This is a genomic window from Parvimonas sp. oral taxon 393 str. F0440 (assembly GCA_000223315.2).
GTDB lineage: Bacteria > Bacillota > Clostridia > Tissierellales > Peptoniphilaceae > Parvimonas.
On sequence record AFUS01000005.1, the window covers coordinates 519045 to 576715 of the forward strand.

Genomic DNA, 57671 nt, shown 5'->3' on the forward strand with positions numbered 1-57671 from the left:
TTGTTGAGTTATATACATAAGAACCTGATTCTAAAGTTCCTGAGTATACTCTGAAATATGCAAGCTTTCCAACAAATGGGTCAGCTACAATTTTAAATGCTAATGCTGAGAAAGGTTCTTCATCTGAAGCATGTCTTTCTACAGGTTCTTCATTATCATCCACGCCTTCAATTGCAGGAATGTCTAATGGAGATGGCATATAAGCCACGATAGCATTTAATAGAGGTTGAACCCCTTTGTTTTTATAAGCTGAACCACAAAGTACCGGGTTTATTGATAGATTAATAGTAGCTCTTCTAATAGCTTCTCTTAATTCAGTTGGTGAAATAGCTTCTCCTTCTAAATATTTTTCCATAATAAACTCATCTGTTTCAGCTAATGCTTCCAATAAGTTTTGACGATATTCTTCTGCTTTATCCTTGTAAGCATCCGGAATATCTATTTCTTCTATATCTGTACCTAAGTCGTTTTTATAAATAATAGCACCCATTGTAACTAGGTCAATAACTCCTACGAATTCTGATTCAGCTCCAATAGGAATTTGTACAGGAACCGGATTAGCTTTTAACTTATCTTTAATAGTTTCGATAGAGTCATAGTAATTAGCTCCGGTAGCATCCATTTTATTTATAAAGCAAATACGTGGTACGCCATATTTATCTGCTTGTCTCCAAACAGTTTCTGATTGTGGTTCTACACCGCTCTTTGCATCAAAAAGTGCAACTGAACCGTCAAGAACTCTTAAAGATCTTTCAACTTCTACAGTAAAGTCAACGTGTCCTGGAGTGTCAATGATGTTAATTCTTGTATCATTCCATACACAAGTTGTAGCAGCTGAACAAATAGTGATACCTCTTTCTTTTTCTTGCTCCATCCAGTCCATTTGTGCAGCACCTTCATGAGTATCACCTATTTTGTGGATCTTTCCTGTATAATAGAGCATTCTTTCTGTTACTGTTGTCTTACCAGCATCGATATGCGCCATTATACCAATATTTCTTGTATTTTCAAGTGAATATTGTCTTGCCACAATAGCATTTCCCCTTTCCTTTTAAATAAAATTCCTATATTAGAATCCGTAATGTGCAAAAGCCTTGTTAGCTTCAGCCATCTTATGAGTGTCTTCTCTCTTCTTAACACTTGCTCCTGTGTTATTTACAGCATCTAAAATTTCTTTAGCAAGTCTTTCTTTCATAGTTTTTTCTCCTCTATTTCTAGAGTAAGTTACTAACCATCTTAAACCTAAAGTTTGTCTTCTTTCAGGCCTAACTTGAATAGGTACTTGGTATGTTGCCCCACCTATACGTCTTGCTTTAATTTCTAAAACAGGCATTATATTTTCAAGAGCCTTTCTGAAAACTTCAGTTGGTTCTTCGCCAGTCTTTTCTTTTACGATTTCAAATGCACCGTAAACGATAGCTTGAGCAGTTCCTTTTTTCCGTCAAGCATAATGTTGTTTATAAGTTTAGTAACAACCACATCTCCATAAATCGGATCCGGCATTACCTCTCTCTTTGGAACATGTCCTTTTCTTGGCACCTTTCTTCCCTCCTTACCATATTTAGTAGTATCACTGGTACTCAGCGATTTTTCTTTGCTGATAAGCACACAAATGTATGTATTATAAAGTTAAACTCTAATTAATAAAACATTTCTGCCACATCAGTTTAATTATTTAGGTCTTTTAGCTCCATATTTAGATCTTCCTTGCTTTCTGTTAGCTACCCCGGCAGTATCCAATGTACCTCTGATAATGTGGTATCTAACCCCTGGAAGGTCCTTTACTCTTCCCCCTCTAATAAGCACAACACTGTGTTCTTGAAGGTTATGACCTATACCTGGAATATAAGCTGCAACTTCCATTCCGTTTGTTAATCTAACCCTTGCAACCTTACGTAACGCTGAGTTAGGTTTCTTAGGAGTTACAGTTCTTACAGCTGTACATACACCTCTCTTTTGTGGTGATTCACTAGCAGTACTTCTCTTTTTAAGTGTATTAAAATTAAAACTTAATGCTGGTGCTTTTGATTTAGTAACAGCTCTTTCTCTTCCTTGTTTAATTAACTGGTTAATAGTTGGCATTTCTTCACCTCCTTAAATTTTTTCTAAAAATGCACATAACTATACATTATTAAATGTACCTAAATATTCTAACATTTATATATACAAAAGTCAATATTTTTTAAGTTTTTTAATATTTTTTATCTGCTATTTTCAGAAATTTTCCCCTTTATAATTATCGAACCTATGTCTGATAATATTGGTTTAAATAGGCTTGTTATTTCCGAAGCATCAAGGTCACTTTCATTCTTTGTAAATTCCCTTGTAAGTTTTGTAAATCTTTTAAAAAAGCCTTTTGGTGAAATTGGACATTCAACTCCAAAAACTTCCTTTCCTGAATCCATCATTAACAAGGACATTCTATAATACATGAATTTATTATCTTCTTCATCCATATTTGCATCATAGTATTCAAAAAGTTTTTCAAAATTTTTCATAATTTCACTCTGTTCGACAACTTCATTTAAAGTTAAAATTCCATTTTCTTTTTTAAACATTGAGTATGGAGAATGAACCCCTCCTAATATATGAACTATTTTAGAATATCTGGTATCTTCATTTCCAATATTTGTAGTAGATTTTATAAAAATCTTATTCGATACTGACCGCATAATAATATTTACATAGTCATATTCGTTACAAATATTATAGATTTTATATCCATTATCTGTAATTTCTTTGTTATATTTTTTTAGAAAATTTTCATTAAATCCCTGCCCATCAAAAGAATATACTTTTTTCAGTTTGGACATATCTCCCCGTAGAACTCCAATGTATTGAGCCTTATTTCCACCTTTGGAATGACCTGAAACATAAATTTTATTTATATCCGGAAACTTTTCAACCATCTCATCAAAATAGCTTAAAGCTCTTCTTTGTTGCTTTGTATCTGTTATATTATACGTTCCTTCTACATTATCTTTCCACTCAAAATCTCCTGCAGTACCCTTGTAAACTATAATTAAATTATCTTTAAACTGAAAACTCACATTTACAACTCTATAACTACCGGAAGCATTTCCATAGACCGAGTTATCAACATCTACTATTTTTATTTTTTCATAAATTTTTCTATTATGGTCAACTGTATTTAAAATATTTAAAAATTCTTCTTCATCTATTCCTGCCGGGTAATTTCCAGATTCATCTTTTTTATTCCTAATAAAATCAAATATCTCATTAATATTTTTACCTACTATTTTTTCTTGTACATCATCTTTTTCAAAATTATGAACATAAATTATACAGTTTAAAATTAAAAAACATCAATATTAAACATATTTCCTCCTATTATTCAAAGCTATAATGTTCTTTACCTGCTCCAAGTTCAAAATGGTATTTAATAATTCCCAAATCAACCTTTGTATAAAATCCCATTTTTGAAACTATATCTACCTTATTATCTTTTAGAATAATTTTATATCTTTGTTGATTTAAGGCTGTAGGTGCAAGCAGTGCAAATCTTACTCCTTTTAAAAACCAATCAGGCATTTCTACATCACTACTTGCAACTGAAGAAATACTTTTAAGTTTTCTTGTCTTTCCGTTTGTCTCTCCATATCCTATAGCTATAACACATACAAGTTTTTCATCTTCTTTTATATCATATTTAGCATTTTTCTTACTATATGTTCCTCCAACCCAACAGGTATTAAGCTCCAAACTTTGAGCTTTTATAACTAATTTTTCTGCAAAATATCCAATCTTTTCATCTAAATTATCACATTTTTTCCCAATCATTGCTATATAGTTATTAACATTTTTAAATTTTCCAAAATCTGCCAAAATACTCTTTCCAAAGGCATTCGGTTCATTTGTAATGAATTGAATATGCAAATCTCCAATATTATTGTATTCTTCTATATCTCTATTTATTTCATTTATTAAATTTTGTTCTATATCTTTTTTAAGATATGCTCTTACGGAATGTCTTTCTTCTACAAATTTATCAAAATTCATATTTCCCCCTATATAAGAAAAGGGCACATACTGCCCCCCAAATTTATCTCTATACTAACATACGAAAGCTCAAAAGTCAATATAAATCAAAAAACTCTATCGATACAAACCGCTTGAATTCCAATAAAAAAAGAAGTCCTAAGACTTCTAAATTTTATTTTCAGCTTCTTCACTTTTCTTTTTAAATATGAAAGATAATTTTGTTTCTGAAATTATTATCGCAATAAAAATTAGAACAAAACCTATAACTGATTTAACAGTTAAACTTTCAATTCCAAGCGCAACAGGTAATGCAACTCCAAAGATTGACTCACAACCTAAAATAATAGCGGCACTGCTTGGATCTGTATATTTTTGCCCTAAGTTTTGTAATAATAATGCAACTGCAGTACACATTATAGAAAGATATAAAACTTCAAGCATAGGTCTTAATGTAATTTGCATTCCTGCATTATTTTCTAAAGCAAAAGTAGTTATCCAAGATAAAACACCTGATACTAAAAATTGCATTATTGTAAGTACAAATGGATCTTTACCTACTCCAAGTTTTGTAACCATTACTATATGTGATGCAAATAAAATTCCGCTTAAAAGTGCAAGTGCATCTCCATAAATCGCTGTCCAACTTGAATTAAAAATTGAACCGCTCTCTCCTGCCATAGCTATAAAGAATATACCAATTATACAAAAAATTGCAGCAGATACATTAAATTTATCAGGTCTAACTTTATTTGTTATCCAATATAAAAACGGTACAATTACACAATATGATGCTGATAAAAACCCGCTACGTCCCGGAGTTGTAAAAGTAACTCCAAGTGTTTGACTTGAATAAGCAACAAATAAAAATACTCCAATTATAGCTCCGGCTGTCAATTCATCTTTTCTTGCTTTAAACAATTTTTTATGAAAAATAATTGCTAAGATAATTCCGGCTATGGTAAATCTAATACCTAAAATAAAATTAGGTTTAAATACATCCGCTGCACTTTTAACTACCGTAAGAGAAGTTCCCCATAAAATAGCTACAATAAAAAGCGCAATTTTTGCCAAAAAGCTTGTTCTATGTGAAATATTGTTCAAAATGTCCTCCTACTTAACTATTTTAGTTCCTGTAAGACCTTTTACAGCATCTGATGCTTTTTCAAGCAAAGTAATGATGGCACATCTGTTTTCTGAACCATTTACAAAATCTAAACAAGCCTCAACCTTAGGAAGCATACTTCCCTTTCCAAATTGACCTTCTGCAATGTATTTCTTAGCTTCTTCAACTGTGATTTCATCTAATTCTTTTTGTTCGGGTGTGTTGAAATTAATACAAACTTTGTCAACTGCAGTTAAAATTAAAAGGAAATCAGCATCTAGTTCTGATGCAAGTTCAGCACTTGATTTATCTTTATCAATTACCGCATCAATTCCTACTAGTTTTCCATTTTTCTTAACAACAGGTATTCCACCGCCACCTACTGTTATAACTACAAGCCCGGCATCTACCATTTTCTTAACAGCGTCAATTTCAACAATGTGTAATGGTTTTGGTGAAGGAACAACTTTCCTATATCCTCTTCCTGAATCCTCAACAAAAGTAAAGCCCTTTTCTCTTTCAAGTTCTTCAGCTTTTTCCTTTGTATAGAACATTCCAACAGGTTTAGTTGGATTTTCAAATGCTTTATCATCCTCTGCAACTTCAACTTGAGTTACAACGGAAACAGCAGTTTTATTTATTCCTTTTTCTTTAAACGCTTGACCTAAGGCTTGTTGTAAATGATATCCAATATATCCTTGACTCATAGCTCCACATTCAACAAGAGGCATTAAAGGAGTTTTTTCCTTACCATTTGCTGAATAATCCATAGCCAAATTAATCATTCCTACTTGAGGTCCATTTCCATGTCCGATTATAACATCATTTCCATCTTTAACTAAATCTGAAATAATATCGGCAGCTATTTTAACTTTCTCTAATTGCTCTAAAGGGGTATTGCCTAAAGCATTACCCCCCAAAGCTACAACTATTCTCTTTCCCATTTGTACCTCTTACCATAAAGTTGAATACATAACTGCTTTTATAGTATGCATTCTGTTTTCAGCTTCATCAAATACAACTGATTGAGGTCCTTCAATAACTTCATCAGTAACTTCCATTTCAGGAATACCAAATTTTTCAAAAATTTGTCTTCCGATAACAGTTTTTTGGTCATGGAATGAAGGTAAGCAGTGCATAAAGATAGCAGTTTCTTTAGCATTTGCCATAACTTCTTTGTTTACTTGGTATGGTTTTAATAATTTAATTCTTTCAGCCCAAACTTCGTCCGGTTCACCCATTGAAACCCAAATATCTGTGTAGATTACATCAGCATTTGTAGTTCCTTTTTTAACATCTTCTTCAAAGCTTACAGTACAATGAGTAGCTTTAGCGATTTCTAATGCTTTTTCTCTTAATTCTTCTTCAGGCCATAATTCTTTTGGAGCACAAGCTGTAAAGTTTACACCCATTTTAGCACAAGCTATCATAAGTGAGTTACCCATATTGTTTCTTGCATCTCCCATATATACAAAGTTTAATCCCTTTAAGTATCCGAATTTTTCTTCAATTGTTAAAAGGTCAGCTAACATTTGAGTTGGGTGGAATTTGTCAGTTAAACCGTTCCATACAGGTACTCCTGCATATTTTCCTAAAGTTTCAACTAATTCTTGGCTGAATCCTCTGTATTCAATACCGTCATACATTCTTCCTAAAACTCTTGCAGTATCTTCAATAGATTCTTTTTTACCCATTTGTGAAGAACCCGGATCTAAGTAAGTAACTCCCATACCTAAGTCCATTCCCGCAACTTCGAAAGAACAACGAGTTCTTGTTGAAGTTTTTTCAAATAATAATACTATATTTTTTCCTTCTAAATAACGATGAGGAGTTCCACTTCTCTTTAAATCTTTAAAATTTCTTGAAAGATCTAAAAGGTAACGAATTTCATCACTTGTAAAGTCTAATAATGTTAGGAAATTTCTTCCTCTTAAGTTTTTGCTCATAACAATTCTCCTTTGAATATATATTTGGTACAGTAACTGTACCCCTACACCATTATTATACTATATTCATTAAAAAATTTCGGACATTTTATTTAATAAAATTTGTATTACTTTCTATTTATTTTATAAGTATAGTCTTAATAGATTTGTCATTTTTAGTATTTTTCAAAAATGAATTAATATAAAATCATTTAATAAAAATATAATTATTGTCTTATATTAATGAAAAATATAACACAATTTTACAAATAATATATTATAAATTGTCCATTGATTAATATTAATTATTTGAATATAAACTATTTTAAAATTAAATATTTATAATATTGAAAATAATTTTATATTATATTAAAAAAAGACATATATTTTAACCTCTTAAACTTTACATAAACTAGATTATGATTTATACTAATAATGTACATAGAAAATATTTTATAACAGGAGTATTTATGACTAAACAAAAAGGAATAGAAATACAAAACAGAGCTAATTCATATATAAATGAAGAGAGTATGTATAGTATTGATAGAGAGATAATTTCATCCCCGACAAAAGGTCTTTTTCATCAGTCTGCCAGGTTTTTATTGATAAAAAAAGGAACTGCAAAGATGAGAATACAAAATAATATCTACGAAATAAAAGACAGGACTTTAGTTTGTATTCTACCTTGGGAATATACTGAAGTTGTTGAAGTTTCAAAGACTATACAATATTTTATTCTAAAATATAATTTTGATAGCGCTAATAAAATAATAAAATCATTTTACAATGTAGATGCGGAAAATTTAAGTTTAATAAATTCATTTTACGATAATCCGGTAATTCAATGTACTGATGAGCAATTCGAATATTTTTCAAATATATTTGATATGCTAAGAGATGAATTAGGTGAAGATTCAACATTATATAATAAAAATGAAAACCCAATATCTTCAGCTTATGTCTTAAATAAAATAATTGACTTGATTATAACTTACAGAAGAATGCAGGATGAAGACACTAATAAGATAAGAAAAATGGATGAAAAATTTGATAAAATAAATATTTTTAGATATATCCATGCCCATTTAAGCGAAAAACTTACAATTTCCACTATTTCAAAACTATTTTTCATGAGTGAATCAACCATAAATAGATATGTAAAGGAAACAACCGGACTTTCATTTAACACCTTAATAAATGAAATGAGAGTCGGAAAAACTATGGATATGTTACTATATACAGATTTAGATATAGAAGAAATAGCAGAAATAACCGGATTTTCCGATCGTTCTCACCTTTCAAAAGTTTTTACAGCAAGAACAGGTCAAAATCCTAATAAGTACAGACAAACTTTCAATAAAGTATCTCAAATTTGTCAAATAGAAAATATCAGAAAATTCTACAGAATACTTAACTATGTAGTCAAAAATTCAAGTGAAGATATTGATATAGAAAGTATATGTAAAAACTTCTCAATATCTATAACTGAACTGAATAGATTGTTTATATACTATGTAGAGAAAAATTTTAAAAGTTTTTTAAATTTTGTACGAATTAACAAATCCACAAAACTATTATTAAAAACAGATATGCAAATTACAGATATTGCATTTGAAGTCGGATATAATACCGTTAAAACATTTAATCGAAATTTTTTAAAATATCAAAAAATGTTGCCTACAGAATTTAGAAAAAATCTAAAACTACAAGATAGAGAAATTTAGTTAAATTTTAAAAAGTCGTTGAATTAAATCAACGACTCTTTCTATTTTTCAACAGAATAATAACATCTCTTTGGAGAAATTATTTTTTCTTCAGCCTTTAATTTCTTTAAAACTTTATCCACATCTGCCTTTTCAACTCCTAATTTTTCGGCAATTTCTCCACTTTTAAGAGCTTCTGAAGATTTTAATAATTCAATAATCTTTTCACTTAATTCCATTTTAATACCTCCTTATTTATAAGACTTTTATACCCTAAATACAGAACAATTAAATTAAAATAAAAAATTATCTAAAAATAGACAAAAAAATCCTGCATCAGCAGGAAAATAATAGCAATCCGTAACAGAATTCTCGAATTACAGATCTGGTGCCCAGAGGCGGAATCGAACCACCGACACGAGGATTTTCAGTCCTCTGACTCTACCAGATGATAACTATTTATTAACACTTTTATTTTATTTGCTTTTTAAGATTTTCTCTATTTTAACTTTTCATAACTCATCTTATCGTGCTTCGCACTAGACTAAGATATTAACTCAAAATATCTTCGATTTCATCTCGATATTTTGGTTACTCTCTTATACCGACTTTTCGCTATCTGGGCTTAAAATTATAAAACAAAAAATGAGCAAAAAAAATCCTGCATCAGCAGGAAAATAATAGCAATCCGTAACAGAATTCTCGAATTACAGATCTGGTGCCCAGAGGCGGAATCGAACCACCGACACGAGGATTTTCAGTCCTCTGCTCTACCGACTGAGCTATCTGGGCATATTTAATATTATGATTTTTTTGCTATGCGATAGCTCATTCTCTCGTGCTTCGCACTAGACTAAGATATTAATTTAAAATATCTTCGATTTCATCTCGATATTTTGGTTACTCTCTTATACCGACTATCGCTATCTGGGCATATTTAAAATATTATGTAAATGGCAGGGGTAGAAGGAATCGAACCCTCATCAGCGGTTTTGGAGACCGACATTCTACCGTTGAACTATACCCCTACAGTATCAATCCTTTTTTAGCTCTATAAAATAAGAGATATTTCTATAATAGAAATATCTTCAGATAATTTGGTGGGCCTTCAGGGACTTGAACCCGGGACCTACCGGTTATGAGCCGGGCGCTCTAACCAACTGAGCTAAAGGCCCAAATTATTGGCGGAGAAAGAGGGATTTGAACCCTCGCATCCCGTAAAGGATCTACTCCCTTAGCAGGGGAGCCTCTTCAGCCACTTGAGTATTTCTCCATTGTGGCGGAGAGGGTGGGATTCGAACCCACGTGGGCGTGAACCCAAACGGTTTTCAAGACCGCCTCGTTATGACCACTTCGATACCTCTCCATGAATGGTGATCCATCGGGGATTCGAACCCCGGACACCCTGATTAAAAGTCAGGTGCTCTACCGACTGAGCTAATGAATCATAAAATTGGCTGGGGTAGCAGGACTCGAACCTGCGGAATGCTAGAGTCAAAGTCTAGTGCCTTACCGACTTGGCTATACCCCAAAGGTTGGCGCACCTAAGAGGATTCGAACCTCTGGCACACGGATTAGAAGTCCGTTGCTCTATCCAGCTGAGCTATAGGTGCAAAATGGAGCGGGTGAAGGGAATCGAACCCTCGCAACCAGCTTGGAAGGCTGGGGCTCTACCACTGAGCTACACCCGCATATAAACTCAAACTTTATGGTCTTAACAAAAAATTCAATTGGTGGAGGAGAGTGGATTCGAACCACTGAAAGCGCAGCTAACGGATTTACAGTCCGTCCCCTTTGGCCACTCGGGAACTCCTCCATATAATCTACAAAAAGCAGATTGGAGCTGGTGGGAGGACTTGAACCCCTAACCTACTGATTACAAGTCAGTTGCTCTACCAATTGAGCTACACCAGCATAATTATTGGCGACCTGGATGGGACTCGAACCCACGACCTCTAGCGTGACAGGCTAGCATTCTAACCAACTGAACTACCAGGCCATATTTGGTGGGCACAATAGGGCTCGAACCTATGACCCCCTGCTTGTAAGGCAGATGCTCTCCCAACTGAGCTATGCGCCCAAATATAACCAACACCAATTAAAATAAAGTGGTGACCCCACCGGGATTCGAACCCGGGTTACCGCCGTGAAAGGGCGATGTCTTAACCGCTTGACCATGGGGCCTCATCAATCAATTTATGTTTTAAAATTGACTGCCTAATAATTATATACTATAACTCATAATTTGTCAATACTTTTTTAAAGTTTTTAATTTATCTAATCTTTTAAAAATGTATCTCTCAAACAGTTACTCGAATATTATACACTTTATTTTTTTAGTTGTCAACACTTTTTTTAAAATTTTTTTAAAAATTATAACTCCAAATTCGGCTCAACATTTAATGTCAAATCACTTCTTACTCCGGATATATACTCATAATATCCGGACGATGCAATCATAGCGGCATTATCTGTACAGAGTATTTTATCAGGAAAATATGATTTGAAATTATTTTTTTTACACATCTTTTCAATTTCCGCTCTTAATGTATTATTTGCAGAAACTCCACCTGATACGACAAGAGTTTTCAAATCTTTCTCTTTCATTAATTTTTCAGTCTTATAAATCAAAACATCAAAAACTGCTCTTTGAAAACTGGCACAGACATCTTCTTTTGATATTTCTTCATTTTTTTGCTTTTTACTGTTTAAATAATTTAATACAGCAGTTTTAAGTCCGCTAAAGCTAAAGTTATAGCTATTTTTATCAAGCATTACTCTTGGAAAATCTATAGCTTCATCATTACCGAGTTTTGCCAGTCTTTCAACTTCAGGTCCACCAGGATAATTCATTCCTAAACATCTTGCAACTTTATCATAAGCCTCTCCACAAGCATCATCAATTGTCTTTCCTATCACTTCCATATTATTATAATCTTTTACATGTACTAAATAAGTATGTCCCCCGGAAATTAAAAGACAAATGAATGGTGGCTCCAGTTCTTTATGAGTTATATATGCTGCACAAATATGTCCTTTCATATGATTAACTCCAACCAATGGTTTTTTACAAGCATAGGAAAGTGCCTTCGCCTCTGAAATACCGACAAGTAAAGCACCAACAAGACCGGGTCCTTTAGTTACAGCAATTGCATCTATGTCATCCATTGAGATTTTTGCTTCATCTAATGCCTCTTTTACAATATTATTGATAACTTCTAAATGCATTCTACTAGCAACTTCAGGAACAACTCCCCCAAATTTTTTATGCATATCTATTTGAGAAGAAATTATATTAGAAATAATTTCTCTACCATTTTTTACAATAGCTACACTTGTTTCATCACAACTGCTCTCTATCGCCATTATTTTTACATCTTCCATTAAACTACCTCTTTTAACATCATAATACCATCTTCTTTAGGATTAGTATAATAGTCAATAATCTCTCTAATATTTATAAATCCACATTTTTTATATAAACTTATTGCAGGAATATTGCTTTTTCTAACTTCTAAAAATATCTTCTTAACATTATTTTTCTTTAATTCATCAAGTAAAAATTCAACAATTTTAAATGCTATCTGTTTTTTTCTAAACTCTTTAGAAACAACTATTTTATAAATTTCAGCTTCATCTAAAATTTGGTTAAATAAAATATACCCCACAATATTTTTTTGATTTTCTGCAACTACGACTCTTTGATTTTTTATATATTCCAAATAAAATTTTTCGTCAAAATTATTGGAAAAATTTTCATCATCTAAAGAAAGAATATCAAAGACATCCCCATTTTTCGCATATCTATATAAAATCATCTACTTACCTTTATTTTCTAAATCTCTTTGAGCTTGTGAAAGTCTTACATATTCAGGACTTAAATTAAAACAGTCTGAAATATCTCCACTTTCATATTTTTGTTTTCCGATAACACAGGCATTTTTTGAAATACAACTATTTAAACATGCAGGAGTAACCGCAAAATTTTTATTTTTAAAAATTCTTTCCTTATACAAATTAACACAATCTCCTACAAAGACAAATTCACCTTTATCCGAAAATTCTTCTAAAAGCTCATCAATAGTTAAAAGAGCAGGAGCAACAATATTTTTATTATTTATCCCCTCATAAACTCCATAGTAAACTCTTTCTCCCCTAGCATCAATTAAAGGAATTTTCTTTTTATCGGAAAACACCCCAAAAGAAAGAGCCTCTAATGTATTCACTGCAACTATCGGTTTATTCAAAGCCATTGCCAAGGCCTTTACAACAGTAACCCCTATTCTTATTCCTGTAAAAGAGCCCGGCCCTGTAACTGCAACGAATAAATCTATATCTTCTATATCAATATTTAATTTTTTAAGCATTTCATCAACCATTACAAGTAAAATCTCATTATGGCTCATACTTTGATTAATACTAAAATCTCCAACAATATTATTATCTTCCATTACTGCACAGGAGCTATGTGTTGTTGAAGTGTCTATCGCTAAAATTTTCATTCTAATTCCTCTATAATTTCTAATTCTCTTTTATTATTTCCATTAATTACAATCTTTCTTGAATTTTCAGAAATTTTTAAAATCTCAAGTTCAATTAAATTTTTAGGTAATAAATAATCTGCATTTTCTGCCCATTCTATCACCGTAATCCCGTCAGGATAAAAGTAGTTTTCATAATCTATTTGATAAAGTTCTTCCGGAGTATTAATTCTATACAAATCCATATGATTAAATTCAAACTTTCCGTAATATAAATTAACTAAATTAAAAGTTGGTGAAGTAATATCTTCACCTATCCCCAAATTTTTTCCTAAAAATTTTGTAAAAGTTGTCTTTCCGGCACCAAGATCTCCAATTAAAGAAATCACATCGCCATTTTTTAATGTTTTTGAAAATCTTTTAGAAAAATTATCACATTCATCTAAAGAATTTAAAATAATCTCTAACAAATTTTCCCTCCTAAATTATAAATATAAATTACATTTTATTAAATCATAATCTCTTTTTAATAATTAAATTTTGGTTATTATGATGAAATAATTATGGCTTTATCATATGGCATAAAGCTATAATTATTATATCACAAAAAATATTTTTATAACAGTAAAAATAGAAAAAGGAGATTAATCCAATCTCCCTTTTCGTTATATATTATTCTGAAAATTTAAGCTTTACATTTTTTAAAGTCCAAGTATATTCATCAAAAGTCATTTTTAAATTTATATCAAATGTTCTTCCTTTATATTCAGCAATAAATTCATCAGAAAACTTTAAAGTTATCTTATTTGTTTCTACATCATAACTTGCTTCAATTCCATCATCACCTGCAGTAATTTCACTAAATAGATTAATAGTTTCTTCCGATCCAAATGCTTGTGCCAATGAATTTCCAAGTTCTTTAATTCCTTTAAAAGGTGTATCAAAAGAAACTTCTTTACCATTTACTTCCACAGTAGAACCAAAGTTGACTCCTTGCCCTGAAAATTGTATACTTCCAACACCTTCATTTAATGCTTTTTCCAATCTTTCGGCAATATAATCTCCTAGTCCTTCATAATTTTTAACTCTATTTCCTGAAATATCCAAGTGTTCAATTTTATTCAAATCCTTAATAATTGAAACATCTTCTATTCTATTAGCTGAAATGTCCAAGAATGTTAAATTTTTCAAATTTTTTAAAGCTGAAATATCAGTAATTCCCTTAGATATGTTTTTATGAAGTTCATCTCCTTCAACAGTTACATTGTAATGTAAATCTAATCCTGTTAGATTTGTAAGATTAGAAAGAGGAGTTATATCTTCAATTAAATTGTTATATAATTTCAAGAAAGTAAGATTTGTTAATTTTTCTAAAGGTTTTAAATCAACAATTCTATTTCTTTGAATTTCTAAATATTCCAATTTAGTCAAATTTTTTAGAGAAGTTATATCTGAAATTTCATTTTCATTTACTTTCAATTTCCTAAGATTTTTTGCATATTCCAAACCTTTAATGCTCTTCATTCCCCTTGTAACTGCAAATTTAAAATCTTTTGTTCCAGCTAAACTTTGAGGAACTCCAAGTATGGAATATTTTGCATTTTCACTAAAGTCGGCACTTCCATCTTCTTTTAAGAAAATTGATAATTCTGTTAAACTTTCCATTTCTTCAACAGTAACCTCTTGATTATCCGCTCTATTTTTATCTAAATTCTTATTAATAACCTTTAAAAATTTAGCATCTTCAATTTTAACAACTTTTTTGCTTGAATGAACAAGTTTTAAATTCAAATTTAATTCAGTAGGATTATTTGCATAGTCCATTTCATTTTCAAAAGCAAATTTAACTTTTAAGTCTAAACCGCCGTCTTTAGTTTTATTAAGTGCTTCATCTGTTAAATTAAATTTTAATTTTCCGTCTTCTAAAGTTACTGTAACTCCCTTAGTTTCTGAGCTAACATTGACATTTCCACCTTTAGCAATCTTGTCTAGTCCAATAAAAGGATTTTCAATTTCAAAATTTTTTTCACTAACAGCTACATCATCTAAATCTAAATTTTGATTATGAATAACTTTTTCAAATATACTGCTCTTATCGTTAATAGGTGAAAAATCTCTTACTTTATTTCCGTCAATTTTAACACTTGCAAGTTCATTTAAGTCTTTAAGAGCTGAAATATCTGAAACATTGTTATTTGATATTGTTAAATTTGAAAGTTTATTTAAAGATTTCAAAGCTTCAATATTTGAAACTTTATTATTATTCATATATAGATAAATTAAATCTTTTAAATTACTAACAGCATCTATATTTTCTACATTGTTCTTATTCAAATTCAAGCTTGTAAGTTTAGTAAGTTTTTCTAAGAATGTAACATCTGAAATTTTATTATTTTCAAGATTCAAATCTTCAACTTTAGTAATATTTGTTAAATTAAAACTGTCAAGATTATTACCCTTTAAACTCAATTTTGTCAATTTTGTTAAGCCGTCTATAACAGAAATATCTTTAATCTTATTATTTCCTAAATCTAGATTTTCTAATAATTTTAAATTTTTCAAAGCACTAATATTTTCAATATTATTGTTATCTGCTATTAAATATGTTATATTTTCAAGTTCTTTAACATAACTGATATCTGAAATTTTATTTGAATAAATATCTAGTAAATTAAGTTTCTTAAAGTTTTTAACAACGCTCATTTCATATACTTTATTAACTGCAAAATCAAAATTTTCTAAATTAGTTAAATCTTTCAACGAACTAATATCTGAAATATTATTATGTGAAATATACAAATATTTAAGTCTTGTCAAATCTTTTAGTGGAGAAATATCTGAAATTTCATTATGAGAAAGTCTTAACAATTCAAGTTTTTTAAGATTTGAAAGTGGTGTTAAATCTTTAATAGCTCCTTTTGAATATCTTATTTCTTCGTTATCATCAGGAATTTCACCGGAAGAAATTGTAAGAGTCTTTAAATTTTTACAATATTCAAGTCCTTTAATACTGCTAACTTCAATAAGATTTTCTTCAGCCGCATCCATTCCTCTAATTCCTATTGATTCAATTTTTTCCAAATCACTCTTATATATTTCATTTGAATTTTTATCTTTTCTATATGACTTATCAGTAAGTTTAAAATTATATTCATTCATTTCTGTTTCAAAACTATCTTCACCTTCATAGGCATGTAGCTTATCTAAAATGAATTTTTTCAAGTTTGCATCCTCAATTTCAACAACTTTATCCTGTTCGTCATTTTCAACTTTAGAATTTTCACCATTCCACATCAAAATTCCGACATAGTCATAAGTCTTTCCTTTTATTTCTATCTTTCCGGATAAATTGGCAGAATTTTTATAAACTCCGTCTGCACTTGAATTATATGCCAAAACTGAAGACATCAAAATTCCTGTACCAACTGCAACAGATAAAAGTTTTTTTGCATTTATCTTTTTAGAAACTAAAACAGAAACAACTCCAACAATTCCTGCTACCGCAATTGTTACATTGATTTTATAAACACCATCTATTCCAGTTTTAGCCAGTTTTCCTTTTTTAATGCCATCTTTAATAGCTTCTACTACTTCAAATTGTATTTTTTCATTTTCTAAAATTTTCTTTTCTCCGGCTTTTATATCGCCAATCTCAAGTTCTTTTCCCTTAATGATTTTAAGACCCTTAATATCTTCTGTCTTTACTTTAACCCCAACCATATCTTTTGAAGTCTTATTTTCAACAGAAATCTTAAAAATTCCATCGCCATCTCCAATTAAATTAACTATAATTCCGTCTTTGTTGTAAATCACAGTTTCACTATCGGCAAAACTTACCTGTGAAAAAGAGAATCCGCAAAGTAGTGCTAAAGCTAATATGCTTTTATTTTCATAACTATCCTCCATTAAAAATAAATATACAATATTATTTTATCATATAATGATTTTAAAGTATAATAGATATATCTTATTCTAAACTGTGAAAATATTAATATTTTCTATACAAAAAAGAACTATGCATAACACATAATTCTAAAATATTTTATAATATTGACTAAACGATAATAACATCTTCAAATCCATTTTGAAGTGCTATTTGTTTTAATTCTTCCATTTCATCATCCGTTGGAGCAGAAAACATACTATATTCTTCTCTAACTCCATATTTTCTGTATTTTATAATTTTATATCGAATTTTATGTCCCATTTTTATGTATTTGGAAAGCATCTTTGTAATATTATCAATAGTAGTTCTATTGTCCATTCCGGCAATTGTTACAGTCCTTATCTCAAATAGTTTATTAATACTTGCAAGATAATCTGCATTTTCTAAAACCACATCAACCTTACTTTTAGTTATAAAAAGATGTTCCTCATTATCAAAAGCCTTTATATCGAGCATAAAAGCATCTGAAACTTCTACAAAATCAGGAAGTCTCTTTAAAGGTATTCCACCATTTGTATCAACAAAACAAGTAAGACCAAGCTTTCTAACCTCTGTAAAAAGAGAAGTTAAAAAAGTATGTTGCAAAGTACATTCTCCACCACTAACTGTAATCCCCCTTATAAAAGGTATATTCTTTTTTATTCTTTCGACCGTTTCTTCAACTGTCCAATTATAAATCTTTGGACTTGAAAGATGCTTACAAACCCTTATACATTCATCACAATTTATACAGGTTTTATCATTCCAAACTATTTTTCCATTTACATTCTTCAAACTCTTAGTCGGACAAGACGGAATACATTCCATACAATTTATACAATGTCTAATAGTTTCAGGATTATGACAATAAAAACAGTTAAAATTACAACCCTGTAGGAAAATAGACGTCCTGTTTCCAGGTCCGTCTACCACCGACATATCTATTATTTTATTTATAATTCCTTTATTTGACATCTCTAACCTTACGTTCTAATAAATGATATTTTTCAAAAGCCTCTCTTGCATATTGAACAGTATCATAGCTGATACTTTCTCCGTCAATAAATTTTTGCATATCAGATTTCTTTACTAAATATCCTGTTACACGAATCAAATCGCCATTTTCTCCATAACATGAAATATATCTCATATTTAATCTAAATGCAGCCTTAAAAATATCTAAAACAGCAGCAGGATTCTTTTCAGCAGTTTCATCAAATGGAAAATGGTCGCCAATTCCTGATGGAAAATACTTATGGAATAAAGCTGAATGTTTAATATGGTCATACATAGGAATTTCCTTACCTATTCTGATTCTAACTCCTGCACTATCTTCCATATCATCTTGTGCCCCAACTTGTGAATGAAGCATAAATCTATGGTTCCAGAAAGTTGAATACTTACTTTCAAATGAATTAACTCTATTTTCTACAAAATCCATTACTTCTAGCCCCAAATTGTTGGCATAATCGTCTTTTCCATAAACTAAATCTTTACTTTCAAACTCTAAAAGTTTTTGAACACATTCATGAAGTCCTACAACTCCGAAAAGTCCAACAAATCTATCTAACTCGATAAAATCTTCTTTAACTAAGAAGTTTTCCTCAAAGAAAGGAGTTTCTTCAACTATAAATCTGATTTTTCCTTCCATAAAATTGCACATTAAATCTATTGCTTCAGGTAAAACTCTATTAAAGAAATCTTGTTTTGAACTTGAACTTCTAGCAAGAGAGCCAAGTCTTAATCTACTTAAAGTAAATGCTCCGCCTGAAATTGGAAGTCCATTATAGCAACTTGCTATCGCATAATCTCCATTAAAATCTTTTCTATAGTATTTATCATTAGCAAAAGCAGGATTTGCAGTTAAAAGAGATGCATAAACTGCCTTTTCTCCAAAATCGTCAGGTGTAATATCTTCATCATAAAGAATTGTCATATTTGGAGTAACATTATTTAAAATTGGAAGTAATTCTAAAATAATTTCTCCTGCAACAGTCTTTTCAGGGCCGATATTTGCATGGCAAAAACTGTCATTAATTGTTCTATCCAAAGAAACTAAAAACCACTTAATTAACTTTTTAGCTTCCTCTCTATCTGTAATAAATGGATCTAAAAGCTTATCAATTTTCCCAATATAAACCGGGTATCTTGTTATAGAAGGAACATGATGATAAAAAATCAATAAACTATTTATTGCATCGAGTAAAGTTTCAGCCTTCTCAAGACGTAAAAACTTACAACCCTCATCTAAAAGTTTTTGATAATTAGGGCAAATATATCTCGGTGCATAAGGCGCATGACCTTCCCACAAATCGCAGAAACCTCCATTTTCAGAAATTTCAAAAATTCTATCATTAATTGAACTTACAGGAAAATCATTCAAATTCTCTGCAAGCTTTGCAAGTTGAGAAGTCTTTTGCTCATAAGTTAAATCCTTAGCCTTAATAATATTCATTGATAATTCTCTAGCTTCGTCCAATGTTTTTATTTTAGAAATCATAAATACCTCCAATTTTATGTCAAAAAGTCATTTACTATTTACCCATATTATATATGAATAATCTCCAAAATGATACTGTTAATTGTCTTTTTTAAGTAGATATTTTAAAAAATTTTTCAGAAAAAACTAATAAACTTTTTATAAATACAATTGAGTATTTATTATATTTCTAAAACAATTAGCCCAAAATATACAATTACTCCAAATAAATTTACTTTTGTTTACTTGTAAACAAAAGTATGAGATTTCCAGGGCGATTGTATCAGAAGATACAATTGCTCCCGTCAGGCCTACTATTGCTTGTAAACAAGCAAAGTTAGGGCTAGATTGACTACTCTCGAGATAACGTGTTGGTGGTTTTTCTTTAAGTTGCTATGACATGAATTATTTAGTTTCTATATATTTTTCAACTTAGATATCTGAGAGTTCCTAATTTTTTATATAGTGAATAATATCCATTTTATCATTTATTCTATCAATTTCTCCAGTCTTTGTATATCCTAATTTTTCGTATAAGTAGCAGTTTCCTTTTTCTTGAAATATTGTATCAAGCTCCCAATTACCTTTACCATGAATTCTTTCTATTTCATAGAAAGCTTTTTGAGCTAACCCTCTATTACGAAATCTCTCCATTATAAATACAGGTGCTACTCTTTTTCTGCTTCCGTCTCTTCTATCAATTACCCGAATAGCACCAACGATATTATTTTCCTCATAAATATAATAAAAGAAAGTATATTCTTGAAGTAATTTAGTTTTGATCTTTTCTTTAGTTTCATTTGCAGGATTAGTATCAAAATCTTGATATTTATCCAATAATTTTTGGAATGCTTGAACTTGCATTTCCCATAATTTTTCTGTGTCCTCAATGCTTATTCTAACTAACTTTATATTCATAGTTCACCTCAATTTCTAAATCTACTTCTCTAAAGATTAATATTATGACAAAATTAATTTTATATAAACCTTTTTAGTATTTCTTATTCAACTTTCTTAAATTTGCTAAATTAATATCATAAATGACACTTCTTAATTCTATCATATAACATTAGTGTTATATTAGTTTTAAACTAACAATACATAAATCAATAGATTTTAATAATTGTGATTATAGTTTTCTCTTATATTAATTATCCCTTTAATTCCATGGAATTGTATTTCAGCTAAGACTCTTCAAAACTTACTAAATCCATATTATCTTTAAGACAAACTTTTTAACTATTTTCATAATAACTTTTAAGTTTATAAAGTTGTTCTTTTATGTTACTCTTTAATTCTTCTTCTACTTGAAAATAAGTCAACAACTCTTCTATTTCATCCTCATCTCGTTTTAATCTTACAAAATTAAATACTTCTTCATCATGATAGGAATCTTCAAATATACCTCTTAAAGTAATTAACCTAAGAAGATTTTTGTTAAAATTGTCTTCTAATTTATTAAAATATATCCCTAAATGTACTAAAGCTTTTTCTTTTTTCCTAATTTATATAAACATTTAAACATCATTCCATGTTTCCCAATAATATCAGAAGATTTTAGTGAACACTTATAAGCTTTTTTATACATTCCTTGCTCATAAAACACCCTTGACTTTTCTAATATTAAATCATACTTATATCTATTTAAATCATTACTTAAATATTTGTATTTAAAAATTATATTATTAAGCTCATAAAAGTAATTATTAATAGTCTTAAAATTATTTGCCATAAAACTTATATTTGGATTAAATGGAAAGAAAACTCTACCATTAAATTCATTTTTTGCATTATCATTATATGAATAACATGTAATAGCCTCTTTTATTTTCTTTAACAAAATAATTTCCTTACAAGTCATAAAATTATGATAAAAACTTAAGCTTTCTACCTCTTCAACAATTTTTTTGACAGTCTATCTAGTTCATTCCCTATAGGTATCAAATAATCTTTGTTCTCATCATATAAATATGATTCATTTAAACATTTATTTTGTAACATCAAATCATACTATTCCTCACTAAAAATATTTGCTTTTATTTTGTTTTGAGATACTGAAGGCCTCATGCCACGATTGTCAAACGCCATTTGTAGATAAAATAAAATATACACGGAAATTACATTTACATCATATTCAACTACAGGCCTTACTTTTCTATATCTAATAATTTCTGGTATCTTTGTGAAAATCAGCCAAAAAATAAATCCTGAAACTAAAGATGTTACAACAGAAATGATTATTTCATACATACAACAATTTCCTTTCTAAATGTTAAATTATTTTTAATTTTTTATTATTCTTAAATTATACTAATTACAATTATTGAATAATATTGTAAAAGTATTAGCAATATACATATTAATTATAACATAAATAATTGTTTAAGATAATGATTTATTTACTTTTAAAGAAGTTAAATTATCTATGAAATCTCCAGCGCAATAGCGTCAGAAGGTACAATTGCTCTCGTCAGATCTACTATTGTTTGTAAACAATCAAAGTTAGGAGATTCACTTCACTCAGCTTCGATTTAGTCAAAATGACGTGTTTGTGGTTTTTCTTTAAGTTGCTATGACATGAATTTTTTTGTTTTTTATAGTTTTAATTTTATCCCTTTTTCTCTTAAATTTTCTATACATTCAATCAAGTATTCATTATTATGCTCTTTGTAAATTGGGGTATCTGTAATTTTTTCTTCAAGATTATTATAACTTTCTGCTTTCTTTCCTCTATAATTCTTATCTTTCCATTCTAAAGAAATATTATATCCTCTTTTTTCCATTTCATCCATAACTAATGAGTGATAAACAAACAAGTAATACGGAGAATATAAAAATACATAATCTACAGTTTTGTGTTTTTTTCCCCATCCATTACCTCTAAGTGCACAACATTCTCTATGTTGACCAAGAAGCTGATTTCTAGGTAATAAGGGGATAATTTTTTCATGCCAAAGTTTCATATTGTTCTCCTATTAATAAAGTTGATTCTTGTAAATATTTATTAGGATATTTCTTTAGTAAATAATTGATATATTCAATTACATCTTCCTGATTATTTTTCCCTTTCATATATTCTTCTAATATATTAAATAATTCTTGTTTTTCAATTTCACTTGATTGCTTTTTGAAATATCCCCATACATGAAGAATAGCGTTCGTGAAATCTTTTTTATTCTCTTTTACATCTCTCGCTTTTTGTATTTTTTCATTTAGAATTAAAATATCTACTTCTTTTTCCTTCAGATACTCTCTAATCTCTAAATATATTTTATGCGATTTGCTTAATACGTAATATTTATTTTTTGCCCATAGTTCTTCACATTCTTTTTTTATATTTTTGTTACTCATATTAGCACCATCTTTCAAAATACTCAAGTTATTCATATATTTAATATAATCACTTCTTATACTAATTCAAAAAAAGATTTAAAATTATATGTTTTTATTATACCACAAATAAACTAATTAATTTTTTAATAATAGTATTTGTATAAAACTATACTTTTTATCTTTATATATTTATATTAAATAATGATAGAATATAATTAAGAAAGTAGATTTATGAGATTCCCATTACCATTGATTTAAAGAATAGAATTTTTCCTAACCACTCTACTTTTGTTTACAAATAAACAAAAGTATGAGATCTCTCCACTTCACTCAGCTTCGCTTCGTTTCGGTCGAGATGACGTGTAGGGAGATTTTCTTTGTAAGGTACTATGACGCAAATTATTTTATTTTTATACATTTTTAAAATTTTAAAATTTTAAAGTTTATCTACTGATAACGTCAAGCTATTAAACGAAGTTTTCTACCTTTTACGTCATTTCGACTGTAGCATAGCGAAATGGAGAAATCTCATATTTTTAATTTTTTTCACAAGAAAAAGCGACTAAGATTTTCTATTTCTTAATCGCCTTGTATCTTCAATATTCAGTTTTATTTAGCTCGACAAACTGGGATTTGTTTAATGAATTCAGTTTTTCCATGGTTTCTTTCCATCCAGCCATCCCTGTTCTTTCCAGTACTTAGTATCGATTGGATTAAGTCCCTTTTTCTGGAAGAGTCTCATCACAGAGAATAGTACTCTTACCTTTATTCCGGGGCGAACCTTGTTTCGTCTGATTAGTATTTTCTTTGCTATTGATGAAACATTCTTTTCAATGTGTCTCCGTTTCTTATCGCTTACCTGTTCCCAACTTGTAGCTGCAACACCTGTTCCAAAACGATATATCTTTCCAACTCCCCAGAAGAGGAGACTGTCCGCCATATCCTTGTTAGTTGACTTAACTCCTGCACCGGCAGCTGTAGAAATACAGACTCCCTGCTTTCTAAACATTGAGTCCTTTGGTCTATGAGACATCCAGCGGTAACCGTAATGATCTAATAAGCTCTTCATGGCACCTGTTGTATGGAAAACATAAACTGGACTTGCAAGTATTATCACATCGGCATTGTCAATTGCCTCTGTTATAGGGGAAAGCTTTTTAAAATGGGGGCATTTATCCTCTCCATTTATAAAGCAATTTGTACATCCACAACAAAATTCATCGAAATCTTTCGGAAGGAAAATCTCTGTTAATTCACCATCCAGTTTTTCAGCAAGCAAGTGAGCTATATGGAATGTCGAACCCTTATGGCTCTGACCATGAATTATTGTAATTTTCATTTCTCACCTCAACACTATATAATCAATATTATGTTTAAGACAAAACTCTTTAATTTATTTCATAGCTGACATATTTGGTTTGCTCTTTCCACCTTCCCAACGGTTGACGGATGAAAATGAGACACCAATTTCCCGTCCAAATGCTTCTTGTGATAAAAAGCACTTCTGACGAATTTTCTTTATTTCTTCTGAATAAGTCATAATATTTCATCTCCTATTTTATATGTCATTAATATAGCATTATTATAACATAAATAACTAATTAAAAGAATGGTTTGTTTACATTTAAGGAAGTTGAATTGTCTGTGAGATTTCTAGAACAATTCTACCAGAAGATACAATTGCTCCCGTCAGATATACTTTTTGCTTTTTTAATAGTACTGAAATACCATTATGAAAGGAACTTGATGAGATTTCTCCACTACGGTCGAAATGACGTGTTGGGATATTTTCTTTACAAGGTGCTATGACGTGAATTATTTTATTTTTTCATTTTTATTTATCAAATCTACTATTGCTTATAAACAAGCAAAGTTAGGGCTAGATTCGCTCCACTCAGCTTCGCTTCGTTTTAGTCGAGATTATGTATTAAGGAGAATTTAAAAGGAATGTCTCCTATTGATTATAGATTACATTCCTTTGAATAATTTATTTAATTTTCAATGTTTTTATCATTGACCTTTTTCATCTATTTGTTTGCCACATTTTGTAGCATTTTTTATTTTATTTAAGTGTTTTTATTTTATTCATTTTCCTCATCAACTAAGCCTGAAAGTTTTGCAACACTGTAAGTACAAACCATATCACCTGTTACATTGTTCATAGTTTCGAACATATCAAGTATTGGGTTAATTCCTAATGCAAGACCAACTATAACAGCTATTTGTTCTGGAGAAAGTTTCATATTTTGTAAGATTATAAATAGTAACATTAAACTTCCGCCCGGAACTCCACCTGCTCCTACTGATGCAAGAACAGTTGTTAAAACTAGAACTGAAAGTGAAACAAATGTAACTTTAACACCAAACATATTTGCAGCTAAAATTGCAAACATTGGTAAGTGGATACAAACTCCGTCCATGTTGATTGTAGAACCTAAAGGTAATGCGAATGAAGAAATATTTTCACTTATTTTTAAATCTTCTTTTGCAACTCTAAGAGATACAGGAAGTGCTGCAGCAGAACTTCTTGTTACAAATGCAGTAAGCATAGGTTCTTTTATTTTCATCAATACTTTAAAAGGATTTACTCTTAATGTAAGAGCCATCATTAAAGGATAAACAATCAATACCATAGCAAAAATTCCAAGTACAACTCCTATTGTAAGTTTGATATAAGGTCCAAATAATGAAGAACCATAACTTGCAAAGTTTACTGAAGTAAGAGCAAATACCCCAATTGGAGAATATGCTAAAATCCAATCTACAATTTTAAAGATAGCTTCTTTTGCAACATCAATTATATCAAGTAAAGCCTTAACTTTTCCTGAATATTCAGCTCTTTCGGAAATCATCTTAAGTGCAAGACCAAAACCTATAGAAAATACAATAATAGCTAGGAAATTACCTTGTGCTAAAGCTTGGAATGGATTTTGGAACATACTTATAAATACATCTGTTAATGAACTATTTGCTTTACTAGCAATTTCAGAAGTGTTTTGTGGATTTATAAGAGTTTTCCAAGCAGCTTGTTGTGCTTCTCCTGATCCAGGATTAAATCCTACTGCAAGTACAGAACCTAAAACCGCAGCAAAAAGTGAAGTTAAGAAATACCAAACTATTACCTTTACCCCGATTTTTCCAAATTCCTTTGTAGGAACTGAAGCAGCCCCATCAATTAAAGACAAGAAGATTACCGGAATTACAATCATTTTTAACATTGCAACCAAAACTTGACCGAATGGGGAAACGATTTTTACATAGCCGGAGATATCAACTTTCGCCAACCATAATACTACTCCAAGTACCAAACCCGCAATAAAAGCAATGAACACTTGAAGTACAAGATTTTTTTTACTCATAATAGCCTCCTTATAAGAATTTTAACCTTGTTTCTCTATATTTACAGAAAAACAAAGTTATTAAATAATAAAATTTTTCTTGAGAATCGTCAATAAAAAATAATTATATTTTGAACTAATTCTCTATGAGACAATGATAGCATATATTTTATATATTTGTCAACCTGTTTGAATATGTTTTCATAAAAGAATTTAATAAATATTATATAAATATATTTTTTACTAATATTTTTTATTGTATGTCCGTTTCTTATCAATTTCTATTATAACAATAATATATTATCAATTATTTCTATTGTTTTATTATTTTAAATTCCTTTGAAAAGAAAATATTATAAATTAAAAAATTTTTTTAAATCTTTGTTATTCTCTATTTATTTTTTCTTCTATTTGTATTATAATATTGTTGTATTAGGATATTAAGGAGGGACATTGATGGAAAGTAAATTGGTTACTTTATTAAGAAAAGTTTTAATTGATAAAACTTTTGATTTAAAATTAGATAAAAGATTATATTCAGAATTCACTGTACTTAAAGTAAAGAAGAAAACTGTAATAATCAAAGAAAATGATAAATTGGATTATTTATATTTATTAGTGCGGGGAAGTGCAAATGTTGTTCATTTTACACCGGTTGGGGAACTAATAGTATTTAATCATATAACTAATACTTCAATTTTAGGATTGTTTGAGTTTATGGATAACAAACATGATTTCTATAAGAGTGTTGCATTCTTCAAAGATACAAGACTTATAAGAATACCTGTAGAAAGATTTGAAAAAGAACCTGAAAGTATTGAACTTTTAAAAATTTACAACCAATTTTTATTAGATTTTGCAAAACATTCAATCGCCACATTTGATTTAACTAAAAACTATGGAAGAAAGAAAAACTTAATTGAATTCTTTTTATCAAAATGTGTTGATGCTGAATTCCCTGTTAAAATTTCTTTAACTAAAAAAGTTATTTCAGACTATTTGGGAATTAACGAAAGAACAATGTACAGATATTTGAATGAATTAATTGACAGAAATTGTATTTCCAGAAAAACCGGTAAAATTATAATTTCAAAAGAAAATTATGATAATTTAGTTGAATACTCTAAGGAAAAAGGTGTAGATAACGAATAATAGGTGCCACAATGAATGAATCTATAGAAAATACAAATGTATCAAATCCGGAAATTAAAACGAAAAGATTTAACTTAAAATCATTAATTTTAGTTATAAATTATTTTATAACTCCGATTTTAATTATGGTGATATTTTTTCTTTTATTAGAAAATATGAAATTTGTTGAAACTGTTATGAATTTACCTATTGTCTATAATTTCTTTCAGAATAATAAACATTTAATAGAAAGTGAAGATATGTTTAATGACTTTCTAACAAGTGTAATTAGTTCTATTGCGACACTTATTACTTTTATAATTACTGTTTTCTTAAGTAAAAAAGAGATGACAGTATATCAATAAAAAAATCTGAATTTTCTATTAAAAAATTAATTCTAATTGGAGTAGGAATTGGTATAATTATGATTTTATGGAATATCGTAATTTCGTATGTATATCCACTATTTGGACTAAATTTTAAAAGCGAAAACACTGAGCATATTTTTGAATCTTTAAAGTTCAATAAGATATTAATAGTAAATATGTTAATTTCTGCTCCAATTGGAGAAGAGATTGTTTTTAAGTATGGTATATTTACATTTTTACATGAAATTTTTCAAAATAGAGGAAAACTCTTAAAAATATTTATACCGGCATTTATTTCTGCATTTGTATTTGCAGTAATTCACGATGGATTGTATTTAGTTCCTCTATACATATTTCCAAGTTTCATTGGATGTTTAATATATGAAAAGACAAAATCTTTATTACCTTGTATATTAGGTCATTTTCTAAATAATTTCATTGCATTAATGATGATGTTATATAGTTAAAAAGCTATTGAAGTTTTACTTCAATAGCTTTTTTGTCTAATATTAAAATATATATTTTTATTATTTTACAACTTTTGAATTAACTTCTTCTAAAATCATTTCAAGGAAGTCTTCAGATTTCATTGAACCCTTATCTCCATCTACACGTTTTCTAACGGAAACAGTTCTTTCATTTACTTCATTTTCACCTACGATTAAGCTATATGGAATTTTTGCAAGTTGTGCTTCTCTGATTTTTAAACCAATTTTTTCTGCTCTATCATCAACTGCTACTCTTATATCTTTTTTAGCAAATTCTTTTTGCAATTCAAAAGCATAGTCATTAAATTTATCAGAAATTGGTAAAATCTTAACTTGTTCAGGTGCTAACCAAGTTGGGAATGCTCCTTTATATTCTTCAATCAGGTAAGCTACAAATCTTTCCATTGTAGAAACAATTCCTCTATGAATTACAACAGGTCTGTGAGTATTCTTTCCATCTTCTCCAACATAAGTTAAGTCAAATCTTTGTGGTAATAAGAAGTCAAGTTGAATTGTAGAAAGAGTTTCTTCTAAACCTATTGCAGTCTTAACTTGAACATCAAGTTTAGGACCATAGAAAGCCGCTTCCCCCTTTGCTTCAAAGTATTCATATCCTAAGTCATCCATTGCACTCTTAAGCATTGCTTCAGCATTGTTCCACATTTCATCATCATCAAAGTATTTTTCTTTATTTTCAGGATCTCTGTAACTTAATCTGAATCTGAAATTCTTTATGTCAAAATCTTCATAAACTGATTTCATTAAATTTACAACTCTTGTAAATTCTTCTTTTATTTGATCAGGACGAACAAAGATATGAGCATCATTTAAAGTCATTTCCCTAACTCTTTGTAATCCTGAAAGTGTGCCACTCATTTCATAACGGTGCATCATTCCAAGTTCAGCAATTCTTATAGGGAATTCCTTATAACTATGAACATCATTATTATAAATTTCCATATGATGTGGACAGTTCATAGGTCTTAAAACTAATAATTCTCCATTTCCTAAGTCCATTGGTGGGAACATACTGTCTTGATAGTGATCCCAGTGCCCTGAAGTTTTATAAAGGTCAACATTTGCAAGAATTGGAGTGTAAACATGTTCATATCCACATTCAATTTCTTTATCAACTATATATCTTTCAACTACACGTCTAATTGTTGCACCTTTAGGTAGCCAGAAAGGAAGACCTGTTCCAACATTTTGGCTAATCATAAAGATTCCCAACTCTTTACCAATTTTTCTGTGATCTCTTTGTTTACAATCTTCCAAATATTCTAAATATTCGTCCAAATCTTTTTTCTTTTCAAAACTTATGCCATAAATTCTTTGTAGCATTTTATTTTTTTCGCTACCTCTCCAATAAGCACCTGCAATACTTAGAAGTTTAACTGCTTTTATTTTTTTAACATCAATAAGATGTGGTCCTCTACAAAGGTCAGTAAATTCTCCTAATTCATAGAAAGAAAGTTCTGCATCTTTGTCAAAGCCCTCAATTAAGTCTATTTTATAATCTTGACCTTTTTCTGCAAAATATTTTAAAGCAAAGTCCCTATCAACTTCTTTTCTATCAACAGAATATCCTTCCTTAACAATTTTTTTCATTTCCGCTTCGATTTTTTCTAAATCTTCCGGTGTGAATTTATGTTCTGAATCCAAGTCATAGTAAAATCCGTTATCTATTGCAGGACCTATTCCAAATTTTGTATCCGGAAATAGTCTTTGAATAGCAAGAGCCATTACATGGCTTGATGTATGCCAGAAAATTTCTTTTCCTTCTTTGTCTTCAAACTTTACGAATTTAACAGCACAATCTTCTTTTAAAGTTTCACTTAAACCTTTTATGACATCATCATTAACAACAGCTCCTAAAACATTTCTTGCAAAACCCTCTGAAATACTGATTGCCACATCTAAAATCTTTACACCTTTTTCAAATTTATGAACAGACCCGTCAGGGAATGTAACTTTAATCATTTCCATATTATCCTCCTATAAAAAAAGAGCCCCATTCCTACAAAACTGTAGGGACGATGACTCGTGGTTCCACCCTAATTACTTCTTAATTAGATAAAAGACTCAGTAATAGTTTTCGGTAAATAGCATTCTTAAATGAAATTCCAGCCACGTTTCATTCTCTCTTAAAGCGCTTAAATCCTACTCGTTACTTCAACGTCTATATTAACTTTATCAATCCTTCAAAATCAACAGTCGATTGCTCCCCTGTCTTTAAATCTTTGACAGTATAAGTATTATTTGCTTTTTCATCTTCTCCTACTATGATTATATAAGGAATATTTAATTTGTCCGCATAAGATATTTTTTTCTTCATCTTTGCGTCTTCAAAGTATATTTGTATTATTTTACCACTATTTTCAAATAAATTCAATAGTTTTATAGCATAATCATAACAATTTTCCATTGGAATAATTAAAGCATCAACACTGTTAGTTTTTATTTCTTTAAATAAGTTTTTATCAAGCAATTGATAGAACAATCTTGTAAGCCCGATAGAAATTCCAACACCCGGTAAAATCTGACTTGTATAATTACTTGCCAAGTTATCATATCTTCCACCTGAACAAACACTTCCAAGTTGTCTATAATTTTCTAAAAATGTTTCATAAACAGTTCCGGTATAGTAATCAAGACCTCTTGTAATTGTAAGATTAATCTTTATACAATCCTCTGGAATTCCAAAAAGTTTCATACAATTATAAACTTCTTTAAGTTCTTCAACACCTTTTTCAAAAAGTTCATTCTCAATTCCTAATGAATTTAGTTTTTCAATAATCTCTTCGTTACTTCCTGAAATTTTTATAAATTCTATAATTTTTTCTAAATTATTATCATTAAGACCTATATTTTTAAGTTCCTCAACAACTTTATCAAAACCAATTTTTTCAATCTTATCGATAATTCGAAGCATATCAGTCTTATTTTCTATACCCAAATTTTCAAAAAGTCCATTAATAATTTTTAAATTGCTAAAATTAATCGCAAATTTTTCATTAATAATTTTTGAAAAAATTTCATAGATTATATAAGGAAGCTCTGCATCATTTTTAATATCAAGTTTTCCATTACCGATAACATCAATATCACATTGATAAAATTCCTTATATCTCCCCTTTTGATTTCTTTCGCCACGATAAACTTTACCTATATGATATCTTCTAAAAGGAAAATTCAACTCGCTAAAATATTGAGCAACATATCTTGCCAAAGGTACAGTAAGGTCAAATCTTAAAGAAATATCCTTGCTTTCAGAATCAATTTTAAAAATTTGTTTTGTAGTTTCTCCGCCACCTTTAGCTAAAAGAATTTCATTTTTTTCAAAAACAGGTGTATCTATCGGTAAAAATCCACGTTTTTTAAAAGTATCTTCAATTATATTTTTAACATTGTCGAACAAAATTTGTTCATTTGGTAAAAGTTCCATAGTACCAACAACATTGCTCGGTTTAATAAATCCCATAATTACCTCCACAGCGAAACAATTCCACCCAAATCGACAAATGCTTCGCCTTTTGGATAGAGTATTTTCACATTTTCTTCATCAGCTACGCGTTTAATTATATCATAATCTCGATATTTTGTCACATCACCATAAAATAATAAAATATCATCAGAAACAAAACCGCAGGTTCCCCCGATAAAGCCATTTTTATATCCATTTAAAATAATTCCTTCATTTGTAACAAGTTCCACATCGATATTCTCAGCTTTTAATGTTTTATATACTCCCTCATCACTTGTTATTATATGATTTTCAAAACAAATCATACTACAATTTGCATATCCCTGATTTATCTTTAAATATTCTCTATTTAGTTTAAGTTTTTCAAAAATTTCTTTTGTGGTAAATTTTTCATTATGAAAAAAATATTTCTTATTTTTTGCAATATTTAAAACCATCTCTCCATTTTTAAAATTAGAAACATCCACCTTTTTTAAATTAAATTCACTCAAATACTTACTATAATAGTCAAAAACAGAAGACTCTATGTAAATATCGTCATCAATTTTTAGGACACTCAAATCAATATGGTCATTATAATTTATATTAAATTTTTCATTATTCAAACTTTTTATATAATCAAAATTTTCTTTTTCTAAAAGTTCAAAAAACATCGATGTTGCACAGTTGCTTACTATAATTTTTTGTAACATATTAATCTCCTAAATGGTTAAAATCTCTATATTTGGGTAATAACTGACTGAATGATTACAATGTAATTATTTAAATATAATATATTTTATCATATTTTATTTACAGGAGGAAGTTTATGTTAAAAGAATTTAAAGAATTTGCCTTAAAAGGTAATGTAATGGACTTGGCAGTTGGGGTAATTATAGGTGGAGCATTTGGAAAAATCGTTACATCTTTAGTAAATGATGTTCTAATGCCTTTACTTTCAATTTTAACAGGTGGAATTAATTTTTCAGACCTAAAAATTGTATTAAAAGCGGGAGACAAGTCTAAAGAAATTGCAGAAGTTGCTTTTAAATATGGTGCATTTATTCAAAATGTAATTGATTTTCTAATTATAGCATTTTGTATCTTTATGATGGTAAAAGCTATGAATAAGCTAACAAGAAAGAAAGAAGAAGTAGTTGAAGAAACTCCTACAGCTCCAACTCAAGAAGAAATTTTAACTGATATTAAGAATATCTTAAATGATATTAAAGAAAAACATTAATACAAAAATAGGATTTTATGTTTTTAAATCCAAAAGCCGAGTTGGAAATTCAACTCGGCTTTTATAATGCTAATTTTATTATTTGCAAATTCCTTCCATTAAGAAAATTCTAAAATCAATTTCCTTGCTTCTTCCATTCCATAAAATCTCATAGTTTTTCGGAATAAATGATGCTCTTTTAAAGTAATTTTCCATTTCTTCTCTTGAAAATCCATCATGCCCGTCAAAATTTGGAAAATCCTTATGGAAGTCCGGAGAAACTGTATCCAAATCCATTATAATTATTTTCCCATTTTCTTTTATATGTTCTCTTAACAACTTAAGCTCCGCATCTACATCTACAATATGATGAAAAGCAGTTAAACTGTAAATTACATCGTATTTTTCATTCGAATTATCCAAAAAATTTTCATCATTTATACTGATATTTTCTATTTTCATTTCATTTATTCTCTTTAAAGACTCATCTCTCATCTTTAAAGAAGTATCCATACAATCAATATGTTTTAAATCTTTAGATAATAAAGTTGCAAGAAGTCCATCTCCCGATCCGATTTCAAGAGCCTTTTTCTCTTTCAAACCTTCTCCTAAATACTTAAACATTTTTTCGTATATGGTAAAAGTTCTATTTTTTCTCTCCTCTGTGTTCCAAACTTTAGCAACTTCATCAAAATAATTATTCATACTACCCCCTAAATTTAAATAATAAGTTAATCAAGATTTCCTAGAAAACCATGGGATACATCTATTTGTCCTCTTACAATATTCCAGATATTCCTCTCCAAAAATATCTTTAAGCCATATTTCTTCCGTACTTTTCACTAAAATAGTCAAAAGAATCCAATAAATTGGAATTGTAACTAAAAAATATAAATTATTAAAAATAAAACAAATTCCCCAACAAAGAAACATAAAAGCTGAATAAATCGGATTTCTTACAATTGAAAAAACTCCCGTAGTTACCAATTTTAGTTCCTTTATATTCTTAGAAATTCTTGAATTAACAACTGCAGAAATCCACAGTCCAATACCTATAAATATACATATTATACCTATAATCATAAAAGGAATTTTTAAAAAAGGTATTTCTCCATTTTTAAAATAACCCTTGTTTTGTAAAAATATTAATATCGCTGTTATGACTAATATAATACCCACATATATTGGTCCAATTCCTAAAACTGATAATTTTTCTCTTTTCATAATTTACTCCTTAAAATTTAGGAAATCTAAAAAAATAGTAATCATTTCCCTCCATAAAATCAGTTTTTACAAAACCTCTATTAACATAAAACTTTTCAGCTCTGTAATTATATTTATGAACACCTAATGCAATAGGTCTTATTCCATATTCTTCATAACATTGTAAGATAACTTTTTCTAAAACATAAGATCCTATCCCACAACCTCTATATCTTTTATCAATAATAAATGCCATAAGCCTATAAAAAGGCTCTTTTTTCATTATTTCAGGGTCTGTACTCCATTCAATAGCTTCCCATAACAGTATAAAGCCTATGTGTTTTTCATCATATTTAATTGCATAAGTATGTCCTTTACAATTATGTTCTATTCCATAATTTGTTATTTCCAGAACTACATCCAACGAATCTACAAAATCTTCACTAATATCATCTCTTAAAATATTTTTTAAAAACCGTGAATTTTTTTCACTTACATACTCAATATTTATATTTTCTTTTATCATAATTTACTCCGGTTATTTGCTAACAAAATTATTAATCACTATAAATATATCACAATTGCAAAACAATATCAATAATTTTATAACTAAATGTATCATAGATACATTTTATATTTGCTTGCAAACAAGCAAATATATGAGATTTCCAGGACAATTGCATCAGAAGATACAATTGTTCCCGTCAGACCTACTTTTGTTTACAAGCAAATAAAGTTATGAGATTTCCATGGCGTTTATATCTTGCGATATAATCGCTACCGTCAGACCTACTTTTTGTTGTTTAAGAATAAACAACAAAAGTTAGGGCTAGATTCACTTCACTCAGCTTTGCTTCGTTTCGGTCGAAATGACGTGTCGGCATAGTTTCTTTGCAAAGTACTATGACGTTAAATATTTTATTTTAAATAATTTTTAAATATTTTTTGAAGTTTATTTACCATTCACGTCTAGCTCTAAAATGAGTACACTCCCTTATACGTCATCTCGACCGGAATGAGTGAAATGTAGTGAATCTAGCCCTAACTTTGCTTATTTAGTTATAAATAAGCAATAGTAGGTCTGACGCAAAGATTGTCCAAATCTTTGATTTGGATACAATCGACTGTGGAGATCTCACACTTCTGTTGAAAACAAAAGTGAATGTATCGTAGATACATATTTTTAACAACTTTCAATTTTGCATAAAAAAAGAATGTCCATATTTCTATAAACATTCTTGTTTTCAAATTTAAAAACTATTTAGCGTAGTCAACAACTCTTGTTTCCCTAATTAAATTAACCTTAATTGTTCCGGGATACTCAAGTTCTTCTTGTATTTTCTTAATAATTTCTTTTGAAGTTAATAACATTTTATCTTCGTCAATAACTTCCGGTTTAACCAATACTCTTATTTCACGTCCTGCTTGAATTGCAAAAGATTTTTCAATTCCGTCAAATGAATTTGCAATTGCTTCAAGATTTTCCAAACGCTTAATATAATTTTCAACAGACTCACGTCTTGCGCCGGGTTTTGCGGCTGAAATAGCATCTCCTGCTTGCACCAAAAGTGCTTCAACAGTTGAAGGTTCAACATCATTATGATGTGCTTCAATACAATGGATAACTTCACGTTTTTCTTTATATTTTTTAGCCATTTGAACACCTAATTCAACGTGATTTCCTTCCATTTCGTGATCTATAGCCTTGCCTATATCGTGTAATAGACCACCTCTTTTGGCAATTTTAACATCAGCTCCAATATCAGCAGCTAACATTCCTGCCATATGTGCAACTTCTATAGAATGTTTCAAAACATTTTGTCCATAAGAAGTTCTGTACTTTAGTCTTCCTAAAAGTTTTACAAGTTCAGGATGTAATCCATGAATATTAGTTTGATCACAGGCATCTTCTCCTGCAATTCTAATACTGTTTTCAACTTCCTGTCTTGATTTTTCAATCATTTCTTCAATTCTTGTAGGGTGGATTCTTCCATCATTAATCAATTTTTCAAGAGCAAGTCTTGCTATCTCTCTTCTAACCGGATCAAAAGAAGATAAAACAACTGCTTCCGGAGTATCGTCTATAATTAAATCTACTCCTGTTAAACTTTCAAATGTTCTAATATTTCTTCCTTCCCTACCTATAATTCTACCCTTCATTTCATCATTAGGTAAAGTTACAACACTAACTGTAGATTCTGCAACATGATCTGCCGCATATCTTTGAATAGCCGTTCCAATAATATATCTAGCATTTTTTTCTGCATTATCTCTAGCATTTTGTTCAATTTCTCTAATGATATTTGCAGCATCTTTTATACTTTCTTGTCTAACTTCTTCAAGTATAATTTCTTTAGCTTCTTCAGATGATATATTGGCAACTCTTTCAAGTTCTTCTTTTTGTTTTTCAACTAATTTTTCAATTTCAGATTCTTTAACTTCTAAAGCCTTTAATTCTTTATTTAGACGTTCATTTTTCTTATCTAAATTTTCGTTTTTCTTGTCTAAATTTTCTTCTTTAGTAATTAAACGACGTTCCAATTTTTGAATTTCGTTTCTTCTCTCTCTGTTTTCCTTATCGCTTTCTTGTTTAATTCTATGTGCTTCTTCTTTAGCTTCAACTAATTTTTCTTTTTTCTTAGTTTCAGCTTCTTTAATAGCATCTTCAACAATTTTTTTAGCGTGGTTTTCGGCGCCATTTATTAGTTTTTCTGAAGAAAATCTTCTAAAAGCATAACCAATAATAGTTCCAACAATTAAAAAACAGGAAATAATATAAATTCCCTTGGCATTAGTCTTACACACCTCCTTGTATTAAATTTTCAAGTTACAATTATCAAATCATTATTCCTTAAAATTAAATGTGACTTCTCACATCTACTATTTTACAACTTTTTTAGTGTTTTGTCAATTTAAAAAATTATATAAAAAATGTAATAATTATATATAAAACAATAATATACCTATCAAAAAATGGCGGTATAATCCGCCATTAATCTTTCTTTTTATTTAATAATTTTGTTCTAAATTCTTCCAATTCCTTTATAGTATTTAGGTTTTCAAACATATTTCTTTCGTCAAAAAATTTCCAATCTTTATATTCCAAAAATTTAAAATTGTTATCTTCAATAAATCTAACAAATTTTCGATTATCTTTGATTAACTCTTTTCTTAAATCTTCTTTCAAAGAATTTTTATAAATTGCATTCATAGGTAAAATTTTTCCATCTTCAGAAAGACAAACAATGCCGTCAAAATTTACATCAAGTTTTGAAATCAAAAATCTAATAAATTTTTCATCCATATTCGGCATATCACATGCAGTCAGAAAAGAAAAATAACTATTAGAATAGCAAAGCCCACTATGAAGTCCTGCCATAGGTCCTTTTTTGTAAAAGATATCCCTTACAACTCTAACTTTTAAATCCTTGTAATGCTCCTTATTATTTGAAACGACAACTATATCCTCAAAGATATTTTTTAAAACTTCTATTGAATTGTGTACTAAATACTTTTCTTCAAGCTCTATATATTCTTTCGGAAAAGTCATTCTTCTGGAATTTCCACCTGCAAGTATAATACAATTTATCATTATTCTACCACCAAATCAGCAAAATCTGCATCGCAAAAGTCTGCAAATTCAATAGGATTTACTATGATTGAATTTCTAACCTTACCGGCACTTACAAGAAATTTATCCATATTTTTTGCAGTCTCATCAAAAACCGTTTTAAATTTTGTCTTCATTCCAACAGGACTGCAACCACCATGAACATAACCTGTTAAAGGTTCTAAGTCTTTTTGTAAAATCATTCTAATACTTTTTAATTTAAAATGTTTACTAGCTTTTTTTAAGTCCAAATGAGAATCTATAGGAATAACACAGATATAATGATTTTTATCACTTCCTTCTAGTACAAGTGTTTTAAAACAAATATTTCTGTCTATTCCAATCTCTTCAAATTCTTTGTCTTCTTCTCTAACTACAAATTCATATTTTATTTTTTACTATCTAAAATTCTACATACATTTGTCTTACTTATCTTTTTCATCTTTATCCAAAAAAGTCTTTAAATGTTGAACTAGCATCTTTATCGCAGGAGCATTTTCTCCTCCTCGAGGAATTATTATATCCGCGTGTTTTTTACTTGGCTCAATAAATTCCTCATGCATTGGTTTAACTGTAGTTTGATATTGAGTTAAAACACTTTCAAGACTTCTTCCTCTCTTTTTTGTATCTCTTAAAATTCTTCTTATAAGTCTTTCATCTGCATCTGCATCTACATAAACCTTTAAATCCATAAGCTCTCTAAGTTTTGGGTCTTCCAAAATTAAAATCCCTTCAATTATTATTACAGGTTTTGGATAAACTCTCATAGTTTCTTTGCTTCTAGTATGCAATGTATAATCATAAATCGGTAAATCTACCGCTTTACCTGATTTTAAAATCTTTATATCCTCAATAAGTTTAGAAGTTTCAAAAGACTTTGGATGGTCATAGTTTAACTTTGCCCTTTCTTCTAAAGTCTTGTCATCATTTGACCAATAATAAAAATCATGACTAATCATAACTATTTCGTCTTTAAATTGTTCTTTTAATTTTTCAACAATAGTGGTCTTTCCGGAAGCAGAGCCTCCGGCAATCCCTACAACATAAATATCTTCTTTTTTCATCAAAAACTCCTATAAAGCAATTACTCTGTGGTAGATTTTTTTACCTTTTTTTATAACAATTTCTTCTAAATTTAAAGAAACTTTTAAATTTGTATCGGTAATTTTTTCTCCATTTAAAGAAATTCCGCCTTGTTCTATAAGTCTTCTGGCTTCTCCATTAGACTTTGAAAGTCCACAAGTTCTAATTAAATCCAAAATTCCTATTTCTTCATTTTCAAAATCTGATTTTTTAATTTCAGTTGAAGGCATATTTTCATCTAAAAGTTCTCCACTAAATAATGCTCTGGCAGTTTCCAATGCTTTTTGAGCTTTTTCTTCTCCGTGAATAATCTTAGTTACTTCAAAAGCTAAAATTTCTTTAGCTTCATTTATTCTTTCATCTTTATATTTTCCTAATTCTCTACATTTTTCAGTTGGCAAGAAAGTAAGCATTAGTAAGAATTTTTCAACATCCCTATCATCAACATTTCTCATATATTGGAAAAGGTCATAAGGTGAAGTTTTTTCTTCATCCAACCAAACAGCACCTTTTTGGGATTTACCCATTTTAACACCGTCAGCAGTTGTCAAAAGTTTAAAAGTCATAGCATAAACTTTATCTTGTTCGAGTTTTCTAACTAAATCATATCCTCCAAGGATATTGCTCCATTGGTCAGAACCGCCTAATTGCAATTTACAACCATGTTTTCTATATAGGTATAAGAAATCATAACTTTGCATTAACATATATGAAAATTCAAAGAATGTAAGACCTTTTTCCATTCTGTTTTTGTATGCATCACAAGTAAGCATCTTATTTACACTAAAATGCACTCCTACTTCTTTCATAAATTTTATAAAATTTAAGTCTAAAAGCCAATCTTTATTATTTTCTATAATTGCATTTCCGTCTGAAAAATCAATAAATCTTGAAAGTTGTTCAAAAAATCTTTGAGCATTGTGATTAATTTGTTCTTCAGTCATTACCATTCTCATATCACTTCTTCCTGAAGGATCTCCAATCATTGTAGTTCCTCCACCTAGAAGTGCAATTGGAATATGTCCATAATTTTGCATTCTCTTCATAACCATAATTTGAATAAAATGTCCAATTGTCAAACTATCTGCTGTTGCGTCAAAACCGATATAGAATTTTACTCTTTCCTTGGATAATAACTCTTTTAATTCATCTTCATAAGTAGCTTGTTCAAAATATCCTCTATCGACAAGCTCTTCAAAAACATTCTTGTATTCCATAAAAACCTCCTATAAAAAAAGACCTACAACTCTGAAAGGACGACTTATCGTGGTACCACCTTTCTTCGCATAGGCCTCATAATGTTTAAGCACAATCACTTTTGAACTCCTGTGTTGTATGCACAATCAACACTCACTATTAAATATTGAGATAATTATATATAAAAAAGCAAAAAAAGTCAACTACATTTCAATCTTTTTTACTCTTTCATCATCAAAAATTAAATCTTCCAAATGTTCTCTTTCAAAATCCACAGGAACAACCGTATAAAATCTAACTATTACAGATCTGCTCTTCTTTACAATCTCTACATTTTGAACTTCAAGTTTAAATCTTTCCAAATAATTTCTAATCTCTCTAATCGTATTAAAACTGTCCTCCAAACTTACCTCAAATGTTATAGTCAAATGGTCTTTGTTTAAAAATGCATCTTTATACATTAAAATTTGAACAATTACAATTAAAAGTGTCCCGCAAATTGCAACTGCATAAAGTCCCGCTCCCATAGCAAGCCCGATGCCGGCAGTAGCCCAAATTCCGGCAGCAGTTGTAAGACCGTTTACTGAATTATTTTTTATAAAAATAAGACCTGTGCCTAAAAAACCGATTCCTGAAACAACTTGAGATGCAATACGTGCAGCATCATACTTATCAATATCAAAAAACCATATTTAGAAATAATCATCATAAGTGCAGAAGCCAGTGCAACTATCGAGTGAGTTCTGATACCCGCTTCCTTATTTCTACTCTTTCTTTCAAAACCTATTATGGCTCCCATTACAGTTGCAAGAACCATCTTTATCAAAAATTCAAAATTTTGAAAAATTAAATCCATATATATATCCATATAATACTCCCAATTCTATTTAAAAATTACTAATCTTTTTTTACTAATTTAATTATATGTAATACTAAAAAAGTCAAATAATTCTCTTTTTATCATCAAACAAATATACTATTATTGTATAATTATATCATATTTTCATAAAAATTATTAGTCTTTTATTTACTATTTTTTATGATATAATTAATTCATAGTACAAAAGTACTAAAAAATATTGGGAGATTCAATAATATGAAAAAATTTTTAAAAAGATATTTTATATTCACTTTAATTACTTTAATTTTTTGTTCTTTCTCAGCAAAAGGAGTAAAAATAGAACAGCTAAACGAAAAATATTTCATCACAAAAGAAAAATTTTTTGTTATTAAAGAAAAAAAGAATACTGAAAATACTTCTGATTCAAAAAAATATTACTTAACTTTGTATGAAAAAGTAAAATCCGGTTCTACAGGTTATATGATATATGAAAATGTAAAAATATCTAAAAAAGATGGAAAAGAATTTATTACAGCTGATAATTTGGATATAGATTTAGAGATAATAAATGACAAAACAATAAAAGATACAAAAAACAATCTTGAATATAAATAATCCAAGAAAAAAGATATAGAATCCAATTTGGAATTAATTAAATAAAAATCACGGAAAATAATACGAAAAAAAATCAAAGCTCATCTAATTTACTTAGATGAGCTTTTGTATACTTTCAGAATTTGTGTCAAATCAGGATATATTTCTTATCTTGCAATCATATCTTTTGATATATCCACACTTCTAATATTAGTTCTAGTAATTGTTCTTGTTGTAAAACCCCAAATATTACTGTACCAATTTTTCTTCTCTTTATCATAGATAAAATGAAATCCAACCGTGAATTCTTCAGGTGTTATTGATGTTAATTGTGGTGGTTTGCTATTTTGAGGATATGTTGTCTCTTGAACCAATAAATGTCCACCTATATACATTTCATAAGTATCCCCATATTCTCTTATTTCAAATGAATTAAGGTCGAATTCCATTGAAGGATAACCTCCAACATATTCTCTGCCGTTGTTTATTAATGATTCAACTCTTTTTGCTTCAATTCTTAAAGATGGGTCTATCATTGTTGTCAATAAATTCGCATCTTTTTTTCCTCTTGATTGAACATCCTCTCTTAACAATTCTATAGTTCTTGCAATAGCAACTTCCAATAATCTTTTATCAGTAAGAGATGTACTAACATTTATCTTTTTTTCTCCTTGGTAAGTAACTCCATCAGAAATTGTATATCCCCAAGGCATTTTTGTTACAACTTTTAAAATATCACCTTGTTTTATATTTGTTCCGGATAATTTATTAAATTCTTTTACAGTTAATTCTGTATTTTTATCATTTACAAACAAGATACTGTTTTCATCTCTTGTTAAAATTTTAAAAGAACTTTCATTTGAATTTGTATCAAGTTTTTCAACTTCATTTGCAATTTGGTATTCAGTTCCCGCTCCATAAGAAACAGTTTTAATATCTGATTTTTCATCATAGAAAAGAGTAATATCTTCTTTTAATTTTATATTATTATCATAATAAAAAATTGTATATTTTCCAGGAAATAACTCATATTCTTTATCTGAAACAGCCTCTTCCTTGCCATTTAATAAAATTGTAGTTTGTACTTCATCATCCTTTTCAACTTTCAATTTTATTGGATCTAAATGAATTTTATAATCATCAAAAAGTCCTAATATTTTTCCGCTTTTTTGAAGTCTAATCGGTCTGTCACTCTTATAGTTCGAATCCTTTTTCAAATTTTCAGCATCTTCTTTAAGCCATTTTTCAATAGTCTTAAATTTAGTTTCATCTTCTTCAAAAGTTGAAATAAGATATTCTGCTTGATTTTTATCAATTCCTTTTCCATTGAAAACTATATTCGTAGTATAAAATCCAATTTTTTTTGATTCCACACCTGATAAAATAGTCGGAAGTTTTACATCTATAGAATGATATGCCTTAAGTCCAAAAAATCCGACAATTGAAATTGCCAAAAGTATGGTAAATGAAAAAAGCATTTTTAAAGTTTTTGGAATTTTCGGCATTTCATATTTATTTACTTCTTTTTTGTTCTTATCTTCCTTTAACTTTACAGTTTCTTTAGGTTTTTCAGCTTCTTTTGGTTTAATTTCCTTTTGTTCTACAGTTTCTTTAGGCACTTCAGTATCTTTTATTTCAATATTTTTACCTGAATTTTGAGCAATTTCTTCCTTATCAATATTTTCTTTTTTTCAACATTTATAGTTTCTAAGACTTCCTGTTTTTTTCTTTATTCTTTTCTTTATTTTTATTTTTAGAGGCTTTGCTCCCCCTACGACGTCTTTCGTGTAGGGGAACAACATTGCCGTAAATAAGCTGAAGTCTTTGTGTTTCTGTTAAAATTTCATCTTCTTCTTTATTTTCTTCTTTATTCTTTTTTACATTTTCATTTTTTGATTCTTCTTTTAGTTTTTCTTCATCAGTTGAAAATGTATGGTCTTCCACTTCTGAATTTATAAGATTTGATTTAAAATCTAAATCATCAATTTCATTCTCTTCTTTCTTCGTTTCGAGAACAACTTCTTCAGAAATTTCTTTTTCGGAATAATCTTCTCTCCATTGAGAATAGTCGGATAAAATAGATTTATCAAATCCTCCCTCTGAAAAATTTGAAGAATTTTTTTCAATTTTATTCTTTTTTTTGTTTTTCTTAGACACGAAAAAAACCCTCCTTAAATCTTTCCTACGCTTCTAATTCTTTTTCTAATTCGTCAACTAAACCTTTGAAAACATCTAGAGCCTTATTAATTGAATTTTTATCTTCCATATCAATTCCTGCCGCTCTTAATTGTTCTATTGGTTGATGTCTACATCCATCCTTTAAGAAGTTTCTATAATTCTTTAATGCTTCTTTATCTCCCTTAACAACTCTGCTTGACAAGAAACTTGCTGCACAGAAACTTGTTGCATATTTATATACATAAAAATTAGTGTAGAAATGAGGAATTCTTGCCCATAAGTAATTAGCTAATTCACTCTTTTCAACATGTTCTCCATAATATTTGTCGTTTAATTCACCCATAATTCTTGTGAAATCATCAGCAGTTAAGGCATTACCTGCTTCAACTTCTAGATGAGTATTTTTTTCAAACTCGCCAAACATTGTTTGTCTAAATACTGTTCCGATAAACATATTGATATAATAGTTTAAAATATAAATCTTTTCGTGTTTATCTTTAACATTTTTCAACATATAGTCTAATAGAGTTAATTCATTGAAAGTTGATGCAACTTCTGCAACGAAAATCTTATATTGTGCATATAGATAGTCATTATTTGATTTTGAATAATAACTATGCATTGAATGTCCAAATTCATGAGCTAATGTAAACATACTGTCTAATGTATCAGTATAATTCATTAGGATATATGGATCTGTATCATAACTTCCCCAAGAATATGCTCCACCAGCTTTTCCTTCTCTTGGATAAACGTCAACCCAACGATCATCAAAACCTCTATTTAAAACTTCAATATAGTCTTCTCCCAATGGCTTAAGACCTTCAGTTATCAACTCTCTTGCTTTTTCATAAGGATATTTTTGGTCAAATTCTTTTTCTAAATTTACAGAAACATCCCACATATATTGTTTGTCTTTCTTTAAAGCTTTCTTTCTTAAACCATAATATTTATGAAGAGAAGGTAGATATTCTTCAATACTTTCTATCAAAGAATCATAAACTGTTTCAGGTACACAATCTTGGAATAATTCCATATATCTGGCTGAAGGATAATTTTTAACCTTTGCAAGTATTGTTAAATTTTTAATTGCACTATATAGTGTTGTAGCATAAGTATTCTTGAAATTTGAAACAGTTCCATACATTTTATCAAATGCTTCTTTTCTTACTTCTTCATTTTCATCTAAAAGGAAAGCATTGTAATTTGCAGGAGTTAGTTTTTCACCATCTTTGCTCTCAATTTTTCCATAGTCCATATCGGCAAAACTTAACATATAGAATGAGTTTTGACCTGTTCCCATCATTTCGCTACAATTTGCAAGAAGTTTTTCTTCATCTGCACTTAAAGTATGAGGTTTAAATCTTAAAATATTTTCAAAATGTACTCTATACTTTTCATTATCTCCCTCTTTGTAAAAGTTTTCCAATTCTTCATCTGATAAACTCATTAAGAAAGGATCAAAAAATGCCATAGCAGAACCTAATCTTGTACCTAGTGAATTTACTTCTAAAGCTAATTTTTGAGATTCAGGAACTCTACTGTCTTCATCTCTTTTCATATATGAATAAGTATATAATTTTTCCATAAGTCTATTTGCTTTTTCAGATAATTCCATAATATTTTTTAAATTTTTAACAGATTTTTCTTCCTTTGTAAGTCTTTCAACAAACTCATCACAAAGTTTTATCTCTGCTCTTGCTTCATCTACATTCTTGTAGATTTTTTCTAATGACCAATTATATTTTTCCATCATAACCTCCAAATAAAAACTAAATTTTCACAAATTAATTTTACCATTTTTTAAATTTTTATCAACATATATGATAATTATTTACAAATATATATATTTTAATTATATATAATTTTTTATTGAAAACATTTTTATTATTATTTTAACTTTTTAGCACTCAAATTTCTTAACTACAAAAAAAGTTGAGAAGTTTAAACTTCTCAACCTTAATTTTTTGACCTAAAAATTATTGATCTTTTCTTCTCTTTGTAAGAATCACTCCAGCAAAACTACTAATTACTAGCATTGTAAGTCCAGTTCCAGAAATAGACATTTTTGGTAATTTTCCATTTTCGTCTTTTTTTGTAATTGTATTTGTTACTTCTACAGTTTTTCTTTATCTGTAGATTTAAGTGTAACTTTTCCATCTGCTACTGAGTAAGTTGTTTTGCATCCTTTTGCATCTGTTTCTTCTACTTTATATTCTCCAAAGTATAGTCCTTTTAATTCTCTACTTTCTCCAGGTGACAATTTGAAAGTTTCTTCATATCCATTTGGTCCTGTTACTTTGAATTCAAATTTAATAGATTTTGATGTATTTCTAGTTCCTGATGCTATTAGGTTTTTCTTTACTGTTAGCTTACCTAAGTTTTCTTCTCCGTTTACTGCTTTATTCTTTATTGTAGCAACTCCGTTTTCAACTTCGGTACTTTCTACTATAGTCCAGTTTCCATTATTTACATCATCTGCATTCTTGAAACTTTCTTTTACAATGAAAGTATAGTCCTTTCCATTGTTATCTTTTGTCTTTAAGTTTTCCCATTTTGCAGTTGTTGTTGTTCCATCTATTACTTTTACTTCTGCTTCAGGTACTTTCTCTTCTTCTCCTCCTGCTACTTTTCTGTAAAGAGTTAAGTTTATTTCAGGTCTCTTCAGCTTTCCTTCTTCCGGTCCGTCCCATTCTTTTGTTACTTCTACTTTCCCGTCTGTAGGTTGCTTATATGTGTTTGTTATATTGTTTCCGTTTTGTGTTACTGTATAAGTGTTGTTGTTAATTTTAAATTCATTATCATCATTTGCGTCTTTTTCTTTTACTGTATAATTAATTAACTTTCCACTTGTATTATATTTTTTTACTCCTGTCCATTTATAAGTAAATTGAGATGCTGTTCCATTATTAGGAGTAATTTCTAATTTATCTGCATTATCATCTGTTACATCTTTTCCATCTGCATAAAGTTTAAATTCAGGTGCAGTATGATCAGCTGTCGGTCCGTTTACCCAAGTTTTACTAGCTTCAAAATCCGTAGTATAGTCGTTATTTTCAGGTCTATTAATAATTTCAACAGAAGCTTCTTTTTTATCAACTTTAACTGTAACAATTCCATCATTTACTCCGTCACTGTCAATAAAATTAGGAGTTTTTCCTTCTTCTGTTATCTTATAAATACCATAGTGAAGACCCGTAATTTCTTTTGTTTCTCCTACACTAAGTTCATAAGTTTGTCTAAAAATTTCTTCATCTGAATATAGTGACTTTCCTACTACCGTTATAGTATACTTTGGTTCACCACTACGTAAGTTTTTAGGCAATAAACTATTCAAATTAGATATAAAATTATTAAATGGTAAATTATCATCAGGATTAAAAGTCTTCTTTATAGTAAGTTTACCATTTGCTTTTTCTTTGTTTGTTACGGTTATTGTCGTATTTAACGGTTCTCCATTAGCATTTTTTGGAACAAGCCAGTTAGACAAACTATTATCATTACCTTTTCCACTTTGTGTTCCATCCCAAGTTTTCCATTTAACATCAATATCATAATCATTTTGTTCACTTGAAGGACTTCCAGAAAATTTATTTTCAGTAAGTGTATAATGCTTATCTATACGCAAATCAGCCATAACTCTTGCTGCATTGCCTTTAACTTCATAATCTTGATTAAATGCGTTATCTTCTTGTAATTTTAAATTAAAATTAAATTTTCTCTCATCACTGCTTGGAATTTTATTTCCTCTGGAATCTAAAAGTACTTTTTCCATTTTTATGATTACAGGCTTTGCATTTGGCTTTGGAAAAGCAGGAGTTTGTTTATTTCCATTAATATCTATATAGCTTACACTTGCATTTCCATTTGTATCATAATGTCCATTTGCATCAGGTTCTACATTTAAAATATCGTCATTAATAACCACACGATACTTTAACTCTGCATACTTAATATCTGAACCCTCTTCAATTGGAGTAGTTACTGTTCCGGGATTCCATATCAATTTGTGTGGAGTTACACTTGTATCATAAGTCGGTGCGGGATTTTCCGGAACTGCCTTGATATTAGAAACTTCTCCTACAGGAATTTGAAATCCGGCTCCCATCGGATCGGTAACATGAGCATCTTTCATAGCAGATGAAATCTTTCCTGCTATTTCATTAAAAATCTTATTTAATTCTGCCGGTGTTGCATTGTAAGACTGTCCCGGAGATGCTACAGCATTCAATACTTTAGTTCCTGTTTGTCCCGCTTCTAAAGCGATAGACCAAATACTATAACCCGAAGTTTTAGCATATTTTGACTGTGCAATTGCATTATTTCCATGATTGTGATACAAATAATATTTAAAAGGTTTCCATTTTTTCCAAATTAAACCATTTCCATTTCCTATTCTCTCGTCTGTAAATGCTTCTTTAGGAATATTAATATCAGGATTAATTTCATTAGAGAAATAATCATCTGCATTATATCCATTACCAATTAAATAACTGAAAGTAGGTTCACCATCTGAAAGAAAAACAATATGTTTATTGTCTGCATTGGAATTTGCAAGAATAGCTTCCGCTTGTTTAATTCCGGACTGTGTAAATGTTCCACCATCCGCATAAATCCTATCTACAGCATTTTTCAAATTCTCCTTATTATTTGTTAATCCTTGATCCGTTCTAACATCAGATGCAAAAGATACAATAGAAATACGAGTATTATTACTTGGCAATAATTTATCAATAAATTCACGTGCAGCCTCTTTTGCTTTTTTCATACGAGAATTGTCATTCATACTACCAGAACGGTCTATAACTAAAACAATATCTGATTTTTTGCTGACATCTTTAGCTTCCATACGAAGAGTTACATCAAAAGTATTAAGTTTTCCTTCAACTTTTTTTACTTCCTTAAACAGCATTACCTCTCCAGGTCTTGTCGGATGATCAACTCCTATAACAGGTGAATTGTTGGCACGTTTTAAATTTTTCTTGCTTCCAACTGTAGTATGAGTACCACTTGATTTATTATCATTTCTTTGAGCAAAAGATATACCTGATAAAACTACAGGCATTAGTATTGATAATATTAGCGATACTATAATCATCTTCTTGCATTTCCTTAAAATTCTCATTTTTTCTCCCCTTCCATAAATATTAATTTAATATTAATTTTTGTAGTAAAATACATCAACAACTCTCGCATTACTCTACTAATCAAAACTAAATACTTAAATTATTTTTTTAATAAAAAATAATGAATACTCAATCTCAATTTATATTATATATACTTATATGTATATTTGTCAAGTTTTATATAGATTAATTTGATAAAATTTTTAATATAATCTATATAAAATTTACCATAATATATAAAATTTCTAATTTTTTAATTTTACGGATAAAGAAATTTTTTATAAATTTTAATCTCTAAACATTTGTAATTTTTTATAAAAAAAAGAATGTCTGCACATTCTTTTTTAAATATTTTAATCTATTGTATATTCAATCCAGCCCTCAGATTTTCTTTTAATAATTTCTCCTATTCCGGCTGATACTATTTGAATATTTTTTTGCTCATAATTTGGTTTTAATCCGTTTAAAGCATTTTTACAGAGTTTAACTTGTAAACTTTCATCCTTAAAAAACTCATCTTCTTCTAAGAAATGTGTAACTACATTACCTGCACAAACAATTTCAATCTCGCAAGTATCTCCCGTTTCTTCACAATATCTTCTGTAATTTACAATTTTAGCTTTTAATTTATCTATGAGTTTTAATCTTTCAATTCTAAATATCACCTTATAATTCATATTATCTCCTAATATCCAAGTTCTATTGCCTTATTTACAAGTTTTTTTACAAGTGGAATCATTTCAGCCGCTAATTTATTTTCCTCTTCAAAAAATGCAGTACATACAATTGTAGGATTATCTACAGGATAAAAAAGAGTTACCCAAGAGTGAATTTTATCTTTTGTTTTTTCAGCGGTACCGGTTTTACCTGCAACTTTCTTTCCTCTTATAAATCCAACAAAGTTTTTATCTCCTGAAGATTTTAAATAATCTTTCATTGTATCCATTACTTGTTTATCAGCAACTTTTGATAAAACTTCAGGTGTAGTTTTTTCGATTATTTTTCCGTTCGGATCTAAAATTTCTCCTACAATATAAGGTTTCATCATATTTCCGCCATTTGCAATTGCACTTGTAAACATTGCTACATGTAATGGAGTAACTAAGTCTTTTCCCTGCCCGAATGCTCCGGTTGCAAGTTCCAAAGCAGTAGTTTTATCATTATATGGAATTGGAGAAATAGCAGTTTTTAATTCGAAAGGAATCTCTTGACCGAACATAAATCTTTTACTAACATCAATCATTGCATCAACACCTATTTTTTGTACCTGATCAGCAAAATATGTGTTTGAAGATTTAACTAATGCTTTTCTCAAATCTATATTTCCATTTGCTTCCTTTGCGTAGTTGTTTATTTTGTAATGGTCAATAGTTGTTGAACCTTTATCATTATAATTCAAGTCGCTACCACTTAGTTTTTCAAGCAATGCAGTTCCTGTTATTAATTTATAAACAGATCCCGGTGGAAAAAGTCCTGCAATACTTCTTGATAAAAGAGGTGCATTTTCTTCATCGGCGATAATATTTTTCCAATTAGCTTCTATTGTATTCGGGTCAAAGGTCGGTCTGTCCGCCATTGTGATTATTGAACCTGTTTGTGGATTCATCAAAATCATAGAGCCCTTATGTCCTTCTAAAAGTGAAGAAGCATATTTTTGCAATTCAGAATTTGTAGTCAATTTTACTGAGTTACCCTCTTTTTGATCTATCAAAATTTTCTTTAATTCACCAATAGGAGTTTTATCCTGTTTATTCAAAAGAGTTGTATTAAATTTTTTCTCAATTCCTGTCTTTCCATATTTTTTGCTGTTATATCCGACTATATGGGCATAGGATTCTCCATAAGGAAAATATCTATATTTATCCCCATTTTCGTCAGTTTTAGTTTCAGCTAAAATATTTCCTTCAGAATCTAAAATATTTCCTCTTTTTAATTTGTTATCATCAACCCAATTTCTTTTATTGTCATCAGAGTTTTTAAGTTTATCAGCTTTTACAACTTGAAAATAAGTCATATATCCAAGAATTAAAATAAATAATAAACTTATAAAAGTTAAAACTCTTTTATATCTTTTAATTTCAACCATATTATTCTCCTATATATTTTCTTCAGAGGCATATTGTAAAATTCCCAAAGCGATGAAACTTGAAAGAATTGAAGAACCTCCATAGCTAACAAAAGGAATTGTAATTCCCGTAAGCGGAATAAGTTTTAAAATCCCACCAAACATAATCAATGACTGAAAGGCGAAAATTAATGAAAGGCAGAAAGCTACATATTTGTAGAATTTATTATGTTGTTCCATAGAAGTTTTTATTCCCCTATAAGTTAGGATTAAAAACAACATAACTACTCCCATTCCCATTAAAATTCCCATTTCTTCACAAATACTTGCAAATATATAGTCACTTTCCGCAAAAGGAATATAATCAGGTCTGCCAAGTCCAAGACCTTTCCCGAAAAATCCCCCACTTGCTATAGCATAGAAACCTTGAATAATTTGGTAACCCATTCCGTCGGCATATTTAAAAGGATCCAGCCATATTTTTACTCTTACCTTAACATGAGTAAATAAAATGTATCCTAAAACAGCTCCAAAAGAAAGAATTATAAGATTGATAAACATATATTTTCTATGCGGTTCATACATATACTGTGCAAAGATAAAGACTCCTGAAAACACAAGTACAGTCCCCAAGTCCTTTTGTAAAAATAAAAATCCTAAAAAAGTATAGAAAAAGAAATGGAGACTATATCTCTTCAAAATATCTTTTTCAAACTTATCCCTATTCTTATAAAAAGCTGCAATAAGGAAAACAAATGCAATCTTTATTAGCTCGGATGGTTGGAAAGCAAAATTCGAACCTAATCTTATCCAATTCTTTGCACCATTAATTCTTCTACCGAATAGAATAGTTGCAATAAATAAAAGATAAGAAATTCCGGCATAAAAGTAATACATTTTACTCCAAATTTTTATATATTTTAAAATTAAATATACAATCCAAAAGGCTACAATTCCTATACAAAACCAGATAATTTGTCTATATGCCAATTTGTTATTCAGCCTGTAAATCTCTAAAATTCCAATGGAAAATAACATATTTGCAATAAGCATTATATAATAATCGCCCCTTGTAAACTTTTGTACCAATTTCCCTGAAATATATACAAAACCAATTAAGGCAACCATAAAAAATAATTTAGTTTTGTCAAAATTAGCAAAATCCCTAGCCATTATTAGAAATAGTCCTAAAATTTGAAAGAATAGTAAAAGACCTTGAATACTCTTTGTACTGACATAGGAATTTACATTTAGAGTTCTAAATCTTGACTTCAATACTTTACTAATCATCATCAACTTCCTCATTTACAAATAAGAACTCAATTCGACCAACGTCAATTAAATCCTTATCTTTAAGTTCAATAGCCTCTGTAATAGGTTCTCCATTTAGCAAAGTCCCATTTGCAGAACCTAAATCTTCAATAAAATAAATTCCGTCATCTTTAATAATTCTCATATGATTTTTAGAAATGAATTTATCATTTATTACAATATCATTAGAATCTCCACGACCCAATGTAGTTTCATCAGTTATATAATAATGTTCATGAACCTTAAAAGGAAGGCTCTCTTTTCTGTTTATAAGTTTCAGATAGGTATTGGAAACCTCAGTCATTTCACTTGTTGTACTTATATCAAAGTATATCATCTTTATTATATTGTAAATAAAATAATAGATAATAATTACAAAAATATATTTAAAAATAATCGCCATCAAGTCGTATAGCTTTAAATTTCCAAAGGTTTCAACTGAAAAAATACCTTCCAAAATATCAAAAATTTTATCCATATATCCTCCGTTTTTATGTTAAAATCCTAATTTACTAACTTTTATTTTACCATAAATACAAAAAGTAGTCAAAATTTAAGCTAAACTACATCCTGTTTTCAAATCACAAGTTCCAATCCATTTTTAGTAAGTCTATAAACCTTATCACAAACTTCATTAATATATTTTTTATCGTGGGAAACCGAAATTATCGCTCCTTTATATGATTTTAATAATTTTCTTATTTCTACTGACGAAAAAGGAGATAAATTTCTCGTAGGCTCGTCTAAAATCAAAACTTCCGGATTTTCTAAAATCATTTTTAAAAAGTAAATTTTTGCCTTTTGTCCTCCTGAAAGTGATTTTAAATTATGAAACATCTCATCTGCAGTAAACTTCATTGACCCTAAAAATGTTCTGATTTTTGTAGTCTCTTCCTTTTCGTAAGTCTTACTCAAATAATCTATAATGCTCATATCAACATTCATCTTATCGTCATAATTCTGGGGCATATAAGCAATCTTTACATTTTTCTTTATATTATTCAAAATTATCTTTAAAAGAGTTGTCTTTCCTATTCCATTTTCTCCGATTATACAGATTTTATCAGTACCAAATACCTTTAACTCTATATTTTCACTCAAAATTTTAGAACCGATGACAAGTTTTTGCAAATTCAAATCTATAATTTCCTTTTTTGAAGAATAATTAACAGCTTCATCAAATTTTACAAAAATAGATTCTTCATAATCAGGAAAATTAAGTAAATTCTCCTTTTCTTTTTCAAGTCTTCTCCCGATAGACTTTACAGTATGCATTTTTATTTTCAGCTCTTTCCCCCAAAAATCATTTTTTGTACTTCTGATTTCATGTTGCACTCTTTCATATATTTTCTGATATTTTCTTTGTTTCTTATCAAATTCTTCTCTTTGTTTTTTTGCAATTCTCTCCTGTCTTTCAATAGCATTTCCTCTATTCTCAACATAATTCTCATAATCCAACTTTTCAATTGAAATCTTCGGCTTTTGTTTTCTCATAAGCTGTTCAATATGAATAATTACATTTGCACAATTTTCAATTAAATCCTCATCGTGAGAAATAAAAATTATTGGAATATCAATGTTTTTTATGAAATTCTTAAGCCATTCAATAGAATTTATATCCAAATCATTACTAGGCTCGTCCAATAAAAGACAAGTAGGCTCTTTCATCAGTTCGCAAAATAAAATAAATTTAATTCTTTCCCCACCAGATAATTCACTTATCTTTTGCTTTTCATTTATTAAATTTTCATCAAAATTCAACTCTTTTAACAATTTGTAAAATAAATTATAGTCAAAAAAATCCTCTTTAATTTTATTCTCAAGATATTCCTTTGTTGAAAAATCTAAAATCTTTGCTTCTAAAATCTGTGGTAAATATCCAATAACTTCATTTTTCTTATTTATTTCTCCACTTATTTCAGCATATTCTTTTAAGCTCTCATCATCTACTATCGCCTTTAAAATGCTGGATTTTCCGTTTCCCTCTTCTCCGATTATACAAACTTTCATTCCGGTTTCTAAAGAAAAGCTGAAATCTTCAATCACAGTTCTTAAATCATTCACTAAATATATTGATAATTTTTTTATACTAAGCATATATCCTCCTAATTTAAGCCACAAAAAAATGGCAATCCACTTATTGCCATTTCAACATTCATTTTGCAACTCAAAAAGGAGTTCTAAAAAAGAACACAAAAAGGAATGTATAACTAAAATGGCAACAAAAAACTAAGCTCTAAAAAGCTATTAAATTTCTGTCTCATAATAGTTATCTAATTAACATTCCTTCCTCCTGAATTTTTTATTATTTTTTGATATATCTCTACATCACTTAAATTTTAACACAAACTAATTAAAGTGTCAAATTTTATTTAAAATAAATAAGTATTACTGCTATTATAATCACTAAAAGTATTCCCAAAAGAATATTTTTTCTTTTTATTCTTTTATCTTCGTATTCATCTGCAGATTTTTCGAAATCTTTAAGTATATCTTTAGGAATTGAAACCCTATTTACTTCTTTTTTGTCTCCGTCTTTATAAATATAATAAAGTTGTTCTCCATCACTCATTTTATAAGAATAGTTACCAATACTATAACCACTTACAAAATTAGATGTGTTGGAATTTGATGTGGAAATAATACTTTTTTCTGTAAACATCTCCGGCTCCAAAGTATCGACCATAGCTTTTGCCTTTTCTAAATCAAAATTATATTTATCTTTTACATATTTTACAGCTTCTTCTTTCCTGTTTTCTCTTATCAAAACATATAAATCATTATCATATATCCTTGATATTATTGAATTTTTAAACATATCGGAAAAATCAGTTTTTGATAAACCATGATTTTTACCTTCAAAAAATTCCAAGGTTTTTGTCATCTTATCAACTGTTTCTTTTGCGTCTTTAAAATCCATATTATATTTATTTTTAACATACTTTACAGCTTCTTCTTTTCTTTTCTGTTTTAATAAATCATATAATTCTTCGTCCATTGCTCACTCCAATATAATATATAGATTTCAAAAATTTTCAATATTTTCATAGACAAACAGTTTTAATTTATCCCAACAGTAAAAAATTCGATTTCTTTAAAATGTCAAATTTTAATTAAAGTAGAAATAAATTCCAACTATTAATGCTACCAACAAAATTCCCCAAAAGATATTTTTTTCCTATATTCTTTATCTTCATATTCATCTGAAGCTTTTTCTCCAGCTTTTTCAAACCATTTCAATATTTCACTAGGAATTGCAGTCCTACCGACTTCTCTTTTTTCTCCATCTTTATATGCAAAGAAATGTTGTTTTCCATCAATCATTTCATAGGAATAACTTTCGTTTCTATAACCACTTCCACATTTAGAAAAATCAGTTTTTGATGCAGAAACAATATTTTTTTCTGTAAATGCCATTAGATTATTTATATCTAAACTATCAACTATATTTTTTGCCGTTTTTAAATCAAAATTATATTTTTCTCTTACATATTTTATAGCTTCTACTTTTCTATTTTCTTTTATCAAAGCATATAAATTGTCATCAGATATTTCAGAAGTATCTAAATTTTTATTATCAGAATAATCTTCTTCAAATAATCCAAGATTTTTTCCATCAAAATATTCCACTTTTTCTACTAATTTATCAACTGTTTCTTTTGCTCTTTTAAAATCTATATCGTATTTATTTCTAACATACTTTACAGCTTCTATTTTTCTTTTTTGTTTTAATAATTCATATAATTCTTCGTCCATTATTCACTCCAATGTAATCTATGTAATTCTCCAAACTTTTCAAGTTCTGAAAAGTCTTGTTGTCTTAGTGCTTCATATAATACTATTGATACCGAATTTGAAAGGTTAAGAGATCGTATTTCTCCCCACATCGGTATTCTCACACAATGTTCTTCATTTTTAACTAAAATCTCTTCAGGTATTCCCTTACTCTCTTTCCCAAACATTATATAATCATTCGGAGAATAATCAACCTTATCGTAAGTTTTTTTTGCCTTTGTAGTTGCAAAATAGATATTTGCATTCGGATTTTTTTCATAAAAATCTTCAATATTTTCATAGACAAAAAGTTTTAACTTATCCCAATAATCAAGTCCTGATCTCTTTACCATCTTGTCATCAAGTGAAAAACCTAGTGGTTTTATTAAATGTAATTTAGTGTCTGTTGCGACACAGGTTCTTCCAATAGCTCCGGTATTGAAAGGAATTTCCGGTTCTAATAAAACTATATTAAACAAAATCTCTCTCCTTTTTTCTCTATCTATAAACATAATAAATACACAAATAACAAGCGAAATAGCACTTAACAAAATTGTCTTTAACCCAAAAAATTCACTAAATTTACTTCCTATAATCGCTCCGATAATAAAGCATAATATAACTGCAAAGTACATTAAACTATATTCTAAAAACTTTTTATTTTTTGTATAAAAATACTCCGCTAAATTGTGAGTTCCACCTCTTAAATTTCCAATACACATTGTTGTAGAAAAATCTATACCACAAACTTTTTTAAAACTTTGAACTTGTATTCCACAGGCAAAAGATGTAATTGCATTTGCTGTTTCATTCATATTTTCGGGAATAAAAGCTACACAAATAAGTAAAAATATTTCAAAAATTAATGCATTTTGTCGCCAATGTAATTTAAAATCACCTTTTTTTCTAAATAAATCAGCTAAAAAAATCCCAAAAGTAAAAAAAGATATTGGAAAAGCATATTTTAAACACATTGCCCAATTACCTTGAGAAGCATGAACTCCTAATAACAACATATTTCCAGTTTGTGCATTCGCAAAAACTTCTCCTCTTAAAAGATATGAATATGCATCCATAAGCCCCCCGCTTAATGCTAAAAAAATTGCAACTTCAATAGATTCAGACATTTGCATTGCTTTTTTCATATACAAAACTCCTTTTAAAATCTTCACAAAATAGTATATAACAAAAATATTTATTTTACAAGTTTTTACAATTTATAATTTGCATAAAAAAGAATGGTCAATAAAATCAACCATTCTAATTAAAATTTTTTAAGCTAAAAGTGTCAGGAATTTTGCAACTCCAATTCCAAAAAACGTTCCGGTAATAACTCCGATTAAAGCCATCAACACAGCTATAGGTACCAATGATTGTGAATACGCCGCTGCAAGTACAGGAGATGAAGCAACACCGCCTATATTTGAAAGAGAAGCTATACCACAAGTGAATAAATCAAGTTTGAATACTTTTCCGATAATAGCCATTAAAACTCCATGAATTATAAGAATTACAAAACCAGCTAAAATATATGCAGGAGCTTGTGTAAGTTCCATAAAGTTTGCATTTGATGCGATTAATCCAATTAACATATATAGTAATACATTTGAAATTTCAGGAGAACCAGGAATTCTTGCAAGTGGTGTCATTGCAAAAATAACTCCCAAAATTGTAGTTATAATTATAGTCCAACCGGTTGCTCCCATAAATGCAAGTGCAGGAATTT

The 57671-nt window shown here is 29.0% G+C and carries 55 protein-coding genes, 15 tRNA genes and 1 pseudogene (2 of these 71 cut by a window edge); 6 read left to right on the forward strand and 65 right to left on the reverse strand.

All coding sequences use genetic code 11. The features are described from left to right. The 8 genes and pseudogenes from fusA to argF all read right to left on the reverse strand — a co-directional run. Positions 1-1030, reverse strand: partial view of an elongation factor G gene (gene fusA / locus HMPREF9127_RS06920; RefSeq protein WP_009449112.1) — the 5' portion only. The gene continues 1046 nt to the left of window position 1, outside the view; only the first 1030 of its 2076 coding nucleotides appear in the window; the start codon lies at positions 1028-1030; the stop codon falls past the left edge of the window. Positions 1031-1069: 39 nt separating this feature from the next. Then, positions 1070-1539, reverse strand: a pseudogene (rpsG, locus tag HMPREF9127_RS06925) (30S ribosomal protein S7). Positions 1540-1671: 132 nt separating this feature from the next. Then, entirely contained in the window at positions 1672-2082 is a 411-nt protein-coding gene (gene rpsL, locus HMPREF9127_RS06930) for a 30S ribosomal protein S12 (RefSeq protein ID WP_009448792.1), read from the reverse strand. Positions 2083-2201: 119 nt separating this feature from the next. After that, positions 2202-3317: an Mbeg1-like protein gene (locus tag HMPREF9127_RS06935; protein WP_141557539.1), complete on the reverse strand. Its 1116-nt coding sequence runs from the start codon at positions 3315-3317 to the stop codon at positions 2202-2204. Between the two features lie 34 nt (positions 3318-3351). After that, positions 3352-4020: a nitroreductase family protein gene (locus HMPREF9127_RS06940; RefSeq protein ID WP_009448650.1), complete on the reverse strand. Its 669-nt coding sequence runs from the start codon at positions 4018-4020 to the stop codon at positions 3352-3354. Between the two features lie 147 nt (positions 4021-4167). Continuing rightward, complete coding sequence (locus HMPREF9127_RS06945) at positions 4168-5103, reverse strand: DMT family transporter (protein ID WP_009448731.1); 936 nt, start codon at positions 5101-5103, stop codon at positions 4168-4170. A 9-nt stretch (positions 5104-5112) separates the two neighbouring features. After that, positions 5113-6048: a carbamate kinase gene (arcC, locus tag HMPREF9127_RS06950; RefSeq protein WP_009448889.1), complete on the reverse strand. Its 936-nt coding sequence runs from the start codon at positions 6046-6048 to the stop codon at positions 5113-5115. Between the two features lie 9 nt (positions 6049-6057). Further along, a complete protein-coding gene (gene argF, locus HMPREF9127_RS06955) occupies positions 6058-7050 on the reverse strand; it encodes an ornithine carbamoyltransferase (protein WP_009448841.1) in 993 nt (330 codons plus the stop codon). Between the two features lie 449 nt (positions 7051-7499). Here argF and HMPREF9127_RS06960 point away from each other — a divergent pair, with 449 nt between their 5' ends. Further along, a complete protein-coding gene (locus HMPREF9127_RS06960) occupies positions 7500-8756 on the forward strand; it encodes a helix-turn-helix domain-containing protein (RefSeq protein ID WP_009448956.1) in 1257 nt (418 codons plus the stop codon). Between the two features lie 41 nt (positions 8757-8797). Here HMPREF9127_RS06960 and HMPREF9127_RS06965 read toward each other — a convergent pair whose 3' ends face one another. The 31 genes from HMPREF9127_RS06965 to HMPREF9127_RS07110 form a co-directional block, all read right to left on the reverse strand. After that, positions 8798-8974, reverse strand: a complete 177-nt coding sequence (locus HMPREF9127_RS06965) for an HTH domain-containing protein (protein ID WP_009449016.1) — start codon at positions 8972-8974, stop codon at positions 8798-8800. Between the two features lie 147 nt (positions 8975-9121). After that, positions 9122-9194 (reverse strand) — tRNA-Phe (locus tag HMPREF9127_RS08255). Between the two features lie 257 nt (positions 9195-9451). Further along, positions 9452-9527, reverse strand: a tRNA-Phe gene (locus HMPREF9127_RS06970). Between the two features lie 162 nt (positions 9528-9689). After that, positions 9690-9763: transfer RNA gene (locus tag HMPREF9127_RS06975), tRNA-Trp, on the reverse strand. Between the two features lie 70 nt (positions 9764-9833). Next, positions 9834-9910, reverse strand: a tRNA-Ile gene (locus HMPREF9127_RS06980). Positions 9911-9917: 7 nt separating this feature from the next. Then, positions 9918-10008 (reverse strand) — tRNA-Ser (locus tag HMPREF9127_RS06985). Positions 10009-10012: 4 nt separating this feature from the next. Then, positions 10013-10101: transfer RNA gene (locus HMPREF9127_RS06990), tRNA-Ser, on the reverse strand. A gap of 5 nt (positions 10102-10106) precedes the next feature. Beyond that, positions 10107-10182, reverse strand: a tRNA-Lys gene (locus HMPREF9127_RS06995). A gap of 7 nt (positions 10183-10189) precedes the next feature. Continuing rightward, a tRNA-Gln gene (locus HMPREF9127_RS07000) sits at positions 10190-10266 on the reverse strand. 5 nt (positions 10267-10271) lie between these two features. Then, positions 10272-10348, reverse strand: a tRNA-Arg gene (locus HMPREF9127_RS07005). A 4-nt stretch (positions 10349-10352) separates the two neighbouring features. Beyond that, positions 10353-10426 (reverse strand) — tRNA-Gly (locus HMPREF9127_RS07010). Between the two features lie 40 nt (positions 10427-10466). Then, positions 10467-10551: transfer RNA gene (locus HMPREF9127_RS07015), tRNA-Tyr, on the reverse strand. A 22-nt stretch (positions 10552-10573) separates the two neighbouring features. Next, positions 10574-10649: transfer RNA gene (locus tag HMPREF9127_RS07020), tRNA-Thr, on the reverse strand. Between the two features lie 8 nt (positions 10650-10657). Beyond that, positions 10658-10734: transfer RNA gene (locus HMPREF9127_RS07025), tRNA-Asp, on the reverse strand. A gap of 5 nt (positions 10735-10739) precedes the next feature. After that, positions 10740-10815: transfer RNA gene (locus HMPREF9127_RS07030), tRNA-Val, on the reverse strand. 29 nt (positions 10816-10844) lie between these two features. Then, positions 10845-10919 (reverse strand) — tRNA-Glu (locus HMPREF9127_RS07035). 189 nt (positions 10920-11108) lie between these two features. Next, positions 11109-12119, reverse strand: coding sequence for a tRNA (adenosine(37)-N6)-threonylcarbamoyltransferase complex transferase subunit TsaD (gene tsaD / locus HMPREF9127_RS07040; protein ID WP_009449028.1), 1011 nt, complete (start codon positions 12117-12119; stop codon positions 11109-11111). Continuing rightward, entirely contained in the window at positions 12119-12553 is a 435-nt protein-coding gene (gene rimI, locus HMPREF9127_RS07045; protein ID WP_009448637.1) for a ribosomal protein S18-alanine N-acetyltransferase, read from the reverse strand. Before rimI ends, tsaD begins: the two co-directional genes overlap by 1 nt. Beyond that, on the reverse strand, positions 12554-13237 hold the full coding sequence (tsaB, locus tag HMPREF9127_RS07050) for a tRNA (adenosine(37)-N6)-threonylcarbamoyltransferase complex dimerization subunit type 1 TsaB (protein WP_009448780.1): 684 nt from the start codon (positions 13235-13237) through the stop codon (positions 12554-12556). Beyond that, entirely contained in the window at positions 13234-13686 is a 453-nt protein-coding gene (gene tsaE, locus HMPREF9127_RS07055) for a tRNA (adenosine(37)-N6)-threonylcarbamoyltransferase complex ATPase subunit type 1 TsaE (protein WP_009448519.1), read from the reverse strand. The genes tsaB and tsaE overlap by 4 nt, the downstream gene beginning before the upstream one ends. 202 nt (positions 13687-13888) lie before the next feature. Continuing rightward, positions 13889-17122 carry a leucine-rich repeat domain-containing protein gene (locus HMPREF9127_RS07060; protein WP_009448839.1) on the reverse strand — a complete coding sequence of 1078 codons (3234 nt, stop codon included), beginning with the start codon at positions 17120-17122 and terminating at the stop codon, positions 13889-13891. A gap of 148 nt (positions 17123-17270) precedes the next feature. Next, a complete protein-coding gene (locus HMPREF9127_RS07065) occupies positions 17271-18116 on the reverse strand; it encodes a YjjW family glycine radical enzyme activase (RefSeq protein WP_009448693.1) in 846 nt (281 codons plus the stop codon). Next, positions 18106-19641, reverse strand: coding sequence for a YjjI family glycine radical enzyme (locus HMPREF9127_RS07070; protein WP_009449138.1), 1536 nt, complete (start codon positions 19639-19641; stop codon positions 18106-18108). Before HMPREF9127_RS07070 ends, HMPREF9127_RS07065 begins: the two co-directional genes overlap by 11 nt. Positions 19642-20070: 429 nt before the next feature. Further along, entirely contained in the window at positions 20071-20538 is a 468-nt protein-coding gene (locus HMPREF9127_RS07075; protein ID WP_009449139.1) for a GNAT family N-acetyltransferase, read from the reverse strand. 562 nt (positions 20539-21100) lie between these two features. Then, complete coding sequence (locus HMPREF9127_RS07080) at positions 21101-21460, reverse strand: hypothetical protein (RefSeq protein ID WP_009449052.1); 360 nt, start codon at positions 21458-21460, stop codon at positions 21101-21103. 170 nt (positions 21461-21630) lie between these two features. Then, positions 21631-21870, reverse strand: coding sequence for a hypothetical protein (locus HMPREF9127_RS07085; RefSeq protein ID WP_009448765.1), 240 nt, complete (start codon positions 21868-21870; stop codon positions 21631-21633). A gap of 344 nt (positions 21871-22214) precedes the next feature. Then, positions 22215-22583: a TIGR02328 family protein gene (locus HMPREF9127_RS07090; RefSeq protein WP_009449098.1), complete on the reverse strand. Its 369-nt coding sequence runs from the start codon at positions 22581-22583 to the stop codon at positions 22215-22217. Further along, positions 22567-22971 carry a YbgA family protein gene (locus tag HMPREF9127_RS07095; protein ID WP_039849530.1) on the reverse strand — a complete coding sequence of 135 codons (405 nt, stop codon included), beginning with the start codon at positions 22969-22971 and terminating at the stop codon, positions 22567-22569. The genes HMPREF9127_RS07090 and HMPREF9127_RS07095 overlap by 17 nt, the downstream gene beginning before the upstream one ends. Before the next feature lie 628 nt (positions 22972-23599). Next, positions 23600-24292 (reverse strand): flavodoxin family protein, encoded by a 693-nt coding sequence (locus HMPREF9127_RS07100; protein WP_009448728.1) that lies wholly within the window; start codon positions 24290-24292, stop codon positions 23600-23602. A 54-nt stretch (positions 24293-24346) separates the two neighbouring features. Then, positions 24347-24493 (reverse strand): helix-turn-helix domain-containing protein, encoded by a 147-nt coding sequence (locus HMPREF9127_RS07105; RefSeq protein WP_009448830.1) that lies wholly within the window; start codon positions 24491-24493, stop codon positions 24347-24349. A gap of 541 nt (positions 24494-25034) precedes the next feature. Then, entirely contained in the window at positions 25035-26312 is a 1278-nt protein-coding gene (locus HMPREF9127_RS07110; protein WP_009448895.1) for a dicarboxylate/amino acid:cation symporter, read from the reverse strand. Positions 26313-26747: 435 nt separating this feature from the next. Here HMPREF9127_RS07110 and HMPREF9127_RS07115 point away from each other — a divergent pair, with 435 nt between their 5' ends. The 3 genes from HMPREF9127_RS07115 to HMPREF9127_RS09615 are packed head-to-tail and all read left to right on the forward strand — an operon-like array spanning position 26748 to position 28257. Continuing rightward, positions 26748-27443, forward strand: a complete 696-nt coding sequence (locus HMPREF9127_RS07115; RefSeq protein ID WP_009448759.1) for a Crp/Fnr family transcriptional regulator — start codon at positions 26748-26750, stop codon at positions 27441-27443. Between the two features lie 11 nt (positions 27444-27454). After that, a complete protein-coding gene (locus HMPREF9127_RS09610; protein WP_009448581.1) occupies positions 27455-27787 on the forward strand; it encodes a hypothetical protein in 333 nt (110 codons plus the stop codon). Between the two features lie 59 nt (positions 27788-27846). After that, positions 27847-28257: a CPBP family intramembrane glutamic endopeptidase gene (locus HMPREF9127_RS09615; RefSeq protein ID WP_009448688.1), complete on the forward strand. Its 411-nt coding sequence runs from the start codon at positions 27847-27849 to the stop codon at positions 28255-28257. Positions 28258-28317: 60 nt separating this feature from the next. Here the strand turns inward: HMPREF9127_RS09615 and thrS are convergent, their stop codons facing one another. From thrS to HMPREF9127_RS07135, 3 genes are all read right to left on the reverse strand, one after another. Further along, positions 28318-30264 (reverse strand): threonine--tRNA ligase, encoded by a 1947-nt coding sequence (gene thrS, locus HMPREF9127_RS07125; RefSeq protein WP_009448737.1) that lies wholly within the window; start codon positions 30262-30264, stop codon positions 28318-28320. A gap of 193 nt (positions 30265-30457) precedes the next feature. After that, the gene (gene hisS / locus HMPREF9127_RS07130) at positions 30458-31759 is read right to left on the reverse strand and encodes a histidine--tRNA ligase (protein WP_009448723.1); all 1302 of its coding nucleotides are present in this window, start codon (positions 31757-31759) and stop codon (positions 30458-30460) included. Positions 31760-31761: 2 nt separating this feature from the next. Next, positions 31762-32454, reverse strand: a complete 693-nt coding sequence (locus tag HMPREF9127_RS07135) for a DUF6873 family GME fold protein (protein WP_009448674.1) — start codon at positions 32452-32454, stop codon at positions 31762-31764. A gap of 116 nt (positions 32455-32570) precedes the next feature. Here HMPREF9127_RS07135 and mscL point away from each other — a divergent pair, with 116 nt between their 5' ends. Then, a complete protein-coding gene (mscL, locus tag HMPREF9127_RS07140; protein ID WP_009449054.1) occupies positions 32571-32984 on the forward strand; it encodes a large-conductance mechanosensitive channel protein MscL in 414 nt (137 codons plus the stop codon). Positions 32985-33062: 78 nt separating this feature from the next. Here mscL and HMPREF9127_RS07145 read toward each other — a convergent pair whose 3' ends face one another. From HMPREF9127_RS07145 to HMPREF9127_RS09625, 10 genes are all read right to left on the reverse strand, one after another. After that, complete coding sequence (locus HMPREF9127_RS07145; protein WP_009448838.1) at positions 33063-33668, reverse strand: class I SAM-dependent DNA methyltransferase; 606 nt, start codon at positions 33666-33668, stop codon at positions 33063-33065. 30 nt (positions 33669-33698) lie between these two features. Next, complete coding sequence (locus HMPREF9127_RS07150) at positions 33699-34187, reverse strand: methyltransferase family protein (RefSeq protein ID WP_004831831.1); 489 nt, start codon at positions 34185-34187, stop codon at positions 33699-33701. 10 nt (positions 34188-34197) lie between these two features. Then, positions 34198-34692 (reverse strand): GNAT family N-acetyltransferase, encoded by a 495-nt coding sequence (locus tag HMPREF9127_RS07155; RefSeq protein ID WP_009449144.1) that lies wholly within the window; start codon positions 34690-34692, stop codon positions 34198-34200. 731 nt (positions 34693-35423) lie between these two features. After that, complete coding sequence (rny, locus tag HMPREF9127_RS07160) at positions 35424-36971, reverse strand: ribonuclease Y (protein ID WP_009448744.1); 1548 nt, start codon at positions 36969-36971, stop codon at positions 35424-35426. A gap of 187 nt (positions 36972-37158) precedes the next feature. Next, complete coding sequence (locus HMPREF9127_RS07165) at positions 37159-37758, reverse strand: molybdenum cofactor guanylyltransferase (protein ID WP_009448784.1); 600 nt, start codon at positions 37756-37758, stop codon at positions 37159-37161. After that, positions 37758-38168, reverse strand: a complete 411-nt coding sequence (locus tag HMPREF9127_RS07960) for a YbaK/EbsC family protein (RefSeq protein ID WP_482198271.1) — start codon at positions 38166-38168, stop codon at positions 37758-37760. The genes HMPREF9127_RS07165 and HMPREF9127_RS07960 overlap by 1 nt, the downstream gene beginning before the upstream one ends. A 33-nt stretch (positions 38169-38201) precedes the next feature. Beyond that, on the reverse strand, positions 38202-38840 hold the full coding sequence (gene udk / locus HMPREF9127_RS07175) for a uridine kinase (protein WP_009449027.1): 639 nt from the start codon (positions 38838-38840) through the stop codon (positions 38202-38204). A 9-nt stretch (positions 38841-38849) separates the two neighbouring features. Further along, positions 38850-40076, reverse strand: a complete 1227-nt coding sequence (gene tyrS / locus HMPREF9127_RS07180) for a tyrosine--tRNA ligase (RefSeq protein ID WP_009448746.1) — start codon at positions 40074-40076, stop codon at positions 38850-38852. Positions 40077-40259: 183 nt separating this feature from the next. Next, positions 40260-40748: an MgtC/SapB family protein gene (locus tag HMPREF9127_RS09620; RefSeq protein WP_482198272.1), complete on the reverse strand. Its 489-nt coding sequence runs from the start codon at positions 40746-40748 to the stop codon at positions 40260-40262. Continuing rightward, positions 40673-40924: an MgtC/SapB family protein gene (locus tag HMPREF9127_RS09625; RefSeq protein WP_009448630.1), complete on the reverse strand. Its 252-nt coding sequence runs from the start codon at positions 40922-40924 to the stop codon at positions 40673-40675. Before HMPREF9127_RS09625 ends, HMPREF9127_RS09620 begins: the two co-directional genes overlap by 76 nt. Before the next feature lie 228 nt (positions 40925-41152). On the opposite strand from HMPREF9127_RS09625, the gene HMPREF9127_RS07190 reads away from it, so the two are divergent. After that, the gene (locus HMPREF9127_RS07190; RefSeq protein ID WP_009448484.1) at positions 41153-41512 is read left to right on the forward strand and encodes a hypothetical protein; all 360 of its coding nucleotides are present in this window, start codon (positions 41153-41155) and stop codon (positions 41510-41512) included. Between the two features lie 146 nt (positions 41513-41658). On the opposite strand, the gene HMPREF9127_RS07195 is transcribed toward HMPREF9127_RS07190, so the two are convergent. The 13 genes from HMPREF9127_RS07195 to HMPREF9127_RS07260 all read right to left on the reverse strand — a co-directional run. Then, entirely contained in the window at positions 41659-43110 is a 1452-nt protein-coding gene (locus tag HMPREF9127_RS07195; RefSeq protein WP_009449044.1) for a TcaA second domain-containing protein, read from the reverse strand. 88 nt (positions 43111-43198) lie between these two features. Further along, positions 43199-43648 (reverse strand): hypothetical protein, encoded by a 450-nt coding sequence (locus HMPREF9127_RS07200; RefSeq protein ID WP_009448636.1) that lies wholly within the window; start codon positions 43646-43648, stop codon positions 43199-43201. A 25-nt stretch (positions 43649-43673) separates the two neighbouring features. Further along, positions 43674-45422: an oligoendopeptidase F gene (pepF, locus tag HMPREF9127_RS07205; protein WP_009448903.1), complete on the reverse strand. Its 1749-nt coding sequence runs from the start codon at positions 45420-45422 to the stop codon at positions 43674-43676. A 363-nt stretch (positions 45423-45785) separates the two neighbouring features. Then, complete coding sequence (locus HMPREF9127_RS07210) at positions 45786-48794, reverse strand: VWA domain-containing protein (RefSeq protein ID WP_009448894.1); 3009 nt, start codon at positions 48792-48794, stop codon at positions 45786-45788. 354 nt (positions 48795-49148) lie between these two features. Beyond that, positions 49149-49472, reverse strand: coding sequence for a DsrE family protein (locus tag HMPREF9127_RS07215; RefSeq protein WP_009448978.1), 324 nt, complete (start codon positions 49470-49472; stop codon positions 49149-49151). 8 nt (positions 49473-49480) lie between these two features. Beyond that, a complete protein-coding gene (locus tag HMPREF9127_RS07220; protein WP_009449104.1) occupies positions 49481-50881 on the reverse strand; it encodes a peptidoglycan D,D-transpeptidase FtsI family protein in 1401 nt (466 codons plus the stop codon). A gap of 9 nt (positions 50882-50890) precedes the next feature. Further along, positions 50891-52153, reverse strand: coding sequence for an FtsW/RodA/SpoVE family cell cycle protein (locus tag HMPREF9127_RS07225; protein WP_255261739.1), 1263 nt, complete (start codon positions 52151-52153; stop codon positions 50891-50893). Then, the gene (locus HMPREF9127_RS07230; RefSeq protein WP_009449074.1) at positions 52143-52649 is read right to left on the reverse strand and encodes an FHA domain-containing protein; all 507 of its coding nucleotides are present in this window, start codon (positions 52647-52649) and stop codon (positions 52143-52145) included. The genes HMPREF9127_RS07225 and HMPREF9127_RS07230 overlap by 11 nt, the downstream gene beginning before the upstream one ends. A 98-nt stretch (positions 52650-52747) precedes the next feature. Further along, positions 52748-54268, reverse strand: a complete 1521-nt coding sequence (locus HMPREF9127_RS07235) for an ATP-binding cassette domain-containing protein (protein ID WP_009448492.1) — start codon at positions 54266-54268, stop codon at positions 52748-52750. Between the two features lie 271 nt (positions 54269-54539). Then, positions 54540-55169, reverse strand: coding sequence for a hypothetical protein (locus HMPREF9127_RS07240; protein WP_009448712.1), 630 nt, complete (start codon positions 55167-55169; stop codon positions 54540-54542). A 146-nt stretch (positions 55170-55315) separates the two neighbouring features. Then, positions 55316-55927: a 50S ribosomal protein L7/L13 gene (locus HMPREF9127_RS07245; RefSeq protein ID WP_009448938.1), complete on the reverse strand. Its 612-nt coding sequence runs from the start codon at positions 55925-55927 to the stop codon at positions 55316-55318. Continuing rightward, positions 55927-57090 (reverse strand): DUF1275 family protein, encoded by a 1164-nt coding sequence (locus tag HMPREF9127_RS09870; RefSeq protein ID WP_009448864.1) that lies wholly within the window; start codon positions 57088-57090, stop codon positions 55927-55929. The genes HMPREF9127_RS07245 and HMPREF9127_RS09870 overlap by 1 nt, the downstream gene beginning before the upstream one ends. Before the next feature lie 129 nt (positions 57091-57219). Beyond that, on the reverse strand, positions 57220-57671 hold the end of the coding sequence (locus tag HMPREF9127_RS07260) for a DUF819 family protein (protein ID WP_009449146.1). It continues 673 nt past the right edge of the window; the window shows 452 of its 1125 coding nt (coding positions 674-1125); the start codon falls outside the window, past its right edge; the stop codon is at positions 57220-57222.

What these genes read in the sequence shown, in the direction of transcription:
- rpsL (WP_009448792.1), bottom strand. Translation starts at nt 2,082, where the DNA reads ATGCCAACTATTAACCAGTTAATTAAACAAGGAAGAGAAAGAGCTGTT.
- HMPREF9127_RS06940 (WP_009448650.1), bottom strand. Translation starts at nt 4,020, where the DNA reads ATGAATTTTGATAAATTTGTAGAAGAAAGACATTCCGTAAGAGCATAT.
- arcC (WP_009448889.1), bottom strand. Translation starts at nt 6,048, where the DNA reads ATGGGAAAGAGAATAGTTGTAGCTTTGGGGGGTAATGCTTTAGGCAAT.
- argF (WP_009448841.1), bottom strand. Translation starts at nt 7,050, where the DNA reads ATGAGCAAAAACTTAAGAGGAAGAAATTTCCTAACATTATTAGACTTT.
- HMPREF9127_RS06960 (WP_009448956.1), top strand. Translation starts at nt 7,500, where the DNA reads ATGACTAAACAAAAAGGAATAGAAATACAAAACAGAGCTAATTCATAT.
- HMPREF9127_RS06965 (WP_009449016.1), bottom strand. Translation starts at nt 8,974, where the DNA reads ATGGAATTAAGTGAAAAGATTATTGAATTATTAAAATCTTCAGAAGCT.
- tsaD (WP_009449028.1), bottom strand. Translation starts at nt 12,119, where the DNA reads ATGGAAGATGTAAAAATAATGGCGATAGAGAGCAGTTGTGATGAAACA.
- rimI (WP_009448637.1), bottom strand. Translation starts at nt 12,553, where the DNA reads ATGATTTTATATAGATATGCGAAAAATGGGGATGTCTTTGATATTCTT.
- tsaB (WP_009448780.1), bottom strand. Translation starts at nt 13,237, where the DNA reads ATGAAAATTTTAGCGATAGACACTTCAACAACACATAGCTCCTGTGCA.
- HMPREF9127_RS07060 (WP_009448839.1), bottom strand. Translation starts at nt 17,122, where the DNA reads ATGGAGGATAGTTATGAAAATAAAAGCATATTAGCTTTAGCACTACTT.
- HMPREF9127_RS07065 (WP_009448693.1), bottom strand. Translation starts at nt 18,116, where the DNA reads ATGTCAAATAAAGGAATTATAAATAAAATAATAGATATGTCGGTGGTA.
- HMPREF9127_RS07070 (WP_009449138.1), bottom strand. Translation starts at nt 19,641, where the DNA reads ATGATTTCTAAAATAAAAACATTGGACGAAGCTAGAGAATTATCAATG.
- HMPREF9127_RS07075 (WP_009449139.1), bottom strand. Translation starts at nt 20,538, where the DNA reads ATGAATATAAAGTTAGTTAGAATAAGCATTGAGGACACAGAAAAATTA.
- HMPREF9127_RS07085 (WP_009448765.1), bottom strand. Translation starts at nt 21,870, where the DNA reads ATGTATGAAATAATCATTTCTGTTGTAACATCTTTAGTTTCAGGATTT.
- HMPREF9127_RS07090 (WP_009449098.1), bottom strand. Translation starts at nt 22,583, where the DNA reads ATGAAACTTTGGCATGAAAAAATTATCCCCTTATTACCTAGAAATCAG.
- HMPREF9127_RS07095 (WP_039849530.1), bottom strand. Translation starts at nt 22,971, where the DNA reads ATGAGTAACAAAAATATAAAAAAAGAATGTGAAGAACTATGGGCAAAA.
- HMPREF9127_RS07100 (WP_009448728.1), bottom strand. Translation starts at nt 24,292, where the DNA reads ATGAAAATTACAATAATTCATGGTCAGAGCCATAAGGGTTCGACATTC.
- HMPREF9127_RS07105 (WP_009448830.1), bottom strand. Translation starts at nt 24,493, where the DNA reads ATGACTTATTCAGAAGAAATAAAGAAAATTCGTCAGAAGTGCTTTTTA.
- HMPREF9127_RS07110 (WP_009448895.1), bottom strand. Translation starts at nt 26,312, where the DNA reads ATGAGTAAAAAAAATCTTGTACTTCAAGTGTTCATTGCTTTTATTGCG.
- HMPREF9127_RS07115 (WP_009448759.1), top strand. Translation starts at nt 26,748, where the DNA reads ATGGAAAGTAAATTGGTTACTTTATTAAGAAAAGTTTTAATTGATAAA.
- HMPREF9127_RS09610 (WP_009448581.1), top strand. Translation starts at nt 27,455, where the DNA reads ATGAATGAATCTATAGAAAATACAAATGTATCAAATCCGGAAATTAAA.
- HMPREF9127_RS09615 (WP_009448688.1), top strand. Translation starts at nt 27,847, where the DNA reads ATGATTTTATGGAATATCGTAATTTCGTATGTATATCCACTATTTGGA.
- thrS (WP_009448737.1), bottom strand. Translation starts at nt 30,264, where the DNA reads ATGGAAATGATTAAAGTTACATTCCCTGACGGGTCTGTTCATAAATTT.
- hisS (WP_009448723.1), bottom strand. Translation starts at nt 31,759, where the DNA reads ATGGGATTTATTAAACCGAGCAATGTTGTTGGTACTATGGAACTTTTA.
- HMPREF9127_RS07135 (WP_009448674.1), bottom strand. Translation starts at nt 32,454, where the DNA reads ATGTTACAAAAAATTATAGTAAGCAACTGTGCAACATCGATGTTTTTT.
- mscL (WP_009449054.1), top strand. Translation starts at nt 32,571, where the DNA reads ATGTTAAAAGAATTTAAAGAATTTGCCTTAAAAGGTAATGTAATGGAC.
- HMPREF9127_RS07145 (WP_009448838.1), bottom strand. Translation starts at nt 33,668, where the DNA reads ATGAATAATTATTTTGATGAAGTTGCTAAAGTTTGGAACACAGAGGAG.
- HMPREF9127_RS07150 (WP_004831831.1), bottom strand. Translation starts at nt 34,187, where the DNA reads ATGAAAAGAGAAAAATTATCAGTTTTAGGAATTGGACCAATATATGTG.
- HMPREF9127_RS07155 (WP_009449144.1), bottom strand. Translation starts at nt 34,692, where the DNA reads ATGATAAAAGAAAATATAAATATTGAGTATGTAAGTGAAAAAAATTCA.
- HMPREF9127_RS07165 (WP_009448784.1), bottom strand. Translation starts at nt 37,758, where the DNA reads ATGATAAATTGTATTATACTTGCAGGTGGAAATTCCAGAAGAATGACT.
- udk (WP_009449027.1), bottom strand. Translation starts at nt 38,840, where the DNA reads ATGAAAAAAGAAGATATTTATGTTGTAGGGATTGCCGGAGGCTCTGCT.
- tyrS (WP_009448746.1), bottom strand. Translation starts at nt 40,076, where the DNA reads ATGGAATACAAGAATGTTTTTGAAGAGCTTGTCGATAGAGGATATTTT.
- HMPREF9127_RS09625 (WP_009448630.1), bottom strand. Translation starts at nt 40,924, where the DNA reads ATGGATATATATATGGATTTAATTTTTCAAAATTTTGAATTTTTGATA.
- HMPREF9127_RS07190 (WP_009448484.1), top strand. Translation starts at nt 41,153, where the DNA reads ATGAAAAAATTTTTAAAAAGATATTTTATATTCACTTTAATTACTTTA.
- pepF (WP_009448903.1), bottom strand. Translation starts at nt 45,422, where the DNA reads ATGGAAAAATATAATTGGTCATTAGAAAAAATCTACAAGAATGTAGAT.
- HMPREF9127_RS07210 (WP_009448894.1), bottom strand. Translation starts at nt 48,794, where the DNA reads ATGAGAATTTTAAGGAAATGCAAGAAGATGATTATAGTATCGCTAATA.
- HMPREF9127_RS07215 (WP_009448978.1), bottom strand. Translation starts at nt 49,472, where the DNA reads ATGAATTATAAGGTGATATTTAGAATTGAAAGATTAAAACTCATAGAT.
- HMPREF9127_RS07220 (WP_009449104.1), bottom strand. Translation starts at nt 50,881, where the DNA reads ATGGTTGAAATTAAAAGATATAAAAGAGTTTTAACTTTTATAAGTTTA.
- HMPREF9127_RS07225 (WP_255261739.1), bottom strand. Translation starts at nt 52,153, where the DNA reads ATGATGATTAGTAAAGTATTGAAGTCAAGATTTAGAACTCTAAATGTA.
- HMPREF9127_RS07230 (WP_009449074.1), bottom strand. Translation starts at nt 52,649, where the DNA reads ATGGATAAAATTTTTGATATTTTGGAAGGTATTTTTTCAGTTGAAACC.
- HMPREF9127_RS07235 (WP_009448492.1), bottom strand. Translation starts at nt 54,268, where the DNA reads ATGCTTAGTATAAAAAAATTATCAATATATTTAGTGAATGATTTAAGA.
- HMPREF9127_RS07240 (WP_009448712.1), bottom strand. Translation starts at nt 55,169, where the DNA reads ATGGACGAAGAATTATATGATTTATTAAAACAGAAAAGAAAAGAAGAA.
- HMPREF9127_RS07245 (WP_009448938.1), bottom strand. Translation starts at nt 55,927, where the DNA reads ATGGACGAAGAATTATATGAATTATTAAAACAAAAAAGAAAAATAGAA.
- HMPREF9127_RS09870 (WP_009448864.1), bottom strand. Translation starts at nt 57,090, where the DNA reads ATGAAAAAAGCAATGCAAATGTCTGAATCTATTGAAGTTGCAATTTTT.